Consider the following 56,548-nt stretch of genomic DNA (forward strand, 5'->3'; position numbering starts at 1 on the left):
CGAGGACTCCGTGGTGGAGCGGCGCTGGTGGGTCGAGCAGTGGCCGGAGGGCGCGTCCTATGTCGCCGGGCTGATCGCACAGGACGTGCAGGACGCGCTGCTGGACCGGTACGGCCGCTGGCCGCTGTGTCCGGTGTGCGGCACCGGCGACCCGCACGCGCTGGACGTGGAGCCCGAGCTGGGCCCCGACCCGCACTGGGTGTGCCACAAGGCGGGCGTGAAGGTCGCGGCGGTGGGCTCGCTGGGCTCGGCCACGGGCGGAATGACCTCGTCGTGACGCTGTACATCGACCCGCCCGCCTGGCCCGGACACGGCCGCATGTGGTCGCACATGGTCAGCGACGTGTCGTACGACGAACTCCACGCGTTCGCCGAGCGGCTGGGCGTCCCGAGGCGCGCCTTCGAGCGCGACCACTACGACCTTCCGTCGCACCGGTACGCGGACGCTGTGGCCGCCGGGGCGGTGGAGGTCAGCAGCCGCGAAGTGGTGCGGCTGCTGCGCGAGTCGGGGCTGCGCAGGCGCAAGGGGCTTGCTCAGCCGCGCAGTTCGTAGGCGAACTCCTCACCCTCGTCGCTGACCTGCGTGAAACCGGCCCGGGTGACCACCGCCTGCGAGGCGGAGTTGCTCCGGTCGACGGTCGCGAAGAGGGAGCTGACGTCGTCGCGGGCCAGCGCCCAGTCCGCGAGCGCGCGCAGAGCCTCGGTGGCGTACCCATGACCGCGGGCGCCCTCGACCAGGTCGTAACCGATCTCCACCCGGCCGTCCTCGTCCGGCATGCCGTGGAAGCCGATGCCGCCGATCGCGCGGCCGTCCTCGTGCCGTACGAGCGCGAAGACCCCGAACTCAGGCCGGTGCACACCGGCTTCGTACGCCTTCACCAGGAAGGACGCGGCCTCCCGGGTGCCCTCGTACGGACCGCCGTCGAGCCAGGTGAAGCCGCCGTCGCCGCCCAGGCACAGACCGCGGGCGGCGGCCGGGCGGACGCCGACCAGGGTGAGGCGCTCGGCCGGGATGACGAGGTTGTTCCGCCAGCGCCACTCGCCGACGGGGGCGCGGCCGGGCAGCTCACCGCGGCCGGTGGCCCACAGCAGGGTCGGCCAGGGGGCGGGGCCGGGCTGGACGTGCGGGAAGAGGCAGGCGAGGAGGGACTCGACGAGCTCGGCCGGCGGCTCGTAGGCGATCCCGAGCCCCTCGGCCATGTCATGGGTGTGCAGCAGCACTTCGGCGATGCCCATCGCGGCGAAGCCCTCGGCGTCGGCGCTGCGGAAGGGGTAGGGGTGGAAGCCGCGGACGCCGGGCTCGGCGGTGCGGACGGCGGCGGCGAGCAGCGCGCCGGTCGTCTCGAGGACGTGCAGCAGGCCCGCGTTGTCCGTGCCCTCGTCGAGGGTGAGCTCGAAGGGGAGATAGCCGTCCTGTGCGCGTCCGGCCAGGTTGGCGGCGTAGGCGATCAGGTCGTCGGCGACATGGACGGCGGTGGTGTGGCAGTCCCACTCCAGCCGCCCGGCCGGTACGGCCTGCCAGTCCCGGTCCACCGCCGCGCGCAGTGCCGCCGTACAGCCCGCCACGGCCTCGGTCACATCGTCCCCGTTTATCGGTCGCATGGGGCGAACCCTAGGGGGCCGCGTCCCTCAGGTCGACAGCATTTCCAGCTCGGAGGCGAGGTTGTAGCGGGCGGTGGACTCCCAGTGCTCCTGCCCGTAGGGGGTGTGGAACAGCCTCGGCAGGGCGAGGAGTTGGCGCAGAATCGCCGAACGGCCCTCCCGGAAGGCGTCGTTCGGCACGAAGTGGTACTCCTCGCGCACCTCGGCGGTGTAGACGGCGTACGCCGACGGGGGCGCGGCCAGGATCGCGAGGTCCGCGTCGCACAGCACCTGGCCGTCGCGGTCGTCGTCGGCCGGGTCGTGCGTGACGGTGAGCCGGACCAGCCGGGCGACCGCGGCGGTCGTCTCCTGAGAGACCCCGGCCTCGGGGAGCGCGCGCTCGGCCAGGCGGGCCGAGCGCTCCTCGTTCTCGGACCGCTCCGGGAGGTAGACCGCGTCGTGGAACCAGGCGGCCAGGCGCACGACGTCCGGGTCGGCGGCGTACTGCTCCAGGACGTCGATGCGGTCGAGGACGGCGGTGAGGTGGGCCACCGTGTGGTACCGGCGCTGCGGCTCCTGCCAGCGGGCGAGCAGGTTGTCGGCGTACGGCGCGGGGTCGGGGCCGCCGCCCGGGCCACGGGCTGCTTCCAGCGCGCGGACGAAACGGAGGCGCAGGGCGTCGAGGTCGGCCATGCACCCATTCTTCCGTGGCGCGCGCCGTCGGCACCCCCGGCACAGGCGTAGTCTTGGAATTGGACTAGACCTGTAGCCATCGACGGACGAATGGGGTGCCATGAGCAAGCGTGCAGTCCTGGAGGTGATCGCGCTCGACGTCCAGGACGCGGTCGCCGCCCAGGCCGGAGGCGCGGACCGCCTGGAGCTGGTCACCGACATGGCGGCCGACGGGCTCAGCCCGGCGCCCGCCACCGTCGCCGGGATCCGGGTCGCCGTCGACATCGACCTGCGCGTGATGCTCCGCCTCGCGGACGGGTTCGCGGCCGGAGACGTGGACCGTCTGGTCCGGGTGGCCGGCGACCTGCGCGAGGCCGGCGCCGACCAGTTCGTCCTCGGCTTCCTCGACCCGGCCGGCGGGGTCGACCTGGCCGCCGTCGAGCGGGTGGCCGGCGTGCTGGACGGCTGCGCGTGGACGTTCCACCGGGCGATCGACCGCGCCGCCGACCGCGACGCCGTGCGCAAGCAGCTCGCCGACCTGCCGGGCCTCGACACCTACCTCACCGCGGGGGCCGCCGACGGGGTCGACGCGGGACTGCCGACGCTGGAGGCCGAGGCGGGCCGGCGGGGAGAGCCCGGGTACGGCCAGACCCTCCTGGTCGGCGGAGGGCTCCGCCTCGACCACGTCCCACGGCTGCGGGCCGCCGGCATCGACGCCTTCCACATCGGCGGGGCGGCCCGGCCCTCCGGGTGGGAGGGGCCGGTTTCCGAGGGAGCCGTGGCCGGATGGCGGAGGGCGCTGGACGGGGAGTAGCGCCGACAGACCGCCGCCGCGTCAGCCGGCCGCCAACCCGACGAGCACGAGGAGCACCAGCACGGCGAAGGCGGTGAGCGGGAAGAGACCCACGATTCCGGTCGGGCGGCTGAACACCGGGCGGCCCGGGTCCAGCCCGGGGCCCTGGGGGGCGACCGGCGCGGGGAGCTTGCGGATCTTGGACAGGGTGAAGAGGTTGATCAGCAGCGTGATGGGCGTGATCAGCATCGACATCGGACCCCACCAGCCCTGCGCCAGGGTGTCCGACTGCATCTTTCGGAAGACGGCGAGCCCGCAGGTGTGGCAGAAGGTGCCCTTGCGCCACAGGTTGCGCATGATGATCAGCATGCCCTGGTGGCCGCGGATGGTCATCCGTGCGGCGGGTGCGGCTCCGCACACCTCGCACCCGGGACCGCCGGGCGCGGGCGCGGCGGCGGACGGGTAGGCGCCGGGGGCCTGCTGGTAGGGAGCCTGGGGCTGGCCGTAGGCGCCGGGCGCCTGCTGGGGCGCGTACGGCCCGGGTGCCTGCTGGTACGCCCCGGGCGCCGGCTGCTGGTATGCCCCGGGCACCTGTGCGTACGGCCCGGGTGCCTGCTGGTACGGGGCCGGCTGCTGCGGGTACGGCCCGGGAGCCTGCTGGTAGCCGGGGTACGGGGACGGCGGTGTGCTCAACGGAGGCCTTTCCATGGGGACATGCGGGGACGGCACGACACCCTAGCCGCGCGCCCTCAGGCCAACTGAGCCGGTACCGGTGCCGCGTGGGTCACGATCAGTCCGGACACCGCACGCGTGAGCGCCACGTACAGCCGCCGCAGCCCCGTGCGCTCGTCCGGCTCGCCGTCCACCACCGCCTGCGGCTCGTCCAGGACCACGTAGTCGTACTCCAGACCCTTGGCGAGGGACGCCGGGACCAGGGTGAGACGGGTCTCCTGGGTGGTCTCCTCGCCGGGGGCCAGGCAGGTGATCCCCGCCGCCGTCAGGGCCTCGGCCAGCGCCGGGATGCGGGCGTCGGCGGCGATCAGGCCGGTCGAGCCCTCGTTGCGCAGCAACTCCTCGCAGGCGGCGATCACTTCGGACGTCCCGGCGACCGCACGGACCTCGAAGAAGCCGGGGTTCTCACGGACGGAGGCCACCGGGGTGAGGCCGGGGGCGATGTGCGGGAGGAGCCGGGAGGCGTAGGTGATGACGTCCGTGGGGACGCGGAAACCGGCCGTCAGCTCCTCGACGACCCCCTCCCGCTTGCCGAGATGGGCCAGCGCCTCGTCCCAGCTGCGGGTCGCCCAGGGAGTCGTGCCCTGCGCCAGGTCACCCAGCACCGTCGCGCTGCCCGTGGTGCAGCGGCGGCCCACGGCCCGGTACTGCATGGGGGACAGGTCCTGGGCCTCGTCCAGGACGACATGGCCCAGCGAGTGCGTGCGCCGGATCAGATCCGCCGCCTCGTCGATCAGCACCGCGTCCGCCGCCGACCACTTGGCCGACTTCACACTGCGCACCGGTTTGGCCCACAGGATCGTCTTCTGCTCGTCCTCGTCCAGGACACCGGCGGCGTGCTCGGCGAGGAAGTCCGCGTCCGTCAGCAGGCGCAGGACGAGTTTCGCCGGGTCTACGGCCGGCCAGATCTCCTTCACGGCCGCCTTCACCGCGCTGTTGCGGGCGACCGCGTCCTGCACCCGGTCGTCCGGCGCCTCGCCCGAGCGCTCCATCTGCACCAGCACCGCGTGCGCGATCCGCTGCGGCAGGGCCTCGCGGGCGGCGCCGTAACGGATGTCCCGCGCCAGCAACTCCCGGACGATGTCCTCCAGTTCGTACGACGGCACGCGCCAGCGCCGGGAGCCGCGCACCACCACGACCGCCTCCGTCGGCAGGGTCACGTGGGAGTACAGGGCCCGGCGCAGCACCTCGGCCATCCGGGCGTCGCCCTTGATCACGGCGGCGGCCGCGTCGTCCGTGCCGCGCACCTCCACATGCGCGACCAGGTCGTCCACGGTGGCCTGCTGCACGGTCAGCTCACCCAGCGCGGGCAGGACCTGCTCGATGTAGTGCAGGAAGGACTTGTTCGGCCCGATCACCAGGGTGCCGGTGCGGGCGAGCCGCTCCCGGTGGGCGTAGAGGAGGTAGGCGACCCGGTGCAGGCCGACGGCGGTCTTTCCGGTGCCGGGGCCGCCCTGGACGCAGACCGTGCCGGACAGACCGGAGCGGACGATCTCGTCCTGCTCGGGCTGGATGGTGGCGACGATGTCCCGCATGGGGCCGACGCGCGGCCGCTCGATCTCCTGCTGGAGCAGCTTGCTGGTCGCGGCCGCCTCGGCCGGGTCGGAGAGGTGCTCGTCCTCGTACGCGGTCAGGTCGCCGCCGGTGTAGCCGAAGCGGCGGCGCAGCCCGACGTCCATCGGGTCCTTCTTGGACGCCCGGTAGAACGGCTGCGAGACCGGGGCGCGCCAGTCGATGACCATGGGGTCGCCGTCGGCGTCGTGGACGTGCCGCCGCCCGATGTAGAAGCGCTCGCCCTCGGCTCCCTCGGCCTGGTCCGCGCCGGGTGCGTGCAGATAGTCCAGCCGGCCGAAGAACAGCGGGGTGTCGCTGAGGTCGGCCAGCGCCCTGATCCGCTCGTCGATCTGGCGGGACAGCACCTCGGCGTTGACCCAGTTCGCGGTGACGTCCCGGATGTCCAGGGACTCCACGTCCTCACGCATGGCGCGCAGCGCGGCGCGGGAGGAGGCGAGGTGGGAGCGCTCTCGGGCGAGCGGGTCGTCGAGGCGGTCGTCGAGCGGTTCGTGGGCGGGCGCGGACAAGGGGGTGCCTCCGGATCTGCTCTTGGCATGACAGGGGGCCGCCCGGTTTCCGTCCGGGCGGTGGCTCTCCACGAGGGGGAGGCGGGCAAGAGCGGAGATTCTAGGGCAGGCACTCAGGGGCGGGCCAGTGAATTATTGATGTGATCGTTATGGGCGTGATCGGCGGGCGCACCGGCCGGCCGGACCGTCTGCGCCGCCGCCAGCCGCCGGTACACCGGACTGGCGGTGAGCAGTTCCTCATGACGACCGCACGCGGTGACCCGGCCCTCCTCCAGGACGACGATCCGGTCCGCGTGCTGAACGGTGGAGAGCCGGTGCGCCACGACGAGGACCGCGCACTCCTCGGTGATGTCCTTCAGCGCTGCGGTGAGCGCGGCCTCGTTGAGGGCGTCGAGGTGGGAGGTGGGTTCGTCCAGGAGCAGCAGCGCCGGGCGGGTGAGCAGGGCGCGGGCCAGGGCGACGCGCTGGCGCTCGCCGCCCGACAGGGTGGCGCCGTGTTCCCCGACGGTGCCGTGCAGGCCGCCGGGCAGCCGCTCGGCCACCTCCTCGAGGCGGGCCAGCTTCAGGGCCCGGCGCACCTCGTCCTCGGTCGCGTCGGGGCGGCCGTAGACGATGTTGTCGCGGAGCGTGCCGCGCACGACATGGCTGTTCTGGTCCACGATCGCGAGCCCGGCCCGGCCGGCGTCGCGGGAGAGTGCCGCGGCGGGGCGCCCGTGGAGGCGGAGCCGGCCGGCATCGGGTTCGTAGAACCGGGCGACCAGCGCGAACACGGTGCTCTTGCCCGCCCCGGACAGTCCGACCAGGGCGACCTGCCGGTGCTGCGGCACGGTGAAGGAGACCCCCCGCAGCACCGGCCGCCCCGGCCGGTAGGCGAAGTGGACGTCCTCCAGTTCGAGAGCCGGTGGTCCGAGGGCCGGTCCGTGCGCGGGTGTCTGCCGGGCGGGCCCTTCCGCGGGGCCGGTGGGCTCGACGGGCAGCTTCAGGGTCTGCTCGATCCGCAGGTGGGCGCCCATGCCGCGCTGGATCAGCCCGGCCGCGCGGAACACCGAGGACAGCGGGACGACGAGGTAGGAGGCGTACAGCAGGAACGCCACCAGGTCGCCCAGGGAGTGACCGTGGCCGTGGGCGCGCAGGCCTCCGACGACGAGGACCAGCAGGAAGGAGCCCTGGACGGCGAGTTCGACGGCCGAGCTCATGACCGCGGCGTACTTCGCGGTGCGCACCCCGGCGGCGCAGGCCTCGTCGACGCGGGCGCCGATGCGCTCCGCCTCACGCTGCTCGGCGCGGTACACGCGGACCATGGCGAGCGCGCCCAGGGCGCGTTCGAGGTCGGCGGCGACGGCGCCGACGGACGACTGCAGGCGCTCCGAGGCGGTGCGGATTCCCCGGAGCAGCAGGGCGACCACGGCCGCCGCGGACGCCACGGTCGCCGTGACGAGCACCAGCAGCAGCGGGTCGAGCCACGCCATCAGGGCCAGCGCGCCGACGGCGACCACCGACCCGGTGACCAGGTCCACCAGCGCCTGGGCGACCACCTCGCGCAGCAGGGTGGTGTCGGCGGTCACCCGCGCGATCAGGTCGCCGCCGCGCTGCCGGTCGTACTCCCGCATCTCCAGCCGCAGCAGCCGCCCCACCAGCGTGTGGCGCAGCTGCCGTACGACGCCTTCGCCGGTCCGCTCCAGCAGGAACCGGCCGGTGGCGCCGGTGCCGGCCTCGGCGGCGAACAGGGCGGTGAGCAGCAGCAGCGGCGGCCAGAGGGGTTGCTGCCCGCTGCCGGCGTCCACCACCCGCTTGGCCAGCAACGGCTGGGCGAGCCCCAGCGCCGACGCGACCAGGGTCAGCGTGGTGGCCAGGGCGATCGCACCGCGGTGGCGGGCGGTGAGCCGGTAGACCGCGAGGATCGCGGCCCGCGTGGACCGGTCGGTGTCGTCGTCGCCGTGGGTCTCCTGCTCACCGGCCGTCATCGCCGTACCGGCCCGACGGCCAGCAGACGGGCGAAGTAGCCGTCGGGCGCGTCCTCGCCGACCGGCCGGCCCTCCGCCTCGATCCAGGCGTGCGCGGTGAACGGCGGTACGACCCGGACGCCCGTGCACCAGGTCGGCCAGGTGCCGCCGAGACGGCACAGGAGGGCGGCCCCGAGCGAGCGGGGCAGGCAGCCCTTGGGCCCGGCGCAGCGCAGGCTCACCGCGCACACGGCGTCGCGGGCGCGCTGGGCCTGTGCCGCGCCGGCGGGGGCGGCGCCGCGGCGCAGCAGGCCGAGGGCCGCGCGGATGTGACGGGGTGGCAGCAGGGAGAGGACGACGGCCGGCAGGAGGACCGTGCGGGCGGCGAGCCGGCGGCCGAGGGGGACCCCGTGCGGCCGCTCCAGGGCACTGGGCGTGCTCATTCGGCCAGCCCCCCGGCGCGCAGCTGCTCCACCAGGGCGTCGACGTCGGCCCGTGCGCGGTCGGGGTCGACGTCGAACGCCTCCGCGACCGCCGCCGTCGCGGCCGCCTCGTCACCGCCCGCCATGAGCGTGTCGACCACCAGGGTCGCGGTGGGGTTCAGCTCCCAGTACTCGCCGGAGCGCTGGTCGAGGAGGACGGTGCCGTAGTCGGTCTTCGCGGTGCAGATCTCGGCACCGAACCGCAATGCCATGACGGCTCTCCTTCGTCGGTCTCGTCAGTGGGGTCACATCGGTGCGTCGTGCCGCGTACGGCCGAGGGCGCGCAGCCAGACCTCGACCGAGATGGTCGAGTACAGGACGGCCTCCCGCAGGTGCCGGGTGGCGGGGCGCTCCGCGAGGCGGCGCAGCACGTCGCCGTCCACCAGGCCCAGCCGTTCCAGCCGCGAGTCCTCCCACAGCGCCTTCAGGTCGCCGCGGTGCTCGCGCAGCCCGTCGGCCGCGTCCCTCGCGGCGGTGGCCTTGTCGGTCCGGCGCAGGCACTCCTCGGGCACGATGCCGCGCATGGCCGCGGTCAGGAGGGGCTTGTACCGCCAGGGCGAGACGCGTTCGTCGGGGCGGACGGCGAGGGCGGCCTCGACGACCCGGTCGTCGAGGAACGGCGAGGCCATGGGCAGCCCGCAGCGGGCCGCCATGTGGTCCCACTGCCGGATGATGCGGGTGCAGTTGCGGATCTGTTCGAGGTCGGCGTGGAGTCCCCGGTCGGGGTGCAGCGGCCGGGTCCGCCGGGCGGCCGTGCGCAGCGCCGTACGGGCCAGGTGCTCCGCCTCCGGTGTCACCCACTCGAACAGGCGGGGGCTCATGCCCCAGCCGAGGCTGGTGGCGACCGTCGGGGCCAGCGGGTCGCGCAGCCGGTGTTCCGCGTCCGCCAGCCAGGTGCCGTAGGGGCGGGAGTCGGCCAGCGTGGCGAGCATGGGGCCGAGCGGCCACTGCCACAGCGCCCTGAAGCCGCGCAGCTGCCGCAGCGCGAACAGCGGACGGCGCCGCGCCAGCCGGTGGTAGTACGCCTCGGAGCACCAGGCCACGTGGTCGCCGCCGATGCCCGTCAGATGCACCCGGCTGCCCCGTTCGGCCATGGCCGGCAGGTGGTGCAGGACACGCGCGCGGTCCATGACACCGATGGTGGGCTCGTCCAGTACGTCGTCGATGGCGAGCAGTCCGGTGTAGACGAGGGGTGAGGCCTCGGCGTCCCAGATGACGTGCTCGACGTCCGGCAGGGCGGCGGCGGCCCGCTTCGCCCAGTGCAGGTCGGTGTCGGCGGGGTCGCGTCCGGGCCAGGTGGAGGCGACGACGCGGGCCGGTGAGCGGTCGGCGAGGAAGCAGACGGAGGTGGAGTCGAGGCCGCCGGACAGGTCGCAGCTGACCGTGCCGCCGTGCCGGGTGCGGGCGTGGACGGCCTCGGCGAGGGCCTCGCGGACCCGGGGAGCGCCGGTGCGCAGCGGAACGACCGGTTCCGGGGGCGTCCACCAGCGGGTGTGGCGTGCGCCTCGGCCGTCCGGCGCGAGGATCAGCGCCTCGTGCGGGGCGACGGCGGTGATGCCGGGCCACAGCGGTTCGTCGAGCAGGGGGTGCGGAACGGGCCAGAGCAGCCGTACGGCCAGGCGTTCCGGCACCGGTTCGACGCCGAGTGCGGCGGCCAGGACGTCCGCCCGGGTCGCGGCCACCCGGGTGCCGTCGACCGGTGCGTGGAAGACCAGCCGGAGACCGGAGGCCGTGCCCTGCACCCGGATCCGCCCGTCGAGGGCGGCGACGAGGTGGCAGCTGCCGGGCAGCGAACGGGCCCAGGCGTCCAGTGCGGCGAGGTCGCGCAGAGATCGGGCGACCCGTTCCAGCTCCGTGGCGTCGACGGGGACGCAGCCGACGAGGGCGAGGGCGGCGGGGCCGACACGGGCGCTGACGATCTCCTGGTCGTGCCAGTGGCCCACGAGCCAGGGCCGGCCCGAGGCGTGATCGAGGCTGCGGGTGCCGGGGCGGGCGAAGGAGCGGGCCACGGCGGCTGCGTCCGCGCGGTCGGCGAAGACCGCGAAGTGCGCGTCGCCGTGGCCCGTCCCCGCACTTGCGTGCAGATCAGTCATGACGTCGAGGCACAGGCCGTCGCTCGTCCGCCGTTCAGTTCTTGCTCAGGATGATCCGGTCGTTGCCGTGCCGCTGCAGGAGCCCGGTCTCCTTGCGGAAGGAACCGAGTCGGACGAGGGTCGGTGCCTCGTAGGCCTTCTTCATGATGGGTGCTCTCCTTTGCGGGTTGTCCATCCGCCCCCCCGAGGGCGGCCTGCCACCAGATAGCCGGGGAGCGGGCCGGCCCGACAAGATGGGGGAGAACAGTCGGATTGTCTTCAGATTCCGCCCGTTGGTGGTGTGTTCGAGCGCTGAACGGGCGTCCGTGCGGCGGAGGCTCGTGCTCCGCAGGTGCCGGTGGCGTGTGCCGGAGGAACGTTTTCACGTGGACCGTGGCACGGCGGCAGGGCCCGGGCCGGCACGGGCGCGGGAAGGGATTGCGAGGGCGCACTCCGGTCCGGGCCGCGAATCCGGATGGGGACCCCTAGGGGGCGAGGCCGCCCGGCGTAGGGGAAGTGCTCCGCCCTGAGAGGTAGGCGAAGAAGGGAGAGATTGGCTCTGGAGACCGATGCCGGTCACACCGCGCGAGAGCGACTATGAAGGCATGAGCGCAGCAACCATCTCTCCAGGTCCTGTCCGACCGCCGGCCGGCGCAACTGCCGTGGACGGCCCGCATCACCACTGGCTCGGCAACGCCCTGCGCGCCGTCAAGGTGTTCGCGGAGGCGGCGTTCGGCGTCGTGATCCTCGGCGAGTACGGCGAGGAAGCGGGCATACGCCGTAAGTGACCGCATAGGGTCGCGTCCGTGCCAGAACAACCGGCGCGGAAACGGACGTCAGCCCTCCTCGCCCTCCCCCTCCTCGCCCTCTCCCTCGCCGCCTTCGCCACGCTGTGCGTCCTGCGGCACGCACCCATGGCCGACCTGCTCGTCTACCGCGCCGAGGGCGCGGCCGTGGCCCACGGCACCGATCTGTACGGCTTCACCGTCACCCGGTGACGCCTCCCCGCGACCTACCCGCCCTTCGCCGCGATCCTGTTCGTCCCGGCTGTGCGGCTTCCCGTCCCGGCCCTGAAGGCGGCCTTCCTCGCGGGCAACGCGCTCCTGCTCGCCGCCCTGATCGCCCTCTCCGCCCGCCTCGCGGGAAGCACGCCCTCCCGGCCCCTGCTCTGCACGGCCACCGCCCTGTCCCTCTGGCTCGAACCGGTCTTCCAGACGGTCCCGTTCGGGCAGATCAACCTGGCCGTCGCCTGCCTGGTCCTGTGGGACCTCACCCGGCCCCCGGGAGCCCGGGGCAGGGACGTGGCCCTGGGCATCGCGGCCGGGATCAAGCTCACCCCGGCGGTGTTCGTGGCGTACCTGTTCCTGCGGGGGCGCGGACGGCAGGCGGCGACCGCGACGGCGGCCCTCGCCGGTACGGCCCTGCTCGGCGCCCTGCTGCTCCCGTCCGCGAGCGCCGACTTCTGGACCCGGCGGCTGTACGAGACCGGTCGCGTCGGCAAGGCCTGGATCGTGGACAACCAGTCCCTGCGGGGCCTGACCGCGCGAGCGCTCGGCACTCCGGCGCCGGGCCTGGCCTGGGCGGTCCCGGCGGCGGTGGCCGCGGTGGCGGGCCTGTACCTGGCGGCCCGCGTCCGCGAGGAACGGCACGGCGTCCTGCTCACCGCGTTCACGGCCCTGCTGGTCTCACCGATCAGCTGGTCCCACCACTGGGTGTGGTGCGTCCCGCTCCTCGCGGTGCTGCTGGCCGAGGGCCGTCTCCGGCTCGCGGCCTTCACGGCCACGGCCTTCACGGCCACGGCCTTCACGGCCCGCACCCTCTGGCTCGTCCCGCACGAGGGCGACCGCGACCTGCACCTGCCCTGGTGGCAACGGCCCCTGGCATCGCCGTACCCGCGCTGGGGCCGGCGCTGGTCGCGGCGGCGGCGCTCCGGGCGGCTCAGCCGGTGCTGTCCTCCGCCAGGATCTCGTCGGCGTCCACGATCCGGTAGGAGTAGCCCTGTTCGGCCAGGAAGCGCTGGCGGTGGGCGGCGAAGTCCTGGTCGATGGTGTCGCGGGCGACGACCGAGTAGAAGTGGGCCTGGTGGCCGTCGGCCTTGGGGCGCAGGACGCGGCCGAGGCGCTGGGCCTCCTCCTGGCGGGAGCCGAAGGTGCCGGACACCTGGACGGCGACCGTCGCCTCCGGCAGGTCGATGGAGAAGTTCGCGACCTTCGACACCACCAGCACGCTGATCTCGCCCTCCCGGAAGGCGCCGAAGAGCTTCTCGCGCTGGGCGTTGGAGGTCTCGCCCTTGATGACCGGGGCGTTCAAGTGCTCGCCCAGTTCGTCGAGTTGGTCGATGTACTGGCCGATGACGAGGATCTGCTGCCCGGCGAAACGGCGGACGATCGCCTCCGTCACCTTCCGCTTGGTGTCCGTCGTCGCACAGAAGCGGTACTTCTCCTCGGTCTCGGCGGTGGCGTAGGCCAGCCGCTCGGAGTCCGTCAGATTCACCCGGACCTCGACGCAGTCGGCCGGCGCGATGTACCCCTGCGCCTCGATTTCCTTCCAGGGCGCGTCGAACCGCTTCGGCCCGATGAGGGAGAACACGTCCGACTCGCGGCCGTCCTCGCGGACGAGGGTGGCCGTCAGGCCGAGCCGGCGCCGGGCCTGGAGATCCGCCGTGAACTTGAAGACGGGAGCGGGCAGCAGATGCACCTCGTCGTAGACGATCAGACCCCAGTCCCGGGAGTCGAAGAGTTCGAGGTGGGGGTAGATCCCCTTCCGCTTGGTGGTCAGCACCTGGTAGGTGGCGATGGTGACCGGGCGGATCTCCTTCCTCGTGCCGCTGTACTCGCCGATCTCGTCCTCGGTCAGCGAGGTCCGCTTCACCAGCTCGTGCTTCCACTGCCGGGCCGAGACGGTGTTGGTGACCAGGATGAGCGTCGTGGACTTGGCCTGGGCCATCGAACCCGCGCCGACCAGCGTCTTTCCGGCGCCGCAGGGGAGTACGACCACACCGCTGCCGCCGTGCCAGAAGTTCTCCACGGCCTGCTTCTGGTACGGCCTGAGGGCCCAGCCGTCCTCCAGCAGCTCGATCGGGTGCGCCTCACCGTCGACGTACCCGGCGAGGTCCTCGGCCGGCCAGCCCAGCTTCAGCAGCGTCTGCTTGATCTGCCCGCGCTCCGACGGGTGCACGACGACCGAGTCCTTGTCGATGCGCGCCCCGACCAGCGGGGCGATCCGCTTGGACTTCAGCACCTCCTCCAGCACCGGCCGGTCGGTGGTGGTCAGCACCAGCCCGTGCGCGGGGTGCTTGGTGAGCGTGAGCCGGCCGTAGCGGTCCATCGTCTCGGCGATGTCCACGAGCAGCGCGTGCGGCACCGGATACCGGCTGTACTGCACCAGCGCGTCCACGACCTGCTCGGCGTCGTGCCCGGCGGCACGCGCGTTCCACAGCCCGAGCGGGGTGACCCGGTAGGTGTGGATGTGCTCGGGCGCCCGCTCCAGCTCGGCGAACGGCGCGATGGCACGCCGGCAGTCATCGGCCCGCTCGTGGTCGACTTCCAGGAGCAGGGTCTTGTCGGACTGGACGATCAGCGGTCCGTTCACGTGCGGCACACACCCTTTCCACAACGGCCAAACGTCCAGTGTGCCCTAAACGCCGAGGATCACCGTCAGTCTTCCGCGAGCTCCGCCACCCCGGTGATCCGGTGCAGCGGATACGTGCGCACCTCGTCCGCGGTGTGGTCGTACGCCGTGACGAAACCGCCCTCCACCTTGACCGGGGCGATGACGCGCTGGCTGGCGGTGCCCTCGGCGTTGACGTAGCCGATCCACAGGGACTCGCCGGTCAGGACGGCGGCCTGCACGGTGGCCAGGGTCTCGGCGGGGGAGGTGCGCGGCAGTTCACCGCCCGCCGGCGGAGCCCCCTCCCCGACGGTTCTGCGCGGGGTGGTGGCGGCCAGGTCGCCGGCCCGGATCGCGCGGATCGCCGCCGTGAGCAGCGTGGCGTCGGGCGACGGCGGGCCGTCCGGGACCGGCTCGGGAGCCGTGCGCGGCGGGGTGCGGTGGGCGTGGGCGCGGGCGATCAGGACGTCCCCCTCGGCGGACTCGGCGGCCGGCGCGTAGCCCATCGCGCGCAGGCCCTCCAGCAGTGTCGCCGGGTCGGACTGGGCGGCCAGCACGGTCGGGGCGAGGCGGCGCAGCCGCAGGGCGGCGGCGCGTTTGTCGGCGAGGATCTCGTTCAGCAGGGTGTCGTCGTCGCAGCGTACGTACGCCGAGGCCGCGCCGACCCGGAGGTGGCCGTGCTTGCGGGCCACGTCGTCGATCAGATAGGCGAGCGGCTGCGGCACCGGGGTGCGGGAGTGCTCGGCGAGGAAGGCGTGCAGGTCGGCGGCGGCACGGCCGGCGTCCAGGGCACGCCGTACCGAGGCCGGGGTGAAGCGGTACACGGTCGCGCCGCCCTTGGACTCGACGTCCGCGAGCACGTCCAGCAGATCGGCGAGGGGGCGTCGCAGCGGTCCGGGGGCCACCGCCGTCAGGTCGGCCTGGAGCAGGACGTGGTCCAGCGGTTCGGGCAGGAGCGGCGCGAGGAGCCGGGCGGCGGCGGCCGTCGCCACGGCCTGCTCGGCGGGGGAGAGCGGGGCCGGGGCGGGGGCGGGACGGTGGTGATGGTGGACGGGGAGCTTGTCGCCGGGACCGGTGCCCGGCGAGGCGGAGGCGCCCGGGGTGACCGACGCGGCGCGCGAGCCCGGTCCCGCCGCCGGGGCGCCCAGCAGGGCCCGCCCGTGTGCCGACAGCGCGCCCCGCCCCGTGAGGCCCAGCATCTCCGCCTCGGACAGGGTCCAGCGGGCCAGCCGGGAGCGCAGGTCCTCTTCGCCGTCCTGCTGCCGGGGTCCGCGCAACGGCCGTTCCCAGCGCAGCCGGGCCAGCACCGACTCGGTGTCCGGGGCCGCGCCCGCCGGCAGCCCGGCCAGCAGGGTCAGCACCCGGTGCCGTACCTCGGGCGCGGCCGAGCGGTCCAGGCCGGGGCCGAGCGCGGCGAGCGTACGGTCCTTGGCGTCCCGCCCGCCGATCAGCCCCGGCGTCCGGGTGGCCGCCAGCCAGGCCTGAGCCAGCTGGGACCAGCGCTCGGCGGGGGGCCGCTCCAGCCACTCGTCGTAGGCGGGTGTGGCCGCGTACCGCTCGTCGGCCTCGCCGTCGGAAGCGATCAGGCCGGCCGCGTACGCCAGCTCCACCCAGAACGCGGCGACCGGCTCGGACACGTCCAGGGCGACGGCGGTCCGCTTCAGGTCACGGACGCTCAGCCCGCCGGCCCGCAGCACGGCCGGGCCGCCCTCGTCCCAGTCCTTCAGCAGCTCCTCGACCGTGGCGAGCGCGGTGTACGCCTGCCCGGCCGCCGTCGCGTCCACCACCTGCGCACCGTGCGTCGCGGCCGGCTCCACGGCGGGCGGCAGCGGCTCGGTCACGCGGTGCGCCCGGCCCTCGCGCAGGTGCAGGGCGACCTCGCGCGGCAGCACCACCGTGCCGGGCGCGGTCGGCAGCAGCAGCCCGCGGTCGAGCAGCCAGCGCAGGTGCGCCGCCGGGTCCGGGGTGACCTGCCCGTACGGCGGCCCCCACACCAGCCGCGCCAGCACCTCGCGGGCGGCCTCCGGGGCCTCGGCCAGCAGGTCGCCCATCTTCTTCCGGTCGTTGAACAGCGCGGTGAGCGCGGCCACCGCGGACACCGAATCGTGCGTCGAGGGCAGTCCGGCCGCCGCGACGATGTCCTGGATCCGGCCCGGCGACATGCCCGAGGTGGCCTCCTGCACGCTGGGCCCGAGCCCCGTCGGGGAGGGGTGCTGCGGGGACGGCGAGAGGAGTTCGCGGGCCGTGCGCACCAGCCGCAGCCGCTCGTCGTCGCCCCACACCAGCGCCTGCTCGCGCAGGACGGCGAGGGCATGCGGCAGCGCGGCGGTGACCGTCTCGTTCCCGGCGTCCCCGGCCATCAGGGCGAGGAGCGTGTCGTACGAGGCCGGGTCCGGGGCCACGGCCAGCGCCTCCGCCGTCTGCAGCGCGAACCGGTCCAGCCGCTCCAGTGCCCGCAGCACCGAGGCACGGGTGCCGGCGCGGGTCGCCAGCTGGGTGAGGTCGGTCGGGACGGGCGTGATGAGGTCGGGGCGGCTGCGCAGCAGCGCGGCCAGGGAGACGTCGTCCCGCGCGCGGAGCGCTTCCGCGAGGGAACGGGGGGCTGGGTGGGCCGCTTGGCTCATCTGACCCACGGTAGCGGGTGCCGTCCCCGAGAGGGGCGCCCACGTGAGGCCCCGCCCGGGGACGGGTTTCGGGGAGGCGACTCTGCGCTACCGTCCTCACGGGGTTTCATCACCGTCGCCCCGGAGGGGTTCCGTTGGGGATCGAGAGCGACCAGGTCGTCTACGAGTACCTGAGCCGTGTCGGAGACATCGCTCAGCAACGGCAGCTGCCGTCGGCCACGCGGATGCGGCTCGTGTCGGAGCTGCGCAACGAGATCGACCGGCACCGGGCCAAGGCGACGGTCGACAGTCCCGCCGCGGTCCGCCGCATCCTTGACCGGCTGGGCACCCCGGACGAGGTCGTCGAGGCCGCGGGCGGCACATCGGGCACGTCCGGCGCGTCCGCCGCCTCCGGCCCCGGCCGGGTGCCGCAGCCGCCCGCCGCCGCCGTGCCCGCACAGCCCGCGCCGCGCGAACGAGGGCCGAAGGCTCAGCCGGATCCGGCGGACGGGGAACGGCAGGAGGGGCTGAAGGGGCTGAAGGGCTTGAGGGGCCTGCGCCGGGCCGTTCCCCGTCCCCGCCCCGCCGGGACCGACCCCGCGCCGTCCGCCCCGCGCGACGCCCCGTCCCCGCCGCACCTGGCGGCCGCGCACGAACTCGGGGACAGCGCCGTACAGCCCGACTGGTGGCGGGTGGGCGGCGACTCCTTCGGTCTCGCGGCCGAGACGGACTCGGTGCCGGGGTTCGTGGGCGGTGTGGAGATCCCGGAGCTGCTCAGGCGGCCACCGAAGGAGCGGAAGCCGGCGGACCGGGCCCCGGAGACGGCCGAGCCCGGGCCGGAGGCGACCGAGGCCGAGGCCGAGCCCTCCGCCGCCCGCCGGCGCCTGTTCCGCCCCGCCGCCGGCTGGACCAATCCCCTCCTGCTGCTGGCCGCCGCCGCGCTGGTCGCCGGCGCGGTGCTCGGGAACTGGTTCGCCCTGCTCCTCGGCTGGGTGATCGCCTACGGCTCCCGGCGGCTGACCCCCGCGGAGACCAAGACGGCCGTGATGATCCTGCCGGGTACGGCGGCCGCGGCCGGACTGGTCTGGCTGTGGGGGAGGTTCAACGGCCGCTGGGGCCGGCCGATCGCCCAGGGGCACATGAACGACGCGATCGCCGGGACCTGGCCGTGGGTGGTCCGGGGGGCGGCGGTGGCGTCGGCGCTGTATGTGGTGTGGCGGTCACAGAGGCGCAGGTGAGCGCCCCGAAGGGGGAGCGGGGGCCTGTGTCGGTATGCGGCTCCGCCGCGTGGGCGCGGCCGGCCAGGACACACCCGCAGTCGGACAAGCGCAGCAACCCCTACGGCGCTGTCCCGCCCGGCCGAACCGCCGGAGGCACCCGGCACAATGCGCATATGACACTCACCGTCGGCTTCGACCTCGACATGACCCTCATCGACTCCCGGCCCGGTATCCACGCCTGCTACCTGGCGCTGTCCGAGCGGACCGGGACGTACATCGATGCCGATCTGGCGGTGACGCGGCTCGGACCGCCGCTCGCCGAGGAACTGGTCAACTGGTTCCCCGAGGAGCACGTGCCCGCGATGGCCGCCCTGTACCGGGAGATGTACCCGGCGATCGCCATCGCCGCGACCCCCGCCATGGACGGCGCCCGGGAGGCGATAGCCGCGGTACGGGCGGCCGGCGGACGGACGATGGTGGTCACGGCGAAGTACGAGCCCAACGCCAAACTGCACCTCAGCCACCTCGGCATCGAGCCCGACGTGGTCGTGGGCGACCTGTGGGCCGAGCGGAAGGCGGAGGCGCTGCGCGAGTACCGGGCCGGCGTGTACGTCGGCGATCACGTCGGGGACGTGCGCGGAGCCCGTACGGCGGGAGCGCTGTCGGTGGCCGTGGCGACCGGCCCCTGCCCCGCCGACGAACTGCGCGCCGCCGGTGCGGACGTCGTCCTGGCGGACCTGTCCGCCTTCCCGGCGTGGCTGGCCGCCTACCGTGAGGCGCCCCGCGCCTGACGCCGGCCGGCGGCGATCGACCGCAGGACGCCCGCGCCGGCCACGAGGAAACCGACGGCCATGAGCATGCTCAATCCGAACATGTACGTCGGAAAAGGCCTGGCGCCGAGGAACAGCGGGGCCACGGTGACGAGGGTGGCCGCGGCCCCGATGAAGAAGACGATCGCACCGGCGCGGATCAGCCGGTCACCGGGCGCGGCGGAATTCGTTTGGGTTTTGTCACGCACCGGACCAGGGTAGTTCCCTGCGCGAGAGAACAACCGGGGGACGTCTTGTCACCCGCCCCAAGACCATTAGCCTTGGTAGCGGCGGGTCACGGTCGACCCGCTCTAGTGCTATCAAGAGCCGTTTCCGAAGTAGTTTTCCCAACGAGTACGAGGACGAGGACAGACGTGCCTACCGGCAAGGTCAAGTGGTTCAACAGCGAGAAGGGCTTCGGCTTTCTCTCCCGCGACGACGGCGGTGACGTCTTCGTCCATTCCTCGGTTCTCCCCGCCGGAGTCGATTCGCTCAAGCCGGGACAGCGCGTGGAGTTCGGTGTCGTCGCCGGTCAGCGCGGCGACCAGGCGCTGTCGGTGATCGTGCTCGACCCGACGCCGTCCGTGGCCGCCGCGCAGCGCAAGAAGCCGGACGAGCTGGCCTCGATCGTGCAGGACCTGACGACCCTTCTCGAGAACATCACCCCGATGCTGGAGAAGGGGCGCTACCCGGACAAGGCCTCCGGCAAGAAGATCGCCGGCCTGCTGCGCGCGGTCGCCGACCAGCTGGACGTCTGAGCACCCGTCAGGGAAACGCGAGCGCATCCGGGCCGAGGGGCGGCACCAGCCCCTCGGCCGCCGCGCGTGTGAGCAGGCCGCGGATCGCGGCGTAGCCGTCCTCGCCGAGACCTGCGGTGAACTCGTTCACGTACAGCCCGATGTGCTGGTCCGCCACGGCCGGGTCCATCTCCTGGGCGTGTGCCATGACGTACGGCCGGGAGGCCTCGGGGTCGTCCCAGGCGGCCCGTACGGAGGCGCGGACGGAGTCGGCGAGCCGGGTCAGGGCGGCGGCGCCCAGCGAGCGCTTGGCGATGATCGCGCCGAGCGGGATCGGCAGCCCGGTGGTCTTCTCCCAGTGCTCGCCCATGTCGGCGAGCTTGTGCAGCCCGTAGTTCCGGTAGGTGAACCGGGCCTCGTGGATGACCAGTCCGGCGTCCACCTTGCCGTCCCGTACGGCCGGCATGATCTCGTGGAACGGCAGGACGACGATCTCGCCGACCCCGCCGGACAGCGTGTCCGCCGCCCACAGGCGGAAGAGGAGATAGGCGGTCGACTTCTCGCTGGGCACCGCGACCGTACGGCCCGTCAGGTCGAGGCCCGGCTCGCGCGTGAGCACCAGCGGCCCGCAGCCCCGCCCCAGCGCCCCGCCGCAGGGCAGCAGCGCGTACTCGTCGAGGACGTACGGCAGGACGGCGTACGACACCTTCAGTACGTCGAACTCGCCGCGCTCGGCCATGCCGTTGGTGATGTCGATGTCGGCGAAGGTCACGTCCAGCGCCGGGGCGCCGGGGATCCGGCCGTGGGCGAGGGCGTCGAAGACGAAGGTGTCGTTGGGGCAGGGGGAGTACGCGATCCGCAGGGACCGCTGCTCACTGGTCGTCATGACGGTTCCAACTCTCCAGTGCGGGCGCGAGCTTCCCGAAACCCTCGGTGAGGGCGGTGAGGGCGTCGCCGATGCGCCAGGCGGCACGGTCGCGCGGGCCGACCGGGTTGGAGACCGCGCGGATCTCCAGCACCGGCGTGCCGTGCGCGGCGGCCGCCTCCGCGACCCCGAACCCCTCCATGCCCTCGGCGAGCGCCCTCGGGTGCCGGGCGCGCAGCTCGGCGGCGCGGGCGGCGGTGCCGGTGACGGTGGAGACGGTCAGGACGGTGCCGGCCGGGGCGCCGGTGGCCTGGCAGGCGGCCCGCACCAGCGATCCCGGCGGGTGGTGGGTGACGGTGCCGAAACCCAGTTCGGTGACCGGGAGGAAGCCGTCGGCGGTCTCGGCGCCCAGGTCGGCCACGGTGATCCGGTCGGCGACGACCAGCGAGCCGACGGGCGCCCCGGGCTGGAAGCCGCCGCCGATGCCGGCCGAGACGACCAGGTCGTACGGGGTGCCGGTGAGACGGGCCGCGGTGAGCGCGGCCGAGACGGAGGCCGCGGCGCGGGCCGGGCCGACACCCGCGTCGAGCAGGTCCCAGCCTCCGGCCGTACGCGTCAGACCCGCGCCGGGCAGGCTGACCCGCTCCACCGGCGCGGGGAAGGCCCGTGCCACCGCGTCCCGCTCCGCCGGGACCGCGGTGGCCACGAGGACTCGTACGACCGGCACGGGGGCCGTGGTCAGGAGGCCTGCTTCAGCTTGAACGACCACATGCCCTGGTTGGACTTCTCGCCCATGCGGACCGTGATCGTGTTGAAGGCGCCCTGGGTGCCGTACTGCTGGTTGAAGAAGAGGCTGCCCGGGACGGTGAGGTACGTCTTCTTGCTGGCAGTGAACTGCTGGCCGTTCACGAGGAGGACCCAGCCGGCGTCTGCGATCTTCGGGTCGACACCGACGCGGACCGTCTGGTCCTGGTCCACCGTGATCGACTTGGCGTTGCCGATGTTCTTGACGCACTTCGTCAGCGACTGGGCGTCCAGCGCCTTGCCGTCGTTGTAGCAGACGGCCTCGGAGCTGACCGAGCTGTCGCCGACGGTGACCGTCGCGACGGGCGTCGGCTTCTCGCAGGCCGTGAGCAGGAGCAGTCCGGCGGAAACGGCGCCGGCGGCGGCGACGGCGCGGCGGCGTCGCACAGCCCGGTGTACATCAGCGGCTTCGCCGCGGGGCAGCGTGGTCATGGCCGAAGGCTATCGGGCGCCCCGAGCCGTCCGCCCACGTGGGGTGCGGCGTGCCCGGTTCGTTACGCCAGCCGTGCCTGTGGTTCGGGAAACCGTGTCCGCTTCGTTATGCCGAGGTCAGGGTGGCGTCGGGCATGTCAGGCCACCCGGGGCCGGGCGCGGCCGCCGTGGCGGGCCGAGGCGAGCAGGCCCTTGACGGTGCTCAGCCAGCCGGCCGCCACGAACGCCGCGCCGATCAGCAGGCCGACGGTGCCGTTGAGCGGCAGCACGATGCCGACGGCGCCGCCGAACACCCAGGCCATCTGCAGCAGCGTCTCCGAGCGGGCGAACGCCGAGGTGCGCACCAGTTCCGGCACGTCCCGCTGGATCAGCGCGTCCAGGGCCAGCTTGGCCAGCGCCTGGCCGAACCCGGCGACGGCGGCGAGGCAGGCCACCAGGAACGCCCCGAAGAACAGGGCGGCCACGATCGTCGTGCCGAGCACCACCGCGACGGCCGTCACGATGATGATCTCCGGGGCGCGTGATCTCAGCCAGGCCCCGACGGCCGTACCCAGCGCGTTGCCCACGCCGGCGGCGACACCGACGATCCCGAGCGAGACCGCCGCGCTCTCGCCGGTCAGCGGGTGCTCGCGCAGCAGGAAGGCGAGGAAGAAGATCAGGAAGCCGGAGAGGCAGCGCAGGGAGGCGTTGGCGCCGAGCGCGTGCGTCACGGCGGGCCCCACGGTCCGCAGCCCCGGCCGCTTGACCTGCTCCTTCTTCCGGTACGGCCCGTGCAGATGCTGCTCGTCGGCCGCGAGCAGCGCCACGTCCTCGCCCTTGGCCGAGTCCACCTTGGGCGGCAGGGAGAACGACAGGACCGTGCCCGCGACGAAGATCACGAAGGCGCCGTACAGCGGCCAGGGATCGCCGGCCCTGTGCAGCCCCGCCGCGACCGGCGCGGCGACCCCGGTGGCCAGCAGACCGGCCAGGGTGACCCGCGAGTTGGCCTTCACCAGCGAGAACCGGGGCGGCAGCAGCCGGGGCACGACCGCACTGCGGACCACCCCGTACGCCTTGGACGCGACCAGCACCCCCAGCGCGGCGGGATACAGCTCCAGGCTGCCGCTCGCCACGGCGCCCGAGATGACCAGCGCGAGCAGGGCACGGGCCAGCATGGCCCCGGCCATCGCGGCGCGCCGGCCGTGCGGCAGCCGGTCGAGGAGGGGGCCGATGACGGGGGCGAGGACGGTGAAGGGCGCCATCGTGATGGCGAGGTAGAGCGCGACCCGCCCCCGGGCCTCGTCGGTCGGCACCGAGAAGAACACCGTGGAGGCGAGCGCCACGGTGATCATCACGTCACCGGCGCCGTTCACGGCGTGCAGCTCGATCAGCTTGCCGAGCCCCGACTCGCCCGCCCCGTGCGCATGCGTGGCCTTCCGGATCCCGCGCGCGGTCCCGGTGACCGGGAAGTGCAGGGCACGCCCGACGGAACGGACGGCGCCACCGACCCGGCTCGCACCGCCACCCCGAACACCACGCCTGTCCGCGGTCGCCACGTGCTTCATAGTGCCCTGAGAAGCGGGCGGATAGTGCGGTACGGCGCGGAAGAGGCGGGTGGGCGGGCAGGAAAGAATGCCGAGTGGCGGCGAAGAATCTCGTTCGGTGTAGCGTGCGTGTCTCAGCCATAACGCAGAATGGATGGCAGAGGTGCGCCCAGCGCGCGGATGCAGACGTCGATGCGGTCCTCCGGTCCGCTCCGTCGGCAGGCCCGCCGCCAGGCAGCCGCACTCGACGAGACGGCGTAGGAGAGAAGCGATACCTGTGAGCGCAGCGACCACGCGAAGCCGCACCCCCGACCGCCTGTGCGCCGAGGCGGTCGATCTCGCCCGCGCCGCCGCCGAGGAGGCCGCCGCGCCAGGTGTGGTCGGAGAGCACGTCGGGCTCGTCTCCGAGGGCGACCGCGTTGTCACGCACTTCTTCGAGTGCAAGGAGCTGGGCTACCGCGGCTGGCGCTGGGCGGCGACCGTGGCCCGCGCCTCCCGCGCCAGGATCGTCACGCTCGACGAGGTGGTCCTCCTCCCCGGCCCCGACGCGCTGCTCGCCCCCGAGTGGGTCCCGTGGAGCGAGCGGCTGCGCCCGGGCGACCTCGGCCCCGGCGACCTACTGCCCACCGACCAGGACGACCTGCGCCTGGAGCCCGGCTACACGGGCGAGGAGGCGCCGCCGCCGAACTCGCTCCTCTCCCAGGAGATGGCGGACCTGGCGGAGGCGGAGGACGCCGACGTCACCCCCGGCGCCCCGGCCACCCAGCCCACGACCCCCACCCGAGGCACGATCGCGGCCGTGGCGGAGGAACTGGGCATGCGCCGGGCCCGCGTCCTGTCCCGCTACGGCCTGCATGTCGCGGCGGACCGCTGGGAGGAGTCGTACGGCCCGAAGACCGCGATGGCCCAGGCGGCCCCCGCCACGTGTATGACCTGCGGTTTCCTGACCCCCATCGGCGGCTCCCTCGGCCAGGCCTTCGGCGTCTGCGCCAACGAGTTCTCCCCGGCCGACGGCCGTGTGGTCTCCCTGTCCTACGGCTGCGGCGGCCACTCCGAGGCGGCGGTCATGCCCAAGCCCCCGCAGCCGGCCCCGCCGGTCATCGACGAGACCCGCGTGGACCCCTTCCCCCTCCGCCCCGCCCGCGACTCGGGCTCGGTCCCGGAGACGGGCGACGAGGAGACGGCGGAACTGGGGCATTCCTGACCCTGTGATCGTCGGACGCCGCCGACAGCCGGAACACACCTGGGAACCAGGGCAGTTGCGGACCGGCGGAATTCGTGTCGTACGCCCCCGCCCGCTGACCGGATGAAACCGGCTGCGCCATAAGGGGTGCCGCGCCCCGTCGTAGAGCCCCGCAAAGGCCGCGTTCCCCGACCATCGCCGAATGGATCGGTGTGACTCCGGAAGACGGTCGGACCGGCGGCGCGGCAGGTGGGCCGCCGTCTGTGTGGGGCTCGCCCTGGCGCTGGGCGTGGGGCAGGGCGCGGCGGCCGCGGCGGGCGATCCCGCGCCCCCGCCACCGAGGGGGAAGATCCTCGACTTCCCCCTGGCGGCGATCGGAGGTCTCGTCCACCCGGACGCGCCGCCGCCCGGTGCCGACGACTGGCACTGCAGGCCCACGCCCGCGCATCCGCGCCCGGTCGTCCTGCTGCACGGGACCTGGGCGAACGCGTACGACGACTGGGGCCTGATGGCCCCGTACCTGAAGCAGCTGGGCTACTGCGTGTTCGCCGCCGAGTACGGCGGGGCGCCCGGCAACCCGGTCAAGGCCACCGCGCACGTCCCGGACTCCGCCCGGCAGATCGCCGGGTACGTCGACCGTGTGCTCCAGGCCACCGGCGCCCACCAGGTCGACCTCGTCGGGCACTCCCAGGGCGGCGGTCTGACGCCCCGCTGGTATCTGCGGTTCGACGGCGGCACGGATCCCGCGCATCCGGAACGCAACAAGGTGCACGGCCTCATCGGCCTGGCCCCGTCCAACCACGGCACGACCGGTTCCGGCCTCGGCACCCTGACCACGAAGCTGGGGCTCGACAAGCCCGTGTCGGGTGTCCTCGGCGAGGCGTACGAGGACCAGCTCGTCGGCTCCGAGGTGAACACGACGCTGGACCGGGGCGGGGACACCCAGCCGGGGGTCGGCTACACCGTCATCGCCACCAGGTACGACGAGGTCGTCACCCCCTACACGCACCAGTTCCTGACCGCGGGACCGGGCGCGACCGTCAGGAACATCACGATCCAGGACATCTGCCGCGACGACGCCTCCGAACACCTGTCGATCGCCTACGACTCCAACGCCGCCCAACTCGTGCGCAACGCCCTCGATCCCGCCCACGCGGAGCCCGTCCGCTGCGGCGTCGCCCTGCCCCTGCTCGGCGGCTGAACGCCGTCCGTCGCCCCGGCCGCCCCGTTCGCGCTGTACCTTCGTGCTCACGACGACGAGGAGAGGGAACGTGAGCAGCAAGTACGTGCGGCCGGCGGCCGAGGGCGCCGATCCCTTCGGAACGGCCCGGCTGCGCCGTGGTGTCCTCGACACCTGGGCCACCAGCCCCGCCCGGTTCCGTGAGGACGCCAACGCCGAGGAGGACCTGGTCCTCGGCGGCTACCGGGACCGGCTCGTCGTGGAGCTGGCCCAGAACGCCGCCGATGCCGCCGCCCGGGCGCGGGTGCCGGGGCGGCTCAGGCTCACCCTCCGGGACGGCGTCCTCGTCGCCGCCAACACCGGTGCCCCGCTGGACGCGGCCGGAGTCGAGTCGCTGTCCACGCTGCGCGCCTCGGCCAAGCGGGACACCGAGGTCACCCAGGGTGCCGTCGGACGGTTCGGGGTCGGCTTCGCCGCCGTGCTCGCGGTGACCGACGAACCCGCGATCGTGGGCCGGCACGGGGGTGTGCGCTGGTCGCTCGGCGAGGCGCGGGCGCTGGCCGGCGAGGTCGCCCGGCACAGCCCGGGACTCGGGGACGAGGTCCGGCGCCGGGACGGGCATGTGCCGCTGCTCCGGCTGCCGTTCGCCGCCGAGGGCACCGCCCCGGACCCGTACGACACCGCCGTCATCCTGCCCCTCAGGGACGCGGCCGCCGCCGATCTCGCCGAGCGGCTGCTGAACGCCGTCGACGACGCGCTGCTCCTCGCCCTGCCGGGCCTGGAGGAGGTGGTGATCGAGGTGGGCGGCGACCGGCCCCGCACGCTGCGGCGCCGCAGCGAGGGCGCCGCCGTCGTCGTGGAGGACTCGCGGGAGGGCGCCACGCGATGGCGTACCGCGTCCGCCCACGGGCCGCTCACCCCCGACCTGCTCGCCGACCGGCCGCTGGAGGAGCGGCTGCGGCCCCACTGGTCGGTGACCTGGGCCGTACCCGAGGACGAGGGCGGGCGCCCGCTGCGGCCCCGGACCACGCCCGTCGTGCACGCGCCGACCCCGAGCGACGAACCCCTCGGCGTCCCCGCGCTGCTCATCGCCTCCTTCCCCCTCGACACCACCCGCCGGCACACGGCTCCCGGTCCGCTCACCGACTTCCTGGTGCAGCGCGCCGCCGACGCCTACGCCGAACTGCTCGCCGACTGGCGGCCGGTGACGGACGGCATCATCGACCTCGTACCCGGACCGCTCGGCAAGGGCGAGCTGGACGGGGCGCTCCGGCAGGCCGTGCTGGAGCGGCTGCCGCGCACCGAGTTCCTCCCACCCGCCCACCCGGCGTCTCTCCCACCCGCCCACCCGGCGTCTCTCCCACCCGCCGGCGGGCCCGAGGGTCACGACACCGACCTCCCCGAAGCCCTGCGGCCCCGGGACGCCGAGCTCGTGGAGGGCGCCGGGGCGGACACCGTGCGGGTGCTCGCCGAGGTGCTGCCGACGCTGCTGCCCGCCGGTCTGGAACGGCGCGTGGAGCTGCGCACCCTCGGCGTCGCCCGGCTGCGGCTCACCGACGCCATCGACCGGCTCGCCGGACTGGAGAAGGACCCCGACTGGTGGTGGCGGCTCTACGACAGCCTCGCCGGGGTGGACCCGGAGCGGCTGTCGGGGCTGCCGGTGCCGCTCGCGGACGGGCGGACCACCATCGGCCCCCGGCAGGTCCTCCTCCCCACCGCGGACGCCGCCCGCATCGACGCGGACGTCCTCGGCCGGCTCGGGCTGAAGGTGGCCCACGAGGACGCCGCGCACCCGCTGCTGGAGAAGCTGGGCGCGCTGCCCGCCACCCCGCGCGCGGTGCTCACCACCCCGCAGGTGCGGGCCGCCGTCGCCGCCTCGATGGAGGACGAGGGGATCGGCTGGGAGGAGGACGCGCCGGACGCCGAGGAACTGGCCGACACCGTCCTGTCGTTGGTCCGGGACGCGGGGCTGGAGCCCGGTGACGAGCCCTGGCTGGGAGCCCTCGCACTGACCGACGAGGACGGGGAGCCGGCCCCCGCCGGTGAACTCGTCCTTCCCGGCAGCCCGTTCGCCCGTGTGATCCGCGAGGGCGAACTGGCCGCCGTGGACCACGAGCTGGCCGACAAGTGGGGCGAGCAGCCGCTGGCCGCCTGCGGAGTGCTCGCGAACTTCGCGCTGGTCCGCGCCACCGACGTCGTCCTCGACCCGGACGAACTCGAGCCGCGGGAGAGCGACTTCGCCGAGCCCGACGACGCCGGACTGCTGGACGCGGTCGACGTGTGGTGCGAGGACATCCTCGACCGCTTCCCGGACAGCCCGGTGCCTCCCGTCGCCACCGAACTGGTCGCCGTACGCGATCTGGACCTGGTGGACGACGACCGCTGGCCGGAGGCCCTCGCGCTGCTCGCGCAGCCCCCGCTGCGGGACGCCCTCACCCAGCCGGTCCGCGTCCTGCTGCACGACGGTACGCACGACGTCGTGCGGCCGTACACGGCGTGGTGGCTGCGCGGCCATCCGGTGCTCGACGGGCGCCGGCCCGCCGGCCTCCTCGCGGCGGGCGGCGATCCGCTGCTGCGCGGCCTGTACGACGAGGCCGACGCGACCGGGTTCGAGGACGAGCAGGTGCTGCGGGCCCTCGGCGTACGGACCTCCGTCGCGGCCCTGCTGGACGAGCCCGGCGGCGCCGCCGAGCTGCTGGACCGGCTCGCCGACCCCGAGCGGCCGGTGGCCGCGGCCCAACTGCACGGGCTGTACGGGGCGGTGGCCGAGCTCGACCCGGAGCAGGTGACCCTGCCGGACGACCTGCGGGCCGTGGTCGACGGCCGGGTGGAGGTCGTGGACGCGGGTGAGGCGGTCGTGGTCGACTCGCCCGACCTGCTGCCGTTCACCTCCGGGGTGCCGCTGCTGCCCGTCCGTCCGGCCCGGGCCGCCGAGCTGGCGGAGCTGTTCCAGGTGCGGCGGCTGAGCGAGTCCGTCACGGGCGAGGTGCACTCCGAGGGGACCGAGCACGAGGTGCCGGAGCCGGTACGGGTGCTGCTCGGACCGCGGACGCCGGAGACGTACGTCGAGCACGAGGAACTCGTCGTGGACGGCGTGGAGATCGACTGGCGGCTCACCGACGACGGGGTGCTGCACGCGGCCACGCTGGAGGGCGTCGCGGCGGGGCTGGCCTGGGCGGCCGGTCAGTGGCCGCGGCGCTTCGAGGTGGCCGCCCTGCTGGAGGACCCGTCCCGCACGGAGGAGCTGGCCAGGGACCGCTGGTTCGACTGACGGCACCCCGCAGAGCCGCCTCCACAACTCTCTATGAATATTCAACTTACGTACAACCGTTCCCCTGTGTGCCGGGTCTGACCTGCCGGAGCCAACAGGCTCCCGATCACTCTGCACGCAGGGGAACACATGCGTATACGCGCCACCGTGGCCGCCGTCTCCGGCGCCCTGGCTCTCTCCGCCTTCGTCGTGCCGGCCGCCCAGGCCGCCGGCTCCGCCCCGTCGTACCGGGCGGACGCCGTGCAGGCGCTCCACGCCTCCGGCAGGACCGCGTTCAGCACCGCCGAAGGCGCGGATCTCGGCGTGACCTTCTCCAACCTCAAGATCGCCTCGGCGGTCAGGGTCGGCACGACCAACCACGTCTCCACCACGGTCACCTACACGCTGACCCACGGAGCCAACTACTCCCTCTCGTCGAGCGACTTCGCCAACGGCCCGTTCCTCTACAAGGGGTCCTCGCCCGGCACCGCGAGCAACGTCCTGTTCGGCGACAACCCGGCCACCTGCACCGCCACCTCGGCGACGACCGCCGCCTGCAAGGGCGCCATCGACATCCGCCCCGCCGACGGCGAGCTGCTCAACTCCCAGGCGGGCACCTGGCACGCCGGCGGGCTGGCGCTGCAGTACAGCACCGGGGACAGCTCCGTGCAGGGCGGCCTGGGCACCACCTACGTCCAGCGCTACTCGAAGCTGACGACCACGGTGAGCTCGACGTCCGTCTACAAGGGCAGGAGCGTCACGGTGTCGGGCAGGCTGACCCGGGCCGACTGGGAGAAGCACACGTACAACGCGGTCGGCGGCCAGTCGGTCAAGCTCCAGTTCCGCAAGTCCGGCACGAGCACGTACACCACGGTCAAGACGGTGACCACCGACTCGTCCGGCAACGCGAAGACCACCGCCACGGTGAACTCCAGCGGCTACTGGCGTTACTCCTACGCCGGCATCTCCACCACCCCGGCGGTCAGCGCCACGGGTGTCTACGTGGCCGCGAAGTAGTCACCCCCCGGTCGGAAAAGCGGCGGTCGACCCACTTCCACAGGAACTCCAGGGAGGCCGCCGCCACCACCGCGATGCCGACGGCGGTCCACGGCATCGTGACCCCGACCAGTTTCAGGGCGAAGAAGTCCTGCAGCGCCGGGACGGCCAGGACCAGCAGGAACGCCACTCCCATCGCGGCCACCAGGGTCACCCGCCACCAGGTGTAGGGACGGGCGATGATCGCCAGGATCCACAGGGAGACCAGGAAGAGCGTCAGGGTGGCCGCGCTGGTCTCGGCGTCCAGCCGGCCGGGCCCGGTGTAGTACTCGCGGCCGATCAGATACGTCACGAAGGTCGCCACCCCCGCCACCACGCCACCCGGAACCGAGTACCGCATGACCCTGCGCACGAAGTGCGGTCTCGCCCGCTCCTTGTTGGGCGCCAGGGCCAGGAAGAACGCCGGGACGCCGATGGTGAGCGTGGACAGCAGGGTCAGATGCCGGGGCAGGAACGGATACTCCACCTGCCAGCACACCACCAGGACGGCCAGCAGCACCGAGTAGACGGTCTTCACCAGGAACAGCGTCGCGACCCGTGTGATGTTGCCGATCACCCGGCGGCCCTCGCCCACCACCGACGGCAGGCTCGCGAAGCTGTTGTTCAGCAGCACGATCTGCGCGACCGCCCGCGTCGCCTCCGAGCCGGAGCCCATGGCGACCCCGATGTCGGCGTCCTTCAGCGCGAGCACGTCGTTCACGCCGTCGCCGGTCATCGCGACCGTGTGCCCGTGCGACTGCAGCGCCCCGACCATGTCCCGCTTCTGCCGCGGGGCGACCCGCCCGAAGACCGTCCCCCGGTCCAGCGCGTCCGCCATCCCCGCCCGGTCGGCGGGCAGGTGCCGCGCGTCCACCGTCGTACCCTCCAGGCCCAGCTTGGCGGCGACCGCGCCGACCGACACCGCGTTGTCGCCGGAGATGACCTTGGCGCGGACGTTCTGGTCCGCGAAGTAGCGCAGGGTGTCGGCGGCGTCCGGCCGCAGCCGCTGTTCCAGGACGACGAGGGCCGTGGGGCGGGCGCCGTGGGCCGGCTCGGGGTCGTCCAGGTCGCGGCTCGCCCGGGTCAGCAGCAGCACCCGCAGGCCCTGCTCGTTGAGGCGCTCGGTCTCGGCCAGGGCCGGGTCGCCGTCCGCGAGGAGGACGTCCGGGGCGCCCAGCAGCCAGGTGCTGATCTCGCCGTCGGCCTCGCTGAACGCGGCCCCGCTGTACTTGCGGGCCGAGGAGAAGGGCACCGACTCCACACAGCGCCATTCCTCGCTGTCCGGGTAGGCGTCGATGATCGCCTGGAGGGAGGCGTTGGGACGCGGGTCGGACTCGCCGAGGGCGCCGAGCACCCTGCGTACGTAGCCCTCGTCGGCACCGTCCAGCGGCCGCAGCTCGGTGACGTCCATGCCGCCCTCGGTGAGCGTGCCGGTCTTGTCCAGGCAGACGGTGTCGACGCGGGCCAGGCCCTCGATCGCCGGCAGCTCCTGCACCAGGCACTGTTTCCGGCCGAGCCGGATCACCCCGATGGCGAAGGCGACCGAGGTGAGGAGGACCAGTCCCTCGGGGACCATCGGGACGATGCCGCCGACCGTGCGGGCGATGGAGTCCTTGACGTCGTCGCTCTTGACGACGAGCTGGGTGATGACGAGTCCGACGGCCGCCGGGACCATCATCCAGGTGACGTACTTGAGGATCGTGGAGATGCCGCTGCGCAGCTCGGAGTGGACCAGGGTGAAGCGGGAGGCCTCCGCGGCGAGCCGGGCGGCGTAGGCCTCCCGGCCGACCTTGGTCGCCTGGAAGGCGCCGCCGCCCGCGACGACGAAGCTTCCGGACATGACCGGATCGCCGGGGCGTTTGACGACGGGGTCGGCCTCACCGGTGAGCAGCGACTCGTCGATCTCCAGCCCGTCGGCCTCGACGCAGACGCCGTCCACCACGGCCTTGTCCCCGGGCCCGATCTCCATCAGGTCGTCGAGGACGATCTCGTGGACGGCGACTTCGACGGCCGTCCCGTCCCTCCGGACGGTCGGCCGGGCCTCTCCGATCACGGCGAGCGAGTCGAGGGTCTGCTTGGCCCGCCACTCCTGGACGATGCCGATGCCGGTGTTGGCGAGGATCACGAAGCCGAAGAGGCTGTCCTGGATCGGCGCGACGCACAGCATGACCAGCCAGAGCACGCCGATGATCGCGTTGAACCGGGTGAAGACGTTCGCCCGGACGATCTCGCCCAGCGACCGGCTGCTGCGCACCGGTACGTCGTTGACCTCGCCGCGGGTGACGCGCTCGGCGACTTCGGCGCCGGTCAGCCCTGCCGACCTGGTCATCGGTAGGGCCACCGGATGCACGGGGTCGAGCTCCGCGCCCGCGTCTATATGGGTCATGCATCCGACGGTACGTGCGGATGTGTCCGCCCGCCCGCTTTCCGGCCGCGGCTATGGAGCCGACGTCTCCTTCACCGCCGCCGCCCGCTTGATCGCGGCGTCCCGCCTGCGTACGTACCAGATGCCGATCAGTCCCAGCCCGCCCCCGGCCAGGCAGGTCCACAGCCACCACAGATGCCCGTGGTCCTCGAACCAGCCGTAGAAGGGGAGCTGGACGAGGAAGAGGACGAACCAGAGGATCGTGCCGCCGGTGATGGTGGCGACCACGGGGCCCTCCAGGGGCTCCGGCGCCTCGTGCTTGGGGGTCCACTTGGCCATGGGGCACAGCTTACGAGGCGACCGCTTCCTTACCGCTTCCCGATCGTTCTACGCGCGGAGATAGCGATCTATCGCTTATGCGTTCATACTGAAACCGTTTGTCTTTGGCCGCTTCTGTTCGTATGAAACTCCAACGGGACTCGGGGGAACCCCGTCGGTGATGAGGTCCCGCATGTCCACCTCGGCACCCGCCAAGGCCCCCACCCCCGAAATCCCGGGCGGTGCGCCCGCTCAGGGCGCCCTCGACCGCTACTTCAGGATCTCCGAGCGCGGCAGCTCCGTCGCCCGGGAGATCCGCGGTGGTTTCGCCACCTTCTTCGCGATGGCGTACATCATCGTGCTGAACCCGATCATCCTGAGCAGCGCGAAGGACATGTACGGGCACCACCTGGACAGCGGCCAGCTGGTGACGGCGACCGCGCTGACGGCCGCGTTCACCACGCTGCTGATGGGTGTCATCGGCAACGTCCCGATCGCGCTCGCCGCCGGCCTCGGTGTGAACTCGGTGGTCGCGCTCCAGCTGGCGCCCCGGATGTCCTGGCCGGACGCGATGGGCATGGTCGTCCTCGCGGGCTTCGTGGTCATGCTGCTGGTCGCGACGGGTCTGCGCGAGCGCGTGATGAACGCCGTGCCGTTCGGGCTGCGCAAGGCGATCTCGATCGGTATCGGCCTGTTCATCATGCTGATCGGCCTGGTCGACTCCGGCTTCGTCACCCGGATGCCGGACGCCGCCCAGACCACCGTCCCGGTCCAGCTCGGCGTCGGCGGCCATCTGCACGGCTGGCCGGTGCTGGTGTTCATCCTGGGCGCGCTGCTGACCTTCGCGCTGATCGTCCGCAAGGTGCCGGGCGCGATCCTGATCTCGATCGTCGGCATGACCGTCCTCGCCGTGATCCTCAACGCGGTCACCACCATCCCGTCCTGGGGCCTGACCGTGCCGAAGTGGCCGGGCAACCCGGTCGCCAGCCCCGACTTCGGCCTGGTCGGCCACGTCAGCCTGTTCGGCGGCTTCTCCAAGGTCGGCGTGCTGACCGGCGTCCTCTTCGTCTTCACGGTCCTGCTGTCGTGCTTCTTCGACGCGATGGGCACGATCATGGGCGTCAGCGACGAGGCCAAGCTGACCGACGCCGAGGGCTACATGCCGGGCATCAACCGGGTCCTGTTCATCGACGGCCTCGCGGTCGCGGCGGGCGGCGCCAGCTCCTCCTCGGCCACCACCGCGTTCGTGGAGTCCACGGCCGGTGTCGGCGAGGGCGCCCGCACGGGCCTCGCGAACGTCGTCACCGGCGGCCTCTTCGCCGTCGCCCTGTTCCTCACCCCGGTCGCCACGATGGTCCCGTCCCAGGCGGCGACCCCGGCGCTGATCGCGGTCGGCTTCCTGATCCTGTCGAACTCCATCAAGGAGATCGACTGGGCCGACTACACCATCGCGATCCCGGCGTTCGTGACGATGCTGATGATGCCGTTCACCTACTCGATCACCAACGGCATCGGCATGGGCTTCATCACCTTCACGGTGCTGCGCCTGGCCGCCGGCCGGTTCCGGGAGATCCCGGCCGCGATGTACGTCGTCTCGGCGGTCTTCGCCTTCTACTACCTGATGCCGGCCCTGGGCCTGACCTGAGCCCGGTGCGGCCACGGCGTCAGGTGACGCCGTAGAACCGCTCCGTCTCCTCGACGGCGGCCTGGAACCGCTCGTCGAAGTCGTCCCGGATGAGCGTGCGGACCACATAGTCCTGCACGCTCATTCCTCTTTTCGCCGCATGGTGCCGGAGTCTTTCGAGCAGCTCTCCGTCTATGCGCAGGCTGAGCACACTGGTCCCCATGCGTACGAGGGTCGCCACATCCGGCCACCCCCTGCGTCACTTTCAGGAACCGACTCACTCATATGAGTGATCGAATGGTTCAGTGGCGGGTATCACGGGCATTCGGGCGTGTCGCGGTGTTCCTTAGCGAGGGTAATGAGTTACTCTAAAGAACATGCCGGACCTCACCCATGGCGACGACGCTGCCGCCGTGAACTCCCTCCGCTCCGCCGTGATGCGGTTGTCCCGTCGGCTCAAGCACCAGCGGGTCGACGAGTCGCTGAGCCCCACCGAGATGTCGGTGCTCGGCACCCTCTTCCGCTGCGGCTCGGCCACCCCGGGCGAGCTCGCACGCAAGGAGCACGTCCAGCCGCCGTCGATGACCCGCATCGTCGCGCTGCTCGAGGCCAAGGGGCTGGTCCGGCTGGAGCCGCACCCCGAGGACCGGCGCCAGAAGGTCGTCACCCAGACCGAGCAGGCCGAGGCGATGCTCGAGGAGAGCCGCCGCAAGCGCAACGCGTTCCTGGCCGGCCTGGCCGAGGCCCTCGACGAGGACGAGTGGGCCAGACTGCGCGCCGCCGCCCCCGTGCTGGAGAAGCTCGCACACCTGTAAGCAAGCCATTCGAGGAGGCGAACCCTTTTGAGTACGGGATCCGGAGCACCTTCCGCCCCCGCACCGACCGCCACGACTACCCCCAACGCCCGCAAGGGCTCGATGTTCAGCTCGCTGAGGATCAGGAACTACCGCCTCTTCTTCATCGGCCAGGTCGTCTCCAACACCGGCACCTGGATGCAGCGCATCGCCCAGGACTGGCTCGTCCTCAGCCTCACCGGCTCCTCCGCCGCCGTGGGCATCACGACGGCCCTGCAGTTCCTGCCGATGCTCCTGCTCGGCCTCTACGGCGGAGTCCTGGTCGACCGCCTCCCCAGGCGCCCCACGCTGCTGGTCACCCAGGCCTCCATGGCCGTGACGGGCCTGGCGCTCGCCTTCCTCACGCTCACCGGCCACGTCCAGGTCTGGCACGTCTACGTCGCCGCGCTCGCCGTCGGCCTCGCCACGGTCGTCGACAACCCGGCCCGCCAGTCCTTCGTCTCCGAGATGGTCGGCCCCGCGCACCTGCAGAACGCCGTCAGCCTGAACTCGGCGAACTTCCAGTCCGCCCGCCTCGTCGGCCCCGCCGTCGCCGGCCTGATGATCACCGGCGTGGGCACCGGCTGGGCGTTCCTCGCCAACGGCCTGTCCTTCGTCGCGCCCATCACCGGCCTGCTGCTGATGCGTGCCCGTGAACTGCACGCCGTCGAGCGAACACCGCGCGGCAAGGGCCAGCTGCGCGAGGGCCTGCAGTACGTGGCGGGGCGCCCGGAGCTGATCTGGCCGATCGTCCTCGTCGGCTTCATCGGCACCTTCGGCTTCAACTTCCCGGTGTGGCTGTCGGCCTACGCGGACGGCGTCTTCCACTCCGGCGCCGGCTCCTACAGCCTCTTCAACACCCTGATGGCCGTCGGCTCCCTGTGCGGCGCCCTGCTGGCCGCCCGGCGCGGCACGGCCCGGCTGCGCGTCCTGATCGCCGCCGCGCTGGCCTTCGGCACGCTGGAGGTGGTGGCCGCGCAGGCCCCGTCGTACTGGCTGTTCGCGCTGCTCATGGTCCCGATCGGCGTCTGCGGCCTGACGGTCAACGTCACCGCCAACACGGCGGTCCAGATGGCCACCGACCCGGCCATGCGGGGGCGGGTGATGTCCCTGTTCATGATGGTGTTCATGGGCGGTACGCCGCTGGGCGCGCCGGTCGTCGGCTGGATCACCGACACCTACGGCGCCCGGGTCGGCTTCGCCCTCGGCGGCGTCGTCTCGGCCGCGGCCGCCGCCGGCATCGGCCTGGTCCTGGCCCGCATCGGCGGTCTGCGCCTGGCGGTGGGCTGGCACCACGGCCACCCGCGGGTCCGCTTCGTCCCGCGCGAGCGGGAGCAACTGGCCACGGCTGCATAGGGGATGTGCGAATGCGGGGGTGTCCCCGTACGGATGCGTGTCTCGTGTCGATCGCGTGCGCGACGATCGTCACGTGAGATGACTTGTCCCAACACGCCCCTTTGGCACCCGTACAGGAGCATCCGCATGGCATCACAGGCATCGACCCCGAGACCCCGCTCCCGCATGCGACAGCTGACGGCGGTCGCGCTGACCCTGGGCACGGTCGGCGCGCTCGCCGCCGCCGCGCCGCCCGGGGCCGTCGCCGGACCGCACAGGGCCGACCACGGCTTCCAGGAGCGCGACCTCGTCTCCGACCAGGCGGGCAGAGCGGAGCGGCGGGACCAGAACCTGGTCAACCCCTGGGGACTGGTGCGCACGCCGGGCGGGGCGATCAGGGTCTCCAACAACGGCACCAGCACCTCCACGGTGTACTCGGGCGCCCGGGACGATCGACCGGTCACCTTCCTCTCCCCCGTCATCCACCTCCCCGGTTCCGCCGACCCGACCGGGATCGTGCGCAACGACACCCGGGACTTCCGCTTCACCGCCTCCGGACGTTCCGGTCCGGCGCGGTACATCTTCGCCGGGGAGAACGGCGGCCTCTTCGCCTTCAACCCGAATGTGCTCCCGACGACCGGCGTCCAGGTCGCCCAGGAGGACGACGCCGTCTTCAAGGGCCTGACCCTCGTGGACGGCGAGCGGAAGGCCGCGAAGGGGGGCCGGCACCGGCCGCGCATCCTCGTCGCGAACTTCCGTGACGCGCGCGTCGACGTCTTCGACACCCGCTTCAAGCAGGTGAAGCAGCCCGCCGGAGCGTTCCGGGACCGGAGGATCCCCAAGGGTTTCGCGCCCTTCGACGTGAAGGACATCGGCGGCAGGATCTTCGTCACCTACGCCAAGCAGAACGCGGAGAGGCACGACGACGTCGCGGGCCCAGGCAACGGCTTCATCGACGTGTTCAGCACCGAGGGCAAGCTGCTCAAGCGTTTCGCCCGCCGTGGGGTGCTCAACTCGCCCTGGGGCCTGGAAACGGCTCCCAAGGGCTTCGGGAAGTTCGCCGGCGACCTGCTCGTCGGCAACTTCGGCGACGGCCGCATCAACGCCTTCGACCTCAGAACCGGCCGGTTCGAGGGGACCCTGAGGGACCGCCACAGGCGGCCGATCAAGATCGAGGGCCTGTGGGGGCTGCAGCGGGGCACCGCCCAGTCCGGCGGCACGGACAGCGTCTGGTTCGCGGCGGGAATCGGTGGCGAGCAGCACGGGCTGCTCGGCACCCTGCGCGCCGTACGCTGATCCGCCGGCCCTCACCCGGGGTGCTCGCCGGGCGGTCACACCCGCCGGGCGAGCACCTGCCCCGGCCAGTCGTTCTGCTCGCCCGCGGTGTACGTCTCCGTCGGGATGAACCCGTTGGCCTCGTAGAAGGCGACCAGCCCGCGGTCGTCACCCGCGTAGCAGTCCACCCGCAGCAGGGAGACCCCGGCCCGCCGGGTCACCTCGGCCGCGTGGGCGAGCAGGGCCGCTCCGGCGCCGTGGCCCTTGAAGCGGCGGTCGGAGGCGAGCCAGTGGATGTACCGCTCGGGCTCGCCGGGCGGCGGAAGATGGGACAGATAGTCACCGGGCGCGTCGCTGAGGGTGAGCGTGGCGGCCGGTACGCCGTCGACCTCGGCGATGTAGGTGCTGCCCTTGTCCATGTACCCGGCGACCGATTCCGCCACCCTCGGGTTCTCCGACAGCGGCTTGCTTCCCCACTGACCGGTGCGGCCCTGTGAGACCAGCCACTCCACACTGCTGTCGAGCATGGCGAGTATCACGGGGATGTCGTCTCGGCCGCCTTCGCGGATGGTGATCGTCATTGCCCCATCATGCCCGGCGCCGTCTGCGAAGGTGAAGGCATGAGACTCTTCGCCGCGGTGCTCCCTCCGGAGCCTGTCGTCCACGAACTCGCCGTCGAAGTCGCCAAGTTGAAGAGGCTGCCCGGCGCGGAGCGGCTGCGCTGGACCAACCGGCCGGGCTGGCACTTCACCCTCGCCTTCTACGGCGAGGTCGCCGAGGACCTCGTGCCGGACCTGTCGGACCGCCTGGCCCGCGCGGCCGCCCGTACGGCGCCCTTCGACCTGGCCCTCTACGGCGGCGGCCAGTTCGGGCACGGCAAGGCCCTGTGGACCGGCGCCTACGGCGAGGTGGAGGCGATGCGGCTGCTGGCCGACCGGGCGGAGTCGGCGGCGCGGAAGGCGGGCCTGCCGATGGGGGAGCACCGGCGGTACAAGGCCCACCTGACGGTGGCGCGGAGCCGGGACTCGGTGGACGTACGGCCGTACGTCGATCTGCTCCGCGAGTTCACCAGCCGGACCTGGACGGTGAACGAGCTGGTGCTGGTGCGGAGCAATCTGCCGCGGTCGGGGGTGGTGGGGGAGCAGCCGCGCTATGAGGCGGTCGCCCGCTGGGCACTGGGCGCGTCCGGTTAGGCTCGATGGCGTGGACCCGAAGACCCGGAACCGGATCATGGCCGGTGCGCTCGTTCTGATGTTCGTGGTGGTGGCCTTGGCGGCGGCCGTCAGGTAGGTACTGGCCGGCTGCGGGCCGTCCGTGGCCGGTCGCGCCCGCGCGGCGGAACCGCATGTCGCCTGCGGCCCCGCCGCCCCTTCGGGGTACTACCAGGCGAAGGCCTCCGGGGACGGGCCCGGCCCCGGGAAGACCTCGTCCAGGCCGGCCAGCAGCTCCTCGCTCAGCTTCAGCTCGCAAGCCCTGATCGCCGACGCCAGCTGTTCCGCCGTACGCGGGCCGACGATGGGACCCGTCACACCCGGCCGGGTGAGCAGCCAGGCCAGGGCCACCTCGCCGGGCTCCAGGCCGTGCTTGTCGACCAGGTCCTCGTACGCCTGGATCTGGGCGCGGGCGGCCGGGTCCTTGAGGGTGTCGGCGGCCCGGCCGGTGGCGCGGCGCCCGCCCTGGACCTCCTTCCTGATGACCCCGCCGAGCAGACCGCCGTGCAGCGGCGACCACGGGATGACCCCGAGGCCGTAGTCCCGCGCGGCCGGGATGACCTCCATCTCGGCGCGGCGCTCGGCCAGGTTGTACAGGCACTGCTCGCTGACCAGGCCGATGGTGCCGCCGCGGCGGGCGGCGATCTCGTTGGCCTGGGCGATCTTGTAGCCGGGGAAGTTGGAGGAGCCGACGTAGAGGATCTTGCCCTGCTGGACCAGGGTGTCGATCGCCTGCCAGATCTCCTCGAACGGGGTGCTGCGGTCGATGTGGTGGAACTGGTAGAGGTCGATGTAGTCGGTCTGCAGCCGCTTCAGGCTGGCATCCACGGCCCGGCGGATGTTCAGCGCGGAGAGCTTGTCGTGGTTGGGCCAGACGGTGGCGCCGTCGGGGTCCATGTTGCCGTAGACCTTGGTGGCGAGGACGACCTTGTCGCGGCGCTCGCCGCCCTTGGCGAACCAGTTGCCGATGATGGTCTCGGTGCGCCCCTTGTTGTCCCCCCAGCCGTACACGTTGGCGGTGTCGAAGAAGTTGATGCCCGCGTCCAGTGCCGCGTCCATGATGGCGTGGCTGTCCGCCTCGTCGGTCTGCGGCCCGAAGTTCATCGTCCCGAGGACGAGTCGGCTGACCTTGAGGCCCGTGCGTCCAAGCTGCGTGTACTTCATGGTTCCCCAGCCAACGGCTTGAAGTGCGCTCTATGCAAGGGCTTTCGGGAGGACCGGGTGTCAGTCGCGAGGCAACTCGGCGGTTTTGAAGGTGAGACGGAGGGGGGTGGTGGTCATGTCAACGTCCGTTCCATAACTGACGCGCAGTTCACAGGTGTACTCGCCCTTCTTGGGTTCGGTGTACACGTAGCACCGGCCCTGGTAAGGGTCCGCGATGAGGTACACGGGAATCTCGGCCACCGCGTAGGCGGTCTTCTTGGGGCCGTAATCGTTGTGGGCGGTGCCCTTCGAGATGACCTCAGCGACGAACTCGATGTCTTCGTACCGCCAGCGGCCCTCGTCGTCCTTCGCGGCGCCCTCGCGCATTTTGGCCACGTCGGGGCAGAAGCCGTTCTTGGGGCCGGGGAAGTCGATACGGACGTCCGTGAAAATCCGCGCACGCCTTCCGAAGCGGTCCTCAAGTGCCCAGATGATATGGCGAATGGTCTCCCAGTGGATGTCCCGCTGTGGCGTCATGAAGATGTTGCCCCCGACGATCTCGACCTTGTATCCCTCGGGGACGGGCATGCGCTCGAACCGCTCGAACCACTGGTCCAGGTAGGTGGCGTTCTCGTCGGCCATCTTGATCTCGATCCTGTCTTCCAGGATGGTCATCGTGGCGCTCCTCCCCGGCTGCCCCACGCACCGGTGCAGCCGCGCGGTCCAACGATACGCACCGTGACCAGGGGACGCCGTAATTCGGTCAGCCTGTTCAGGCCGCGTACGCCTGTCCGACCCCCCACGCCTCCCACATCGCCCCCGCGAACGCCGCCGCGATCCGGTGCTCCCCGCTCGCGTTGGGATGCGTGCCGTCATAGGTGTCGGCGTGGATGTCGTACGACTCCGGCCGCGAGGCCAGCAGGACCGGCGAGCGGGGCTCGTCCAGGTCGGCGACCGTCTTCGCCAGCAGGACGTTGAAGAGGTCCACCTGTGCGGCGAAGGGCGCGTCGACCTCGGCCCGGATGTTCGGGATCACCGGCAGCAGCACCATGCGGACGCGCGGGCTCGCCTCCCGGGCGCCCGCGATGAAGGCCCGTACGTTCTCCGCGGTCTGCTCGGCGTTGGTGTAGAAGCCCAGGTCGATCAGCCCGAGGGAGACCAGCAGCACGTCGGCCCGGTGCTTCCGTACCGCCTCGCCGATCAGCGGAGCCATGTGCAGCCAGCCCTCGCCCCAGCCCGCCAGGTGGCGGCGGGGGAAGCCGGGGTCGGCGTAGGCGTGGGAGGTGGGGGCGTCGGTCGCCTTGTCGTACAGCTCCTCGCGGGGGCCGACGAAGGTGAACGGGCCGCCGTGCGTGTCGCGCAGATGCCGCCACAGCCGGTAGCGCCACGTGTGTTCGCCCGCGCTCCCGATCGTCATGGAGTCACCTACGGGCATGAACCTGAGCATCCGCTCATGATGGACGATCGTGCGCACCGATGGGATGTGAGGCCCACCACGTCCGGCGAGCCCCGTCGGCCGCCCGCCCGGTGAACCCCCGGGGCGAATGGCAGTCTTGGGGCATGCGTCGATCGTCCGCCGTCCTCGCCGGGTTGCTGCTCGCCGGCGCCTGCGCACTGCCCGCCTCCGCCGCCGGGAGCGCGGGCGGGGACGGTGACCACGGCTTCACCCTCAAGGACCCGCGGATCACCGAGTCCAGCGGGCTCGCCGCATCCCGCCTCCACCCCGGCATCTACTGGACCCACAACGACAGCGGCGACGGGCCGTACATCTACGCCGTGGACAGCGCGACCGGGAAGACCGTCGCCCGGATCACCCTGCGCGGCATCGGCGCCCCGCGCGACGACGAGGCCATCTCCATCGGCCCGCACAACGAGATCTACCTGGGTGACATCGGCGACAACCTGGGCGGCACCTGGCCGTACGTGTGGATCTACCGGCTGCCCGAGCCGAAGGAGCTGAGGGACCAGACGGTCACCGCCACGCAGTACGTCGTGAAGTACGCGAACGGGCCGCGTGACGCCGAGTCGCTGATCGTCCACCCGAAGACCGGGCGGGTCTACATCATCGACAAGAAGGAGGACGGCGGCCACCTGTACGAGGGCCCGGCCACCCTGTCCACCTCCGGCACGAACGTCTTCCGGCCGATCGCGCCCGTCGACCTCTGGGCCACGGACGCGGCCTTCTCCCCCGACGGGCGGCAACTCGCCGTACGCGGGTACTTGGGGGGGATCTCCTACGACTGGAACGGCGGCCGCATCAGACGCCAGGGCCAACTGGACGTACCCCTGCAGGACCAGGGAGAGGGAGTCACCTACTCCGTCGACGGCACCAAGCTGCTGTACAGCAGCGAGGGGGCGGACAGCGAGGTCGTGGCGAAGGACGTACCGGGCCTTCCGGCATCCAAGTCGCCTTCGGCGAAGGGCGGTTCCGCCACGGCCGGCGACGGGATCGGTGGCAGGGGGCCGAAGATCGGTGCGGCCGTCGTCGCCGTCGGGCTGGCGGCCCTGTTCGGGTTGCGGTGGCTGCGGCGGCGGGGGTGAGGGGCAGGCTGACGGCCGCATGAGCGAGGGGCGCCCGGTGTCGGCACCGGGCGCCCCTCCATATGTGTTCCCACCTGCTCGGGAACACCCTGTTCCCGGCCGGGAACGCCCTTCCGTCCCGGCACACTGACAGGGCCGTACACCGGCTCCGGTGCTCTCGTTCGTCGCGCTACGGAGTGCCGCCGTATCCAGGAGGGGCTCAAGTGAATCGATCACTGCTGACCATGCGCTCGGCGCTGGTCCTGTTGCTGGGTGTTCTCGTCGGCGCGGGAGCAGGAGTGCTCACCGCCTGTTCCGGCGGTGGCGGCGTGGCGCAGCCGGTCATGGTGGGCGCGTCCGCTTTCGCGGCCGCCGTGGCGTTCTTCGACTCCATCATCGACCAGGCGCACTGACCAAGACCGGTTGCCGTCGTTGACAGGGCGGTGAGGGCCATGTGGCCTGCCGGTTTCCTGTAGATACATCCCGGATGTATCCGGGGAGAGGAGAGGGTGGTGGGGGACGATGACCGCGAGGAGGCGGCTTTCGACGATGCGGCCTTCGGTGACGCGGAAGGCTTCAAGCCGCTGTCGAGAGAGCTGCTTCCCGAAGTGAGGGATCTGGCCGAGGCGTTGCGCCGCCTGCTGACGGGCTCGGGGAAGTCGCAGCGGCAGTTCGCGGTCTATCACCACATCGGCGTCTCCACGGTCTCGCGCTATCTGAGTGGGGAACGAATCCCGGACAAGCACTTTCTCGACGGGTTGATGAAGTCGGCCTGCAAGGCGCACGACAGGGAGGTCAGTGCGGCGCTGCAGGGCCGGATGTACCGGCTGCACCGAGACGCGTTGCTGGCCCAGGACCCGGCTCGGTACCGGGAGCAGATGGCCAGCGACCGGCTGGAGGACGCCGTTCTGCGCGAGGAGGAGGCGCAGCTGGAGATCCGGGAGCTGAGGAAGGCCGCAGAGGGGCAGAAGCGGCAGCTGTGGGCACTGGAGTCACAGCTTCGTCAGCTCGAGGCGGCGGAGCAGCAGGAGCGGGGCTCGTTACGGGCGGACCTGGAACGGCACCGGATGCGCAAGGAAGAGCTGGAGGAGGCGTGCGCGCGTCTGCGGGACAAGGTCGCTCGTCTGGAGAAGTCGCTCGCGGAGGCGGAGCGGGAACGGGACGCCGCACGGACGCGTTGCCGGGAGCTGGAAGCCGAACTGGCCGTGGCGCAGGAGGCCGCTGAGCGGGCGGAATTGGAGCGGCAGGCGAGGGAGGAACGGCTGCGCCTGGCCAAGGCCGCCGGCGTGGCCGAGCACCGTCTGGCGGACCTGGAACGCGTTCATCAGGAAGCCGAACAGGTACGCCTGGCAGCCGCCCGGGAGGTTGCGTCCCAGTTGGAAGAGGCCCAGACCAAGGCCGACGAGCTGCTGCAGGAAGCGGCACTCAGGGCCACGAAGGTCCGGCCTCCGGTGCTCAGGAGATCAGCCGCGCTGCGCCAGTTGAAGGAGGCCGCGCAGTACATGGCCGACGTCCGGTTGCCCGAGCTGGTCAGGCAGCTGTCGGAGTTCGACCCGCAGGACGTCGACATCTCCGTGGAGCCGGTCGGTGTGCACTCCCGGGACGAGATCGGCCAGGTGGCCGCGGCCTTCGACAACGTGCACCGCCAGGCGGTCCGCCTCGCCGCCGAGCAGGCCCTTCTCCGGGCCAACGTCAACGCGATGTTCACCAACCTCTCGCGCCGCTCCCAGGGCCTCATCCAGCGCCAGCTGTCGCTCATCTCCGAACTGGAGTCCCGCGAGGCCGACCCGGACCAGCTGTCGGCACTGTTCAAGCTCGACCACCTCGCCACGCGTATGCGCCGTCACGGCGAGAACCTCCTCGTCCTCGCGGGTGAGGAGCCCGGCCGCCGCTGGACCCGCCCGGTCCCGCTGGTCGACGTGCTCCGCGCCGCCGCGTCCGAGGTGGAGGAGTACGAGCGCATCGAGCTGGCCTCCGTGCCGGAGATCGAGGTCGCCGGCCGCGTGGTCAACGACCTCGTGCACCTGCTCGCCGAGCTGCTGGAGAACGCCACCTCGTTCTCCTCGCCGCAGACCAGGGTCAGGGCGGTCGGTCACGCGCTGTTCGACGGGTGTGTGCTGATCGAGATCCACGACACCGGTATCGGCCTGTCCCCCGAGGACCTCGCGGCGGTCAACGAGCGGCTCGCCTCGCCGCCCACCGTGGACGTGTCGGTCGCCCGCCGCATGGGCCTCTTCGTGGCCGGTCGTCTGGCGCAGCGGCACGGCATCCGCATCCAGCTGCGCCCGTCCGACACCGGTGGTACGACCGCGCTGGTCCTGCTGCCCCTCGACACGACACAGCACGGCATCGAGTGCGTTCCCGAGCAGCCGGACGCCGGCCGACCCGCCCATGGCGCCCGGCAGACGCCCACGGCTGCGGCTCACCTGTTCACCATCTGCACCTCCGGCCATCTGTCCATCGAGCGTCCGAACCGATGACCGGGCCTCCTCGTACGCCGAGGGGCGCCCCGGCAGATACCGGGCGCCCCTTGTCGACGTATGAAAGAAGCAGACGGGAAGGAGATCAGAGCTTCTCGATGACGTAGTCGATGCAGTGGGTCAGTGCTTCGACGTCGGCGGGGTCGATGGCGGGGAACATGGCGATGCGGAGCTGGTTGCGGCCGAGTTTGCGGTAGGGCTCGGTGTCGACGATGCCGTTGGCGCGCAGGGTCTTGGCGACGGCGGCGGCGTCGATCTCGTCGGAGAAGTCGATGGTGCCGATGACCTGGGAGCGCTTGGCGGGGTCGGTGACGAAGGGGGTGGCGTACTTGGACTCTTCCGCCCAGGTGTAGAGGCGGGTGGAGGAGTCCTTGGTGCGGGCGGTGGAGAAGGCGAGGCCGCCCTGGCTGTTGAGCCATAGCAGTTGCTGGTTGAGCAGGAAGAGGGTGGCGAGGGCGGGGGTGTTGTAGGTCTGGTTCTTGCGGGAGTTGTCGATCGCGGTGGGCAGGCTGAAGAACTCGGGGATGTGGCGGCCGCTGGCGTGGATGCGTTCGGCGCGTTCGATGGCGGCGGGGGAGAAGATGGCGATCCACAGGCCGCCGTCGGAGGCGAAGGACTTCTGGGGGGCGAAGTAGTAGACGTCGGTCTGGGTGATGTCGACGGGGAGGCCGCCGGCGCCGGAGGTGGCGTCCACGAGGACGAGGGATCCGGCATCGGCGCCTTCGACCCGTGTGATGGGCATGGCGACGCCGGTGGAGGTCTCGTTGTGGGTGAGGGCGTAGACGTCGGTGCCGGCTTCGGCCTGTGCCTGGGGGTGGGTGCCGGGGTCGGTGGTGATGACGGTGGGCTCGGCCAGCCAGGGGGCGAGGCGGGCGGCCTTGGCGAACTTGGAGGAGAACTCGCCAAAGCTGAGGTGCTGGGAGCGGGTGAGGATTAGGCCGTGGGTCGCGATGTCCCAGAACGCGGTGGACCCCCCGTTGCCGAGGACGACCTCGTAGCCCTCGGGCAGGGAGAACAGTTCGGAGATGCCTTCGCGGACCGTGCCGACCAGGTTCTTGACGGGGGCCTGGCGGTGGGAGGTGCCGAGCAGGGAGTTTCCGGTGGCGGCGAGGGCGTCCAGCGCCTCGGTGCGCACCTTGGAGGGGCCCGCGCCGAAGCGTCCGTCGGCGGGCTTGATGTCAGCGGGAATCTGGATGTCGGCCACGAGCCGGAGCGTATCGCGGTGGGCGAACCAGGACAGAGCCATGTCCGTCCGATGAGACAAGATCGTCGAAGCGTGGACTTGTGAACCAGTACGACGATATGCGTGGGGCTGTGGAAAACTTTCGGTGACTGTCCGTGAGCGGATGCATCCTGGACGCATGACGGATCACTCGGGTCTCGAAGCGGAGCTGCGCGGCGCCGTCCGGGGAGAGGTCGGTTTCGACACCACCTCCCGGGCGCTGGTCACCATGGACGCGTCCAACTACCGGCGTGTCCCGGCGGGCGTCGTCGCCCCCCAAGACGCCGACGACGTGGCCGCCGCGCTGGAGGTCTGCCGGGCGCGCGGGGTGCCGGTGGTGGCGCGCGGCGGGGGCACGTCGATCGCCGGGCAGGCGACCGGCACCGGCGTGGTGCTGGACTTCACCCGGCACATGAACGGCCTGCTGGAGCTGGACCCCGGCACCCGTACGGCCGTCGTCCAACCGGGGCTCGTCCTCGACCGCCTCCAGGAGGCCGCCGCCGCGCACGGCCTGCGCTTCGGTCCCGACCCGTCCACACACAGCCGGTGCACGCTCGGCGGGATGATCGGCAACAACTCCTGCGGCTCGCACTCGGTCGCCTGGGGCACGACCGCGGACAGCGTGCGGGAGCTGTCCGTCATCACCGCGCGCGGGCGCCGGCTGCGGCTCGGGCAGGGCTGGGCCGGCGCGCCGGAAGGGCTGCGCGAGCTGGCGGAGGGTGAACCGGCGCGGCTGCGCACCGGCTTCCCGGAGCTGCCCCGCCGCATCTCCGGGTACGCGCTGGACGCGCTGCTGCCCGAGAAGGGCGCCGATGTCGCCCGCTCCTTCTGCGGTTCCGAGGGCACCCTCGGCATCCTCACCGAGGCCGTCGTCCAGCTGGTTCAGGCCCCACGCGCGCGTGCCCTGGCGGTGCTGGCGTACGGCGACGAGAGCGCCGCCGCCGAGGCCGCCGCCGGACTCCTTCCGTTCGGCCCGCTGACGGTCGAGGGCATGGCGGCCGACCTGGTGCGCGCGCCGGCCGGGCTGCCCAAGGGAGGTGCCTGGCTGTTCGTGGAGACCGGCGGGGAGTCGGCGGCCGAGGCACGCGCGCGTGCCGAGGACATGGTCCGCGCGGCCGACGTGACCGACTCCCTGGTGGTGACCGACCCGGCCGCCCAGCGCACCCTGTGGCGCATCCGCGAGGACGCGAGCGGCACGGCCACCCGTATGCCCGACGGCAGTGAGGCCTGGCCCGGCTGGGAGGACTGCGCGGTGCCGCCCGCCAGGCTCGGCGCCTATCTGCGGGACTTCCGCGCCCTGTTGTCGGCACACGGCCTGCGCGGCACACCGTACGGCCACTTCGGCGACGGCTGCATCCACGTCCGTATCGACTTCGACCTGCTCACCGAGGCCGGCATCGGCCGCTTCCGCCGCTTCTCCGAGGAACTGGCCGACCTGGTGGTGCGGCACGGCGGCTCCCTGTCCGGGGAGCACGGCGACGGCCAGGCCCGCGCGGAGCTGCTGCCGCGCATGTACGGCGCGGAGACGGTGCGGCTCTTCGAGCGGGCCAAGGCGGTCTGGGACCCCGACGACCTGCTCAACCCCGGCATGCTGGTCCGCCCGGCGCGGCTGGACGAGAACCTCCGCTTCTCCGTCCTGCCGGCGAAGCCCGTCGACGTGGCCTTCGGCTACCAGGCCGACGAAGGCGACTTCCGCGCCGCCGTCCGCCGCTGCGTCGGCGTCGCCAAGTGCCGTACGACCACGGCGTCCGGCCCCGCCGTGATGTGCCCGTCCTTCCGGGCGACCGGCGAGGAGGAGCACTCCACACGCGGCCGGGCCCGGCTGCTGCACGAGATGCTGGCCGGCGAACTGGTCACCGACGGCTGGCGTTCGACGGAGGTCCGTGACGCCCTCGACCTGTGCCTGTCCTGCAAGGGCTGCCGCTCCGACTGCCCGGTCGGCGTCGACATGGCCACCTACAAGGCCGAGTTCCTGCACCACCACTACGCCGGCCGCCGCCGCCCCGCCGCGCACCTCAGCATGGGCCGGCTGCCGCAGTGGCTGCGCTGGGTCGCCGCCACTCGCACGGCCCCGCTGCTCAACGCCCTCGCCTCGGTGCGGCCGTTGGCCCGGGTGGGCAAGCGTCTGGGTGGGATCGCGGCCGAGCGGGAGATTCCCCGGCTGGCGACGCGGACGTTCAGCGGCTGGTGGCGCGGCAGGAAGCCCGCCCACGGCGGCACCGGGGAGCCGGTGCCGGGGAGCTCCGGTCCGGGAGACCTGGTCGTGCTCTGGCCGGACACCTTCACCGAGCATCTGTCACCGGACGTCGGCCGGGCCGCCGTCCGGGTGCTGGAGGCCGCCGGACTGCGGGTGGCCCTGCCGCCGACGCTGCTGCCGCGCCGGGGGAGGATCGGTGAGGGCCGGATCGGCGACGGCCTGACCAGGTCGGCCGCCGCGCTGCTCACCGCCCGCCGGGCCCGGGTCTGCTGTGGCCTCACCTATCTCTCCACGGGCCAGCTCGACCGCGCCCGCACGGTCCTGCGGCGCACGCTGGACCTGATGGAGCCGGTGCTGCGGGCCGGGGCGCCGGTCGTCGTGCTGGAACCGAGCTGTGCCGCGGCCCTGCGCACCGACCTGCCCGAGCTGCTCCATGACGACCCGCGCGCGGCCCGGCTCGCCTCCGCCGTCGTCACCTTCGCCGAGGCCCTTCAGCGGCACGCCCCGCACTGGACCCCGCCCGCGGTGGACCGCCCGGTCGCCGGCCAGACCCACTGCCACCAGCACGCGGTGCTCGGCGACACCCCCGACCGCCGGCTGCGCGAGGCCGCGGGTCTCACCGGCGAGCTCAGCGGCGGCTGCTGCGGCCTCGCGGGCAACTTCGGTTTCGAGAAAGGCCACTTCGAGGTGTCGAGAGCCTGCGCGGAGGAACAGCTCCTGCCGTCGGTCCGTGCGGCCCCCGAGCGGACGGTGATCCTGGCCGACGGCTTCTCCTGCCGCACCCAGCTGGACCAGCTGGCCGGGGTACGGGGCCGCCATCTGGCGGAGGTGCTGGCGGAGGCGCTGGAACAGGAGACCGGGGGCGCGGGGTGACTGAGGAAACGGGGGGCTCGAAGTGACCGAGGAATACGGCAGGGTGGCGGTTCTGTCCGACATCCACGGCGTGCTGCCCGCCCTGGAGGCGGTCCTGGCGGAACCGGAGGTGGCGGCGGCCGACCGGATCGTCCTGACCGGCGACACAACGGCGGGTCCGCAGCCGGCCGAGGTGCTGGACCTGCTGCGGGACCAGGGCGAGAGGGTGTTGTGGCTCGCGGGGAACGCCGACCGGGAGCTGGTGGAGTACCGGCGCGGCGAGCGCACGGACATCCCCGACCCCATCGGCCCGTATGCGGCCCGGGCCCTGCGCGAGGACCAGATCGGCTTCCTCGCCGCCCTGCCGCGGACGCTCACCCTGCGCGTCCGCGGCCTCGGCACCGTCCTGTTCTGCCATGCCACTCCGCGCGACGACGAGGAGCTGGTGCTGGTGGACTCCCGCCCCGCCCGCTGGGCGGAGGTCTTCACCGGCCTCGCCCCCGGCATCGGCACCGTCGTCTGCGGCCACACCCACATGCCCTACGTCCGTCTGGCCCACGGCCGTCTGGTCGTCAACCCCGGCAGCGTCGGCATGCCCTACGGCCGCTCCGGCGCCCACTGGTGTCTGCTGGGCCCCGGCACCGACCTGCGCGTGACGCCGTACGACACACCGGCGGCCGTCGCCCGGCTCACGGCGGAGTGCGCCTACCCGGAGATCGCCGAGTGGGCCGACTACTTCCTGTACGCCCGGGCGACGGACACGGACGTGCTGACGGCATGGGGGCCGAAGGACGGGCGGAGTGCTGCGCAGGGTTGACCTCCGCATGGCCCGGCGCTGGGGGCGCTCTCAGCTTTGCAGAGCAACACCCAGCATTTCCAAGGGGATTCACAGCGCCCCTTTGCCATTTTTGCCGTTCGGGCAGACGACAGGCGTGTAAGTTCTTCGGTGCCGGGTTCCGGACGCGGAATTCAGCACCCGCAAGTACAGCGCGACATGAGGAGTCGGAATGAGCCTGAAGAAGCTCGCCCCGCTGCCCCCGAAGCCGAAGAAGCAGCTGCCGCCCCCGCCCCCGCCGAAGCACAGGAAGAAGCACGGCCCGAAGCCGCTGCCCAAGCCGCTGCCCGGCCAGGACCGCTGAACCGGCTGAGCGAGCGGTGAATTGAAAGGGGTCGATGGTGCACCGTCGGCCCCTTTTCTGTTTTATTCGGGACGGTGATTCAGAAGGGAAGAAGTTGTGGATGAAGAGGGTGAAGAATTCGAGTACGACACCCCGTCCATTCCGGCCCGTACCGCATTCCGTCGTTTCTGGCCGCTGACCAAGGGCCTTCGAAAGTGGCTGCTGCTGGTCTGGCTGTGCACGGTCCTCGCCGCGCTCGCCGAGACCGAGGCCATCCTGCTGTTCAGCGACCTCACCGACCACGCCCTGCAGAAGGGCTCGCCGGCCGCGTTCTGGAGCCCGGCGGGCAAGTGGCTGGGCATCGCGGTGGCCGGCGCCGTCGTCGCCTACACCGGCAACTCCCTCGCCGCCTGGGTGACCGAACGCTTCGTGATGCGGCTGCGCGAGCACGTCTTCGACCATGTCCAGCAGCTGCCGCCGCACTTCTTCCAGCGCCACCGCCAGGGCGATCTGCTCTCCCGGCTGACCGCCGACGTCGAGGCGATCGAGACGTTGGTCGTGTCCGGGCTGGTCGGCGCCGCCTCGGCCGCCTTCTCCGCCCTCTTCTACGCGGCCGCCGCGTTCTGGCTGCGCTGGGACCTGGCCGCCGCCACCTTCGTCCTCGCGCCCCTGTTCTGGCTGGCCGCGCGCCGCTTCTCCGGTTCCATCAAGGACGTCTCCCGCGCGGGCCGGGTCGCCGACGGCGCGATCACCTCCGTGGTGGAGGAGTCCCTCGGCAACATCGTGCTCACCCAGGCCTACGACCGCCGGGACGCCGAACGCCGACGGCTGCGCGAGGAGGCGAACGCCTGGTTCCGTGCCTCGGTCCGCTCCACCCGCCTGAACGAGGCCTACGAGCAGCTCGTCCAGGTCATCGAGACGGTGTGTGTGCTCGCGGTGATCGGCATCGGCGCCTGGGAGATCTCCACCGGCCGGATGACCCTCGGCCGGCTCCTCGCCTTCGCCGCCTTCCTCGGCTACCTCTATCCACCGGTGCGGGGCCTCGCCCAGCTGGGCCTCACCGTCACCGCCGCGACGGCCGGCGCCGAGCGGCTCATCGAGATCCTGGACGTCCGCCCCTCGGTCACCGACCCGCGGCGCCCCGCGGACACCGGCCGCCCGGACGGCACGGTCGAGGTCAGGGACGTGACCTTCCACTACCCCGGTGCCGGGAAGCCCGCCCTCGAAGACCTCTCCTTCACGGTCAGCCCCGGCGAGCTGGTGATCGTCACGGGCCCGAGCGGCGCCGGCAAGTCCACGGTCTCCAAGCTCCTGCTGCGCTTCTACGACCCGGACTCCGGAGACGTCCTCCTGGACGGCACGCCGCTCCGGGACTTCCCCCTGGCCCATCTGCGTGCGTACGTCACACTGCTGCCCCAGGAGACCCTGGTGCTGCACGACACGGTGCGCGCCAACATAGCCTGCGGCCGGCCCGGCGCCAGCGACCAGGCCATCGAGGAGGCGGCCAGGACGGCCGACGCGCACGAGTTCATCTCGCGGCTGCCCGACGGGTACGACACCCGGGTCGACCCCAACTCGGCCCGCCTGTCCGGCGGCCAGCTCCAGCGCCTGGCCATCGCCCGCGCCATCCTGCGCGACGCCCCCGTCCTGGTCCTGGACGAGCCGACGACGGGTCTGGACGCGATGGCCGCCCGCCGCGTCGTCAAACCCCTGCGCCGCCTGATGGCCGGCCGTACGACCATCATGATCACCCACGACCTCAACCTCGCACCCGACGCCGACCGCATCCTGGTGGTCGACCGGGGCCATATCGTGGAGACCGGTCGCCATGACGAACTCCTCGCCCGGGGCGGGGCGTACGCCCGGCTGCACCGCTCGCAGAACAACGCGGTGATGGACACCGGCGAGCTGCGCATGCCGCTGTGGGAGGAACAGCGGACGCCGGCGCCGGCGTACGAGCACGCGCCGGCGTACCAGCAGCAGTACGGCTACACCCCCTACACCGCCGCCCCCACCCCCTCCGCCCTCCCCGCTCCCCTCCCTGACGGCCGCCCCCTCTTCCGTGACGAGGAGGCGTGGCCGGGCATCTGACTTCCAGCATCCGGGACAGTTCCTTAAAGGGTTCACGCACCTGTCAAAGTCCATTACCCTGGACTCATTGGTGCATCCAGATGAACGAACCCGATCAAGCACAGGACCGCCCGTGACCGTCACCCCCAGCACCGCAGCGCCGACACCGGTCACTCCCACCGGAAGGCAGCGCCGTCTCGGTTCGCTCGGCCCGGTGGGCCTGGTGCTGGCCGGCGCCATCTCGGTCCAGTTCGGCGGCGCCCTGGCGGTGACCCTGATCCCGAGGGCCGGCGCGCCGGGCGTCGTCACCCTCCGCCTCCTCGCGGCGGCCGTGGTCCTCCTCCTCGTCTGCCGCCCCCGGCTGCGCGGTCACTCCCGCACCGACTGGGGCACGGTGATCGCGTTCGGCATCGCCATGGGCGCGATGAACGGCCTCTTCTACGAGGCGGTCGCCCGTATCCCGCTGGGCCCGGCGGTCACCCTGGAGGTCCTCGGCCCCCTGACCCTCTCGGTCCTGGCCTCCCGCCGCGCGGTCAACGCGCTGTGGGCGGGCCTGGCCCTGCTCGGCGTCTTCCTGCTGGGCGGCGGAGGCTTCAGCGACCTCGACCCCATAGGTGTCGCCTTCGCCCTGGGCGCCGGGGCCATGTGGGCGGTCTACATACTCTTCAGCGCCCGCACGGGCCGCCGCTTCCCCCAGGCGGACGGCCTCGCCCTGGCCATGGCGGTGGCGGCCCTCCTCTTCCTCCCGATCGGCATCGCCTCGGCAGGCACCCGCCTGCTGAACCCCACCATCCTGGCCCTCGGCTCGGCGGTCGCCCTGCTCTCCTCCGTCCTGCCCTACACCCTCGAACTCCTGGCCCTGCGCCGCCTGCCCGCCTCCACCTTCGCGATCCTGATGAGCCTCGAACCGGCGATCGCCGCGACGGCCGGCTTCCTGATCCTCGGCCAGTCCCTGTCCCTGACGGAGGCCGCCGCGATCGCCCTGGTCATCGCGGCGAGCATCGGCGCGGTCCGCACCCAGGTGGGCCAGGGCAAGGTCAAGGTGGCACCGGCCCCGGAGGCCTGACGGGCCTTCCCGGCGTCATCCGGCTCCCGGTCGTCCGGTGACGAGGAGTAGTCGTCCATGCGCGCACCGGAGTGGGGTTTGTGCAAAAGTGGACGGTGTGACCGGCAACAGCGACACCAGCCCCCGCCCGCTGAAGATCACCGCCCGTGGCCGTGCCGTACTCGCCGACCCCCGGATCAACCGCGGTACGGCGTTCACCGAGGCCGAGCGGCGGGCCCTGGATCTCGTCGGACTGGTACCGCCCCATGTGCTCACCCAGGACGAACAGGTCGAACGCGCCTACGCCCAGTACCGGGAACAGCCCACCGACCTGGCGAAGAACGTCAATCTCACCGCCCTGCACGACCGTAACGAGACGCTGTTCTACCGTCTCGTCGGCGACCACCTCGAAGAGATGCTGCCCATCGTCTACACGCCGACCGTGGGCACGGCCATCCGCCGCTACAGCAACGAGTACCGCCGCCCGCGCGGCATCTACCTCTCCGTGGACGCCCCCGGCGACATCGAGCGCTCCCTGCGCGCGAGCGGCCGCGGCGCCGACGACGTCGACCTGATCGTGGCCACCGACGGCGAGGGCATCCTCGGCATCGGCGACTGGGGCGTCGGCGGCATCGACATCGCCGTGGGCAAACTCGCCGTCTACACCGCCGCCGCCGGCATCGACCCGCGCCGCACCCTGCCGGTCATGCTCGACGTCGGCACCAACCGCGAGGAACTCCTCGACAACCCCCTCTACCTCGGCAACCGGCACCCCCGCGCCGACCGTGAGACGTACGACGCCTTCATCGACGCCTACGTCACCACCGCCACCAAGCTCTTCCCGAACGCCCTGCTGCACTGGGAGGACTTCGGCACCGCCAACGCCCGTCGCATCCTCGACCGCTACCGCGATCAGGTGTGCACCTTCAACGACGACATCCAGGGCACGGGTGCCGTCAACCTCGCCGCCGTCGTGTCCGGCGTACGTGCCGTCGGTGTGCCCCTGCCGCGGCACCGGATCGTCGTCTTCGGCGCGGGCACCGCCGGTATCGGGGTCGCCGACCAGCTGCGCGACGCCCTGATCGCCGAGGGGCTGTCCCCGGCCGAGGCCACCGCCCGTTTCTGGTGCGTCGACCGGTACGGGCTGCTCACCGCCGACCAAGGCGACAAGCTGCGCGACTTCCAGCAGCCCTACGCCCGCCCGGCCGACGAGGCCGACGGCTGGCGGCGCGACGACAGCCTGCCCGGCATCCCCCTCGACGAGGTGGTCCGGCGGGTCCGGCCGACCATCCTCATCGGCACCTCCGGACAGAGCGGTGCCTTCACCGAGGCGCTCGTCCGCGAGATGGCCCGGCACACCGAACGCCCCATCATCCTGCCCATGTCCAACCCCACCGACCTCGCCGAGGCCACCCCCGCCGACCTGCTCGACTGGACGGACGGGAAGGCGCTGGTGGCCACGGGCAGCCCGTTCGCGCCGGTCGAGCGGGACGGGACGACGTACGAGATCGGCCAGGCCAACAACGCCCTGGTGTTCCCCGGTCTCGGCCTCGGCGTGATCGTCGCCCGCGCCTCCCGGGTCACCGACCGCATGCTCCGCGCGGCGGCGGACGCGGTCGCCCGCCGGACCGGCGCCGACCCGGACGCCGCCCGGCTGAACGCGCCGGTCCTCCCGCCCATCCGCGATCTGCGCGGCACGTCGGAGGCGGTCGCCGTGGCCGTGGTCCGCGCGGCGAGGGCGGACGGCGTCGCCCGGGCCGACCTGGACGACGACGGCATCGAGGCGGCGGTGCGCGCGGCGCGCTGGGAGCCGGTGTATCCGCCGGTGGAAGCGGTGTGAGGGGGCGGCCCCCGACCCCTCCGGAAACCATCCGCCCAAATTCATGCAAGCACGCTTGATTGTTTCTGTGGCCGCTGCCATGCTCCCCCCATGGCCGACCCGACGCCCGTCATCGACGACCTGCGTGCCGAGAGCGACGAACTCGACCTGCTCGTGACCGAGTTGAGTCCCGAGCAGTGGGCGCTGCCCACCCCCGCGCCCGGCTGGACCGTCGCCCACCAGATCGCCCACCTCGCCTGGACCGACCGCTCGGCGCTGCTCGCCGTCACCGACGCGGACGCCTTCCACGTACTGGTCGAAAAGGCGCTCGCCGCCCCCGGCTCCTTCGTGGACGAGGGCGCTGAGGAGGGCGCCCGGCTCGCGCCCGCCGAGCTGCTGTCGACCTGGCGCGAGGGGCGCACCGCCCTCGACCGGGCCCTGCGCGACTCGCCGCCCGGCGCCCGTTTCCCCTGGTACGGCCCGCCCATGTCGGCCGCCTCCATGGCCACCGCCCGACTCATGGAGACCTGGGCGCACAGCCTGGACATCGCCGACGCCCTGGGTGTGGTCCGAACCCCCACCGACCGGCTCAGGCATGTGGCCCGGCTCGGGGTCCGCACCCGCGACTTCGCCCACACCGTCCACCAGCTCACCCCTCCCGCCGAGGAGTTCCGCGTCGAACTCACCTCACCCACGGGCGAGGTGTGGGCATACGGCCCCGAGACCGCCCCGCAGCGCGTCACCGGCCCCGCCCTCGACTTCTGCCTCCTCGTCACCCAGCGCGCCCACCGCGCCGACCTCGCCCTGACCGCCGTCGGCCCGGACGCCGACCGCTGGCTGGACATCGCCCAGGCCTTCGCGGGCCCGCCCGGCGGCGGCCGCCCGCCGAAGGAGGACCCGGCGTGACCAGCCTGCGCATCGGCAACTTCTCCGGCTTCTACGGCGACCGCGCGGGCGCCCTGCGCGAGATGCTCACCGGCGGCGAGGTCGACGTCCTCACCGGCGACTACCTCGCCGAGCTCACCATGCTGATCCTGGCCCGCGACCGGCTGAAGGACCCCGGCGCCGGTTACGCCCGCACCTTCCCGCGCCGGCTGGAGGACTGCCTCGGCCTCGCCCACGAGCGCGGGGTGAAGATCGTCACCAACGCGGGCGGGCTCAATCCGGCCGGGCTCGCCGACGCCGTGCGGGAGTTGGCCGGTCGCCTCGGCATCCCGGTCCGTGTCGCGCACGTCGAGGGCGACGACCTCACCGCCTCCCACCCCGGCGCCCTCGCCGCCCACGCCTACCTCGGCGGCTTCGGCATCGCCGAGTGTCTGCGGGCCGGCGCGGACGTCGTCGTCACCGGGCGGGTGACCGACGCGGCACTTGTCACCGGGCCCGCCGCCGCCCACTTCGGCTGGGGCCCGACGGACCACGACCGGCTCGCGGGCGCCGTCGTCGCCGGACACGTGCTGGAGTGCGGGACGCAGGCCACCGGCGGGAACTACGCGTTCTTCCGGGAGGGGGACATACG

Annotated in this window: 51 protein-coding genes and 2 pseudogenes (2 of these 53 cut by a window edge); 29 read left to right on the forward strand and 24 right to left on the reverse strand. The window is 72.6% G+C overall.

Features of this window, described 5'->3' with window-relative positions; genetic code table 11:
• Positions 1-277: the 3' portion of a hypothetical protein gene (locus ACWDEN_RS02795; protein ID WP_351601519.1), read on the forward strand. 107 nt of this gene lie to the left of the window's left edge; only the last 277 of its 384 coding nucleotides appear in the window; its start codon lies off the left edge, out of view; the stop codon is at positions 275-277.
• Entirely contained in the window at positions 274-552 is a 279-nt protein-coding gene (locus tag ACWDEN_RS02800) for a DUF4031 domain-containing protein (protein WP_351601516.1), read from the forward strand. Before ACWDEN_RS02795 ends, ACWDEN_RS02800 begins: the two co-directional genes overlap by 4 nt.
• Here the strand turns inward: ACWDEN_RS02800 and ACWDEN_RS02805 are convergent.
• A complete protein-coding gene (locus ACWDEN_RS02805; protein ID WP_351601513.1) occupies positions 534-1,601 on the reverse strand; it encodes a GNAT family N-acetyltransferase in 1,068 nt (355 codons plus the stop codon). The genes ACWDEN_RS02800 and ACWDEN_RS02805 overlap by 19 nt on opposite strands.
• A 27-nt stretch (positions 1,602-1,628) precedes the next feature.
• Complete coding sequence (locus ACWDEN_RS02810) at positions 1,629-2,273, reverse strand: HD domain-containing protein (RefSeq protein WP_351601510.1); 645 nt, start codon at positions 2,271-2,273, stop codon at positions 1,629-1,631.
• Between the two features lie 100 nt (positions 2,274-2,373).
• Between ACWDEN_RS02810 and ACWDEN_RS02815 the strand changes: the two genes are divergently transcribed.
• Complete coding sequence (locus ACWDEN_RS02815; RefSeq protein ID WP_351601508.1) at positions 2,374-3,066, forward strand: copper homeostasis protein CutC; 693 nt, start codon at positions 2,374-2,376, stop codon at positions 3,064-3,066.
• 21 nt (positions 3,067-3,087) lie between these two features.
• Here ACWDEN_RS02815 and ACWDEN_RS02820 read toward each other — a convergent pair whose 3' ends face one another.
• The 7 genes from ACWDEN_RS02820 to ACWDEN_RS02850 form a co-directional block, all read right to left on the reverse strand.
• The gene (locus tag ACWDEN_RS02820; protein WP_351601506.1) at positions 3,088-3,738 is read right to left on the reverse strand and encodes a hypothetical protein; all 651 of its coding nucleotides are present in this window, start codon (positions 3,736-3,738) and stop codon (positions 3,088-3,090) included.
• A 56-nt stretch (positions 3,739-3,794) separates the two neighbouring features.
• A complete protein-coding gene (locus ACWDEN_RS02825; protein WP_450856862.1) occupies positions 3,795-5,858 on the reverse strand; it encodes a HelD family protein in 2,064 nt (687 codons plus the stop codon).
• A gap of 113 nt (positions 5,859-5,971) precedes the next feature.
• Positions 5,972-7,822, reverse strand: coding sequence for an ABC transporter ATP-binding protein (locus ACWDEN_RS02830; RefSeq protein WP_351601504.1), 1,851 nt, complete (start codon positions 7,820-7,822; stop codon positions 5,972-5,974).
• Positions 7,819-8,244: a lasso peptide biosynthesis B2 protein gene (locus tag ACWDEN_RS02835; protein WP_351601501.1), complete on the reverse strand. Its 426-nt coding sequence runs from the start codon at positions 8,242-8,244 to the stop codon at positions 7,819-7,821. Before ACWDEN_RS02835 ends, ACWDEN_RS02830 begins: the two co-directional genes overlap by 4 nt.
• On the reverse strand, positions 8,241-8,495 hold the full coding sequence (locus tag ACWDEN_RS02840; RefSeq protein ID WP_351601498.1) for a lasso peptide biosynthesis PqqD family chaperone: 255 nt from the start codon (positions 8,493-8,495) through the stop codon (positions 8,241-8,243). The genes ACWDEN_RS02835 and ACWDEN_RS02840 overlap by 4 nt, the downstream gene beginning before the upstream one ends.
• Before the next feature lie 33 nt (positions 8,496-8,528).
• Positions 8,529-10,376 carry a lasso peptide isopeptide bond-forming cyclase gene (locus tag ACWDEN_RS02845; RefSeq protein ID WP_351601495.1) on the reverse strand — a complete coding sequence of 616 codons (1,848 nt, stop codon included), beginning with the start codon at positions 10,374-10,376 and terminating at the stop codon, positions 8,529-8,531.
• 34 nt (positions 10,377-10,410) lie between these two features.
• A complete protein-coding gene (locus tag ACWDEN_RS02850; protein ID WP_351601492.1) occupies positions 10,411-10,521 on the reverse strand; it encodes a keywimysin-related RiPP in 111 nt (36 codons plus the stop codon).
• A gap of 439 nt (positions 10,522-10,960) precedes the next feature.
• On the opposite strand from ACWDEN_RS02850, the gene ACWDEN_RS02855 reads away from it, so the two are divergent.
• The 3 genes and pseudogenes from ACWDEN_RS02855 to ACWDEN_RS02865 all read left to right on the forward strand — a co-directional run.
• Positions 10,961-11,143: a hypothetical protein gene (locus ACWDEN_RS02855; RefSeq protein WP_228624526.1), complete on the forward strand. Its 183-nt coding sequence runs from the start codon at positions 10,961-10,963 to the stop codon at positions 11,141-11,143.
• A gap of 18 nt (positions 11,144-11,161) precedes the next feature.
• Positions 11,162-11,353 (forward strand): hypothetical protein, encoded by a 192-nt coding sequence (locus ACWDEN_RS02860; RefSeq protein WP_450856866.1) that lies wholly within the window; start codon positions 11,162-11,164, stop codon positions 11,351-11,353.
• Between the two features lie 51 nt (positions 11,354-11,404).
• Positions 11,405-11,986: pseudogene (locus ACWDEN_RS02865) on the forward strand (glycosyltransferase 87 family protein); the annotation flags it as partial.
• A 307-nt stretch (positions 11,987-12,293) separates the two neighbouring features.
• On the opposite strand, the gene ACWDEN_RS02870 reads toward ACWDEN_RS02865, so the two are convergent.
• Positions 12,294-13,946 (reverse strand): DNA repair helicase XPB, encoded by a 1,653-nt coding sequence (locus ACWDEN_RS02870; RefSeq protein WP_351601488.1) that lies wholly within the window; start codon positions 13,944-13,946, stop codon positions 12,294-12,296.
• A gap of 65 nt (positions 13,947-14,011) precedes the next feature.
• Complete coding sequence (locus ACWDEN_RS02875) at positions 14,012-16,588, reverse strand: helicase C-terminal domain-containing protein (RefSeq protein ID WP_351601485.1); 2,577 nt, start codon at positions 16,586-16,588, stop codon at positions 14,012-14,014.
• 134 nt (positions 16,589-16,722) lie between these two features.
• Between ACWDEN_RS02875 and ACWDEN_RS02880 the strand changes: the two genes are divergently transcribed.
• Both ACWDEN_RS02880 and ACWDEN_RS02885 read left to right on the forward strand, forming a co-directional pair.
• Entirely contained in the window at positions 16,723-17,805 is a 1,083-nt protein-coding gene (locus ACWDEN_RS02880; RefSeq protein ID WP_351601482.1) for a hypothetical protein, read from the forward strand.
• 155 nt (positions 17,806-17,960) lie between these two features.
• Positions 17,961-18,578 (forward strand): HAD family hydrolase, encoded by a 618-nt coding sequence (locus ACWDEN_RS02885; RefSeq protein WP_351601479.1) that lies wholly within the window; start codon positions 17,961-17,963, stop codon positions 18,576-18,578.
• Here the strand turns inward: ACWDEN_RS02885 and ACWDEN_RS02890 are convergent.
• Positions 18,554-18,805, reverse strand: coding sequence for a hypothetical protein (locus tag ACWDEN_RS02890; RefSeq protein ID WP_351601476.1), 252 nt, complete (start codon positions 18,803-18,805; stop codon positions 18,554-18,556). The genes ACWDEN_RS02885 and ACWDEN_RS02890 overlap by 25 nt on opposite strands.
• 165 nt (positions 18,806-18,970) lie before the next feature.
• Here ACWDEN_RS02890 and ACWDEN_RS02895 point away from each other — a divergent pair, with 165 nt between their 5' ends.
• A complete protein-coding gene (locus tag ACWDEN_RS02895; protein WP_030643007.1) occupies positions 18,971-19,354 on the forward strand; it encodes a cold-shock protein in 384 nt (127 codons plus the stop codon).
• 7 nt (positions 19,355-19,361) lie between these two features.
• Here the strand turns inward: ACWDEN_RS02895 and ACWDEN_RS02900 are convergent, their stop codons facing one another.
• From ACWDEN_RS02900 to ACWDEN_RS02915, 4 genes are all read right to left on the reverse strand, one after another.
• Positions 19,362-20,219: a 1,4-dihydroxy-6-naphthoate synthase gene (locus ACWDEN_RS02900; RefSeq protein ID WP_351601473.1), complete on the reverse strand. Its 858-nt coding sequence runs from the start codon at positions 20,217-20,219 to the stop codon at positions 19,362-19,364.
• A complete protein-coding gene (locus tag ACWDEN_RS02905; RefSeq protein ID WP_351601470.1) occupies positions 20,206-20,925 on the reverse strand; it encodes a futalosine hydrolase in 720 nt (239 codons plus the stop codon). The genes ACWDEN_RS02900 and ACWDEN_RS02905 overlap by 14 nt, the downstream gene beginning before the upstream one ends.
• A gap of 11 nt (positions 20,926-20,936) precedes the next feature.
• Entirely contained in the window at positions 20,937-21,434 is a 498-nt protein-coding gene (locus tag ACWDEN_RS02910; protein ID WP_351601467.1) for a DUF2771 domain-containing protein, read from the reverse strand.
• 137 nt (positions 21,435-21,571) lie between these two features.
• The gene (locus ACWDEN_RS02915) at positions 21,572-22,978 is read right to left on the reverse strand and encodes an MFS transporter (RefSeq protein WP_450856871.1); all 1,407 of its coding nucleotides are present in this window, start codon (positions 22,976-22,978) and stop codon (positions 21,572-21,574) included.
• 256 nt (positions 22,979-23,234) lie between these two features.
• Between ACWDEN_RS02915 and ACWDEN_RS02920 the strand changes: the two genes are divergently transcribed.
• The 4 genes from ACWDEN_RS02920 (at position 23,235) to ACWDEN_RS02935 (ending at position 29,587) form a co-directional block, all read left to right on the forward strand.
• Positions 23,235-24,161, forward strand: coding sequence for a DUF3027 domain-containing protein (locus ACWDEN_RS02920; protein WP_351601462.1), 927 nt, complete (start codon positions 23,235-23,237; stop codon positions 24,159-24,161).
• A 244-nt stretch (positions 24,162-24,405) separates the two neighbouring features.
• Positions 24,406-25,341 carry an esterase/lipase family protein gene (locus ACWDEN_RS02925; protein ID WP_351601459.1) on the forward strand — a complete coding sequence of 312 codons (936 nt, stop codon included), beginning with the start codon at positions 24,406-24,408 and terminating at the stop codon, positions 25,339-25,341.
• A gap of 70 nt (positions 25,342-25,411) precedes the next feature.
• A complete protein-coding gene (locus ACWDEN_RS02930) occupies positions 25,412-28,591 on the forward strand; it encodes a sacsin N-terminal ATP-binding-like domain-containing protein (protein WP_450856874.1) in 3,180 nt (1,059 codons plus the stop codon).
• 129 nt (positions 28,592-28,720) lie between these two features.
• Positions 28,721-29,587: a hypothetical protein gene (locus ACWDEN_RS02935; protein WP_450856876.1), complete on the forward strand. Its 867-nt coding sequence runs from the start codon at positions 28,721-28,723 to the stop codon at positions 29,585-29,587.
• On the opposite strand, the gene ACWDEN_RS02940 is transcribed toward ACWDEN_RS02935, so the two are convergent.
• Both ACWDEN_RS02940 and ACWDEN_RS02945 read right to left on the reverse strand, forming a co-directional pair.
• Positions 29,553-31,991: an HAD-IC family P-type ATPase gene (locus ACWDEN_RS02940; protein WP_450856878.1), complete on the reverse strand. Its 2,439-nt coding sequence runs from the start codon at positions 31,989-31,991 to the stop codon at positions 29,553-29,555. The two genes, ACWDEN_RS02935 and ACWDEN_RS02940, sit on opposite strands and share 35 nt — an antisense overlap.
• A 51-nt stretch (positions 31,992-32,042) precedes the next feature.
• The gene (locus ACWDEN_RS02945; RefSeq protein ID WP_450856880.1) at positions 32,043-32,309 is read right to left on the reverse strand and encodes a DUF2530 domain-containing protein; all 267 of its coding nucleotides are present in this window, start codon (positions 32,307-32,309) and stop codon (positions 32,043-32,045) included.
• 172 nt (positions 32,310-32,481) lie between these two features.
• Here ACWDEN_RS02945 and ACWDEN_RS02950 point away from each other — a divergent pair, with 172 nt between their 5' ends.
• Positions 32,482-33,933: an NCS2 family permease gene (locus ACWDEN_RS02950; RefSeq protein ID WP_351601444.1), complete on the forward strand. Its 1,452-nt coding sequence runs from the start codon at positions 32,482-32,484 to the stop codon at positions 33,931-33,933.
• A 19-nt stretch (positions 33,934-33,952) separates the two neighbouring features.
• Here the strand turns inward: ACWDEN_RS02950 and ACWDEN_RS02955 are convergent, their stop codons facing one another.
• On the reverse strand, positions 33,953-34,135 hold the full coding sequence (locus ACWDEN_RS02955) for a BrnA antitoxin family protein (protein ID WP_228624546.1): 183 nt from the start codon (positions 34,133-34,135) through the stop codon (positions 33,953-33,955).
• Positions 34,136-34,289: 154 nt separating this feature from the next.
• On the opposite strand from ACWDEN_RS02955, the gene ACWDEN_RS02960 reads away from it, so the two are divergent.
• From ACWDEN_RS02960 to ACWDEN_RS02970, 3 genes are all read left to right on the forward strand, one after another.
• The gene (locus ACWDEN_RS02960) at positions 34,290-34,727 is read left to right on the forward strand and encodes a MarR family winged helix-turn-helix transcriptional regulator (protein WP_351601441.1); all 438 of its coding nucleotides are present in this window, start codon (positions 34,290-34,292) and stop codon (positions 34,725-34,727) included.
• Between the two features lie 27 nt (positions 34,728-34,754).
• A complete protein-coding gene (locus ACWDEN_RS02965; protein WP_450856883.1) occupies positions 34,755-36,101 on the forward strand; it encodes an MFS transporter in 1,347 nt (448 codons plus the stop codon).
• 165 nt (positions 36,102-36,266) lie between these two features.
• Positions 36,267-37,376, forward strand: a complete 1,110-nt coding sequence (locus ACWDEN_RS02970) for a TIGR03118 family protein (RefSeq protein ID WP_450856885.1) — start codon at positions 36,267-36,269, stop codon at positions 37,374-37,376.
• 35 nt (positions 37,377-37,411) lie between these two features.
• Here ACWDEN_RS02970 and ACWDEN_RS02975 read toward each other — a convergent pair whose 3' ends face one another.
• Positions 37,412-37,936, reverse strand: coding sequence for a GNAT family N-acetyltransferase (locus ACWDEN_RS02975; RefSeq protein WP_351601436.1), 525 nt, complete (start codon positions 37,934-37,936; stop codon positions 37,412-37,414).
• A gap of 39 nt (positions 37,937-37,975) precedes the next feature.
• Here ACWDEN_RS02975 and thpR point away from each other — a divergent pair, with 39 nt between their 5' ends.
• The gene (gene thpR / locus ACWDEN_RS02980) at positions 37,976-38,548 is read left to right on the forward strand and encodes an RNA 2',3'-cyclic phosphodiesterase (RefSeq protein ID WP_450856887.1); all 573 of its coding nucleotides are present in this window, start codon (positions 37,976-37,978) and stop codon (positions 38,546-38,548) included.
• A gap of 186 nt (positions 38,549-38,734) precedes the next feature.
• Here the strand turns inward: thpR and ACWDEN_RS02985 are convergent, their stop codons facing one another.
• The 3 genes from ACWDEN_RS02985 to ACWDEN_RS02995 all read right to left on the reverse strand — a co-directional run bounded on the left by ACWDEN_RS02985 (position 38,735) and on the right by ACWDEN_RS02995 (position 41,156).
• Positions 38,735-39,730, reverse strand: a complete 996-nt coding sequence (locus ACWDEN_RS02985) for an aldo/keto reductase (RefSeq protein ID WP_450856889.1) — start codon at positions 39,728-39,730, stop codon at positions 38,735-38,737.
• Positions 39,731-39,790: 60 nt separating this feature from the next.
• Positions 39,791-40,384 carry a Uma2 family endonuclease gene (locus ACWDEN_RS02990; RefSeq protein ID WP_351601427.1) on the reverse strand — a complete coding sequence of 198 codons (594 nt, stop codon included), beginning with the start codon at positions 40,382-40,384 and terminating at the stop codon, positions 39,791-39,793.
• Between the two features lie 97 nt (positions 40,385-40,481).
• Entirely contained in the window at positions 40,482-41,156 is a 675-nt protein-coding gene (locus ACWDEN_RS02995) for an SGNH/GDSL hydrolase family protein (protein WP_351601424.1), read from the reverse strand.
• Positions 41,157-41,269: 113 nt separating this feature from the next.
• Here ACWDEN_RS02995 and ACWDEN_RS03000 point away from each other — a divergent pair, with 113 nt between their 5' ends.
• The 3 genes and pseudogenes from ACWDEN_RS03000 to ACWDEN_RS03010 form a co-directional block, all read left to right on the forward strand.
• On the forward strand, positions 41,270-42,250 hold the full coding sequence (locus tag ACWDEN_RS03000; RefSeq protein ID WP_450856892.1) for a WD40 repeat domain-containing protein: 981 nt from the start codon (positions 41,270-41,272) through the stop codon (positions 42,248-42,250).
• A gap of 203 nt (positions 42,251-42,453) precedes the next feature.
• A complete protein-coding gene (locus tag ACWDEN_RS03005; protein ID WP_351601418.1) occupies positions 42,454-42,642 on the forward strand; it encodes a hypothetical protein in 189 nt (62 codons plus the stop codon).
• Between the two features lie 1,092 nt (positions 42,643-43,734).
• A pseudogene (locus ACWDEN_RS03010) lies at positions 43,735-44,649 on the forward strand (sensor histidine kinase); the annotation flags it as partial.
• A gap of 145 nt (positions 44,650-44,794) precedes the next feature.
• Here the strand turns inward: ACWDEN_RS03010 and serC are convergent.
• On the reverse strand, positions 44,795-45,913 hold the full coding sequence (serC, locus tag ACWDEN_RS03015; protein ID WP_450856894.1) for a phosphoserine transaminase: 1,119 nt from the start codon (positions 45,911-45,913) through the stop codon (positions 44,795-44,797).
• 157 nt (positions 45,914-46,070) lie between these two features.
• Between serC and ACWDEN_RS03020 the strand changes: the two genes are divergently transcribed.
• The 8 genes from ACWDEN_RS03020 to ACWDEN_RS03055 all read left to right on the forward strand — a co-directional run.
• Positions 46,071-49,001 (forward strand): FAD-binding and (Fe-S)-binding domain-containing protein, encoded by a 2,931-nt coding sequence (locus ACWDEN_RS03020; RefSeq protein WP_450856896.1) that lies wholly within the window; start codon positions 46,071-46,073, stop codon positions 48,999-49,001.
• A gap of 22 nt (positions 49,002-49,023) precedes the next feature.
• Entirely contained in the window at positions 49,024-49,797 is a 774-nt protein-coding gene (locus ACWDEN_RS03025; protein ID WP_450856898.1) for a metallophosphoesterase family protein, read from the forward strand.
• Positions 49,798-49,987: 190 nt separating this feature from the next.
• On the forward strand, positions 49,988-50,119 hold the full coding sequence (locus tag ACWDEN_RS03030; RefSeq protein ID WP_351601406.1) for a hypothetical protein: 132 nt from the start codon (positions 49,988-49,990) through the stop codon (positions 50,117-50,119).
• A gap of 96 nt (positions 50,120-50,215) precedes the next feature.
• Positions 50,216-52,189 (forward strand): ABC transporter ATP-binding protein, encoded by a 1,974-nt coding sequence (locus tag ACWDEN_RS03035; protein ID WP_450856900.1) that lies wholly within the window; start codon positions 50,216-50,218, stop codon positions 52,187-52,189.
• 112 nt (positions 52,190-52,301) lie between these two features.
• Positions 52,302-53,234, forward strand: a complete 933-nt coding sequence (locus tag ACWDEN_RS03040) for an EamA family transporter (protein ID WP_450856902.1) — start codon at positions 52,302-52,304, stop codon at positions 53,232-53,234.
• Positions 53,235-53,331: 97 nt separating this feature from the next.
• The gene (locus ACWDEN_RS03045) at positions 53,332-55,053 is read left to right on the forward strand and encodes an NAD-dependent malic enzyme (protein WP_450856904.1); all 1,722 of its coding nucleotides are present in this window, start codon (positions 53,332-53,334) and stop codon (positions 55,051-55,053) included.
• Between the two features lie 90 nt (positions 55,054-55,143).
• A complete protein-coding gene (locus ACWDEN_RS03050; RefSeq protein WP_450856906.1) occupies positions 55,144-55,938 on the forward strand; it encodes a TIGR03084 family metal-binding protein in 795 nt (264 codons plus the stop codon).
• On the forward strand, positions 55,935-56,548 hold the 5' end (the start) of the coding sequence (locus tag ACWDEN_RS03055; protein WP_450856908.1) for an acyclic terpene utilization AtuA family protein. Its footprint extends 1,063 nt past the window's final position; the window shows 614 of its 1,677 coding nt (coding positions 1-614); its start codon is at positions 55,935-55,937; its stop codon lies beyond the right edge, outside the window. The genes ACWDEN_RS03050 and ACWDEN_RS03055 overlap by 4 nt, the downstream gene beginning before the upstream one ends.

Source organism: Streptomyces sp. NPDC001153 (assembly GCF_053598315.1).

What these genes read in the sequence shown, in the direction of transcription:
- ACWDEN_RS02995 (WP_351601424.1), bottom strand. Translation starts at nt 41,156, where the DNA reads ATGCTCAGGTTCATGCCCGTAGGTGACTCCATGACGATCGGGAGCGCG.
- ACWDEN_RS02955 (WP_228624546.1), bottom strand. Translation starts at nt 34,135, where the DNA reads ATGGGGACCAGTGTGCTCAGCCTGCGCATAGACGGAGAGCTGCTCGAA.
- ACWDEN_RS02970 (WP_450856885.1), top strand. Translation starts at nt 36,267, where the DNA reads ATGCGACAGCTGACGGCGGTCGCGCTGACCCTGGGCACGGTCGGCGCG.
- ACWDEN_RS02940 (WP_450856878.1), bottom strand. Translation starts at nt 31,991, where the DNA reads ATGACCCATATAGACGCGGGCGCGGAGCTCGACCCCGTGCATCCGGTG.
- ACWDEN_RS02875 (WP_351601485.1), bottom strand. Translation starts at nt 16,588, where the DNA reads ATGAGCCAAGCGGCCCACCCAGCCCCCCGTTCCCTCGCGGAAGCGCTC.
- ACWDEN_RS02885 (WP_351601479.1), top strand. Translation starts at nt 17,961, where the DNA reads ATGACACTCACCGTCGGCTTCGACCTCGACATGACCCTCATCGACTCC.
- ACWDEN_RS02850 (WP_351601492.1), bottom strand. Translation starts at nt 10,521, where the DNA reads ATGAAGAAGGCCTACGAGGCACCGACCCTCGTCCGACTCGGTTCCTTC.
- ACWDEN_RS03000 (WP_450856892.1), top strand. Translation starts at nt 41,270, where the DNA reads ATGCGTCGATCGTCCGCCGTCCTCGCCGGGTTGCTGCTCGCCGGCGCC.
- ACWDEN_RS02855 (WP_228624526.1), top strand. Translation starts at nt 10,961, where the DNA reads ATGAGCGCAGCAACCATCTCTCCAGGTCCTGTCCGACCGCCGGCCGGC.
- ACWDEN_RS02915 (WP_450856871.1), bottom strand. Translation starts at nt 22,978, where the DNA reads ATGAAGCACGTGGCGACCGCGGACAGGCGTGGTGTTCGGGGTGGCGGT.
- ACWDEN_RS02810 (WP_351601510.1), bottom strand. Translation starts at nt 2,273, where the DNA reads ATGGCCGACCTCGACGCCCTGCGCCTCCGTTTCGTCCGCGCGCTGGAA.
- ACWDEN_RS03050 (WP_450856906.1), top strand. Translation starts at nt 55,144, where the DNA reads ATGGCCGACCCGACGCCCGTCATCGACGACCTGCGTGCCGAGAGCGAC.
- ACWDEN_RS02805 (WP_351601513.1), bottom strand. Translation starts at nt 1,601, where the DNA reads ATGCGACCGATAAACGGGGACGATGTGACCGAGGCCGTGGCGGGCTGT.
- ACWDEN_RS02830 (WP_351601504.1), bottom strand. Translation starts at nt 7,822, where the DNA reads ATGACGGCCGGTGAGCAGGAGACCCACGGCGACGACGACACCGACCGG.
- ACWDEN_RS02945 (WP_450856880.1), bottom strand. Translation starts at nt 32,309, where the DNA reads ATGGCCAAGTGGACCCCCAAGCACGAGGCGCCGGAGCCCCTGGAGGGC.
- ACWDEN_RS02935 (WP_450856876.1), top strand. Translation starts at nt 28,721, where the DNA reads ATGCGTATACGCGCCACCGTGGCCGCCGTCTCCGGCGCCCTGGCTCTC.
- ACWDEN_RS02840 (WP_351601498.1), bottom strand. Translation starts at nt 8,495, where the DNA reads ATGGCATTGCGGTTCGGTGCCGAGATCTGCACCGCGAAGACCGACTAC.
- ACWDEN_RS02900 (WP_351601473.1), bottom strand. Translation starts at nt 20,219, where the DNA reads ATGACGACCAGTGAGCAGCGGTCCCTGCGGATCGCGTACTCCCCCTGC.
- ACWDEN_RS02845 (WP_351601495.1), bottom strand. Translation starts at nt 10,376, where the DNA reads ATGACTGATCTGCACGCAAGTGCGGGGACGGGCCACGGCGACGCGCAC.
- ACWDEN_RS03030 (WP_351601406.1), top strand. Translation starts at nt 49,988, where the DNA reads ATGAGCCTGAAGAAGCTCGCCCCGCTGCCCCCGAAGCCGAAGAAGCAG.
- ACWDEN_RS02835 (WP_351601501.1), bottom strand. Translation starts at nt 8,244, where the DNA reads ATGAGCACGCCCAGTGCCCTGGAGCGGCCGCACGGGGTCCCCCTCGGC.
- ACWDEN_RS02950 (WP_351601444.1), top strand. Translation starts at nt 32,482, where the DNA reads ATGTCCACCTCGGCACCCGCCAAGGCCCCCACCCCCGAAATCCCGGGC.
- thpR (WP_450856887.1), top strand. Translation starts at nt 37,976, where the DNA reads ATGAGACTCTTCGCCGCGGTGCTCCCTCCGGAGCCTGTCGTCCACGAA.
- ACWDEN_RS02990 (WP_351601427.1), bottom strand. Translation starts at nt 40,384, where the DNA reads ATGACCATCCTGGAAGACAGGATCGAGATCAAGATGGCCGACGAGAAC.
- ACWDEN_RS02815 (WP_351601508.1), top strand. Translation starts at nt 2,374, where the DNA reads ATGAGCAAGCGTGCAGTCCTGGAGGTGATCGCGCTCGACGTCCAGGAC.
- ACWDEN_RS02910 (WP_351601467.1), bottom strand. Translation starts at nt 21,434, where the DNA reads ATGACCACGCTGCCCCGCGGCGAAGCCGCTGATGTACACCGGGCTGTG.
- ACWDEN_RS02985 (WP_450856889.1), bottom strand. Translation starts at nt 39,730, where the DNA reads ATGAAGTACACGCAGCTTGGACGCACGGGCCTCAAGGTCAGCCGACTC.
- ACWDEN_RS02960 (WP_351601441.1), top strand. Translation starts at nt 34,290, where the DNA reads ATGCCGGACCTCACCCATGGCGACGACGCTGCCGCCGTGAACTCCCTC.
- ACWDEN_RS03020 (WP_450856896.1), top strand. Translation starts at nt 46,071, where the DNA reads ATGACGGATCACTCGGGTCTCGAAGCGGAGCTGCGCGGCGCCGTCCGG.
- ACWDEN_RS02975 (WP_351601436.1), bottom strand. Translation starts at nt 37,936, where the DNA reads ATGACGATCACCATCCGCGAAGGCGGCCGAGACGACATCCCCGTGATA.